At 73.3% G+C, this 57,671-nt stretch carries 44 protein-coding genes (1 of these 44 running past the window's edge); 31 read left to right on the top strand and 13 right to left on the bottom strand.

Annotated features, from left to right (window positions below):
* From AB0I16_RS25660 to AB0I16_RS25645, 4 genes are all read left to right on the top strand, one after another.
* Nucleotides 1-52: the 3' portion of a sugar ABC transporter permease gene (locus AB0I16_RS25660; RefSeq protein ID WP_363251905.1), read on the top strand. 908 nt of this gene lie to the left of the window's left edge; the window shows 52 of its 960 coding nt (coding positions 909-960); its start codon lies off the left edge, out of view; it ends in the stop codon at nucleotides 50-52.
* 14 nt (nucleotides 53-66) lie between these two features.
* On the top strand, nucleotides 67-972 hold the full coding sequence (locus AB0I16_RS25655; RefSeq protein WP_363251940.1) for a carbohydrate ABC transporter permease: 906 nt from the start codon (nucleotides 67-69) through the stop codon (nucleotides 970-972).
* Nucleotides 973-1,031: 59 nt separating this feature from the next.
* Nucleotides 1,032-2,297 carry a glycosyl hydrolase gene (locus tag AB0I16_RS25650; protein WP_363251904.1) on the top strand — a complete coding sequence of 422 codons (1,266 nt, stop codon included), beginning with the start codon at nucleotides 1,032-1,034 and terminating at the stop codon, nucleotides 2,295-2,297.
* 87 nt (nucleotides 2,298-2,384) lie between these two features.
* Nucleotides 2,385-5,402: a glycoside hydrolase family 38 C-terminal domain-containing protein gene (locus AB0I16_RS25645; protein ID WP_363251903.1), complete on the top strand. Its 3,018-nt coding sequence runs from the start codon at nucleotides 2,385-2,387 to the stop codon at nucleotides 5,400-5,402.
* A gap of 111 nt (nucleotides 5,403-5,513) precedes the next feature.
* On the opposite strand, the gene AB0I16_RS25640 is transcribed toward AB0I16_RS25645, so the two are convergent.
* Nucleotides 5,514-6,950 (bottom strand): lipase maturation factor family protein, encoded by a 1,437-nt coding sequence (locus AB0I16_RS25640; RefSeq protein WP_363251902.1) that lies wholly within the window; start codon nucleotides 6,948-6,950, stop codon nucleotides 5,514-5,516.
* Between the two features lie 514 nt (nucleotides 6,951-7,464).
* On the opposite strand from AB0I16_RS25640, the gene AB0I16_RS25635 reads away from it, so the two are divergent.
* The 7 genes from AB0I16_RS25635 (at nucleotide 7,465) to AB0I16_RS25605 (ending at nucleotide 18,279) form a co-directional block, all read left to right on the top strand.
* Nucleotides 7,465-10,410, top strand: coding sequence for an AAA family ATPase (locus AB0I16_RS25635; protein ID WP_363251901.1), 2,946 nt, complete (start codon nucleotides 7,465-7,467; stop codon nucleotides 10,408-10,410).
* Between the two features lie 272 nt (nucleotides 10,411-10,682).
* The gene (locus AB0I16_RS25630; RefSeq protein WP_363251900.1) at nucleotides 10,683-11,336 is read left to right on the top strand and encodes a response regulator transcription factor; all 654 of its coding nucleotides are present in this window, start codon (nucleotides 10,683-10,685) and stop codon (nucleotides 11,334-11,336) included.
* Between the two features lie 7 nt (nucleotides 11,337-11,343).
* Nucleotides 11,344-12,576, top strand: coding sequence for a HAMP domain-containing sensor histidine kinase (locus AB0I16_RS25625; RefSeq protein ID WP_363251899.1), 1,233 nt, complete (start codon nucleotides 11,344-11,346; stop codon nucleotides 12,574-12,576).
* 231 nt (nucleotides 12,577-12,807) lie between these two features.
* On the top strand, nucleotides 12,808-13,851 hold the full coding sequence (gene aroF, locus AB0I16_RS25620; RefSeq protein WP_363251939.1) for a 3-deoxy-7-phosphoheptulonate synthase: 1,044 nt from the start codon (nucleotides 12,808-12,810) through the stop codon (nucleotides 13,849-13,851).
* Between the two features lie 329 nt (nucleotides 13,852-14,180).
* Nucleotides 14,181-15,170 carry a ParB/RepB/Spo0J family partition protein gene (locus AB0I16_RS25615; protein ID WP_363251898.1) on the top strand — a complete coding sequence of 330 codons (990 nt, stop codon included), beginning with the start codon at nucleotides 14,181-14,183 and terminating at the stop codon, nucleotides 15,168-15,170.
* Between the two features lie 66 nt (nucleotides 15,171-15,236).
* Nucleotides 15,237-17,402: a SpoIIE family protein phosphatase gene (locus AB0I16_RS25610; protein ID WP_363251897.1), complete on the top strand. Its 2,166-nt coding sequence runs from the start codon at nucleotides 15,237-15,239 to the stop codon at nucleotides 17,400-17,402.
* Between the two features lie 16 nt (nucleotides 17,403-17,418).
* A complete protein-coding gene (locus tag AB0I16_RS25605) occupies nucleotides 17,419-18,279 on the top strand; it encodes a DNA-formamidopyrimidine glycosylase family protein (RefSeq protein WP_363251896.1) in 861 nt (286 codons plus the stop codon).
* A 483-nt stretch (nucleotides 18,280-18,762) separates the two neighbouring features.
* On the opposite strand, the gene AB0I16_RS25600 is transcribed toward AB0I16_RS25605, so the two are convergent.
* Nucleotides 18,763-19,278, bottom strand: a complete 516-nt coding sequence (locus AB0I16_RS25600) for a hypothetical protein (RefSeq protein ID WP_363251895.1) — start codon at nucleotides 19,276-19,278, stop codon at nucleotides 18,763-18,765.
* Between the two features lie 291 nt (nucleotides 19,279-19,569).
* Here AB0I16_RS25600 and AB0I16_RS25595 point away from each other — a divergent pair, with 291 nt between their 5' ends.
* Nucleotides 19,570-20,832 (top strand): CapA family protein, encoded by a 1,263-nt coding sequence (locus AB0I16_RS25595; protein ID WP_363251894.1) that lies wholly within the window; start codon nucleotides 19,570-19,572, stop codon nucleotides 20,830-20,832.
* Nucleotides 20,833-20,862: 30 nt separating this feature from the next.
* On the opposite strand, the gene AB0I16_RS25590 is transcribed toward AB0I16_RS25595, so the two are convergent.
* On the bottom strand, nucleotides 20,863-22,290 hold the full coding sequence (locus AB0I16_RS25590) for an amino acid permease (protein ID WP_363251893.1): 1,428 nt from the start codon (nucleotides 22,288-22,290) through the stop codon (nucleotides 20,863-20,865).
* A 114-nt stretch (nucleotides 22,291-22,404) separates the two neighbouring features.
* Entirely contained in the window at nucleotides 22,405-22,866 is a 462-nt protein-coding gene (locus tag AB0I16_RS25585) for a universal stress protein (RefSeq protein WP_363251892.1), read from the bottom strand.
* A 162-nt stretch (nucleotides 22,867-23,028) separates the two neighbouring features.
* On the opposite strand from AB0I16_RS25585, the gene AB0I16_RS25580 reads away from it, so the two are divergent.
* Complete coding sequence (locus AB0I16_RS25580; protein WP_363251891.1) at nucleotides 23,029-23,859, top strand: polysaccharide deacetylase family protein; 831 nt, start codon at nucleotides 23,029-23,031, stop codon at nucleotides 23,857-23,859.
* Nucleotides 23,860-23,939: 80 nt separating this feature from the next.
* Here AB0I16_RS25580 and AB0I16_RS25575 read toward each other — a convergent pair whose 3' ends face one another.
* A complete protein-coding gene (locus AB0I16_RS25575) occupies nucleotides 23,940-24,617 on the bottom strand; it encodes a class F sortase (RefSeq protein ID WP_363251890.1) in 678 nt (225 codons plus the stop codon).
* Between the two features lie 333 nt (nucleotides 24,618-24,950).
* Here AB0I16_RS25575 and AB0I16_RS25570 point away from each other — a divergent pair, with 333 nt between their 5' ends.
* Entirely contained in the window at nucleotides 24,951-25,451 is a 501-nt protein-coding gene (locus AB0I16_RS25570; RefSeq protein WP_363251889.1) for a hypothetical protein, read from the top strand.
* 46 nt (nucleotides 25,452-25,497) lie between these two features.
* Here the strand turns inward: AB0I16_RS25570 and AB0I16_RS25565 are convergent, their stop codons facing one another.
* From AB0I16_RS25565 to AB0I16_RS25550, 4 genes are all read right to left on the bottom strand, one after another.
* Nucleotides 25,498-26,055: a hypothetical protein gene (locus tag AB0I16_RS25565; protein ID WP_363251888.1), complete on the bottom strand. Its 558-nt coding sequence runs from the start codon at nucleotides 26,053-26,055 to the stop codon at nucleotides 25,498-25,500.
* 295 nt (nucleotides 26,056-26,350) lie between these two features.
* Nucleotides 26,351-26,569 carry a hypothetical protein gene (locus AB0I16_RS25560; RefSeq protein WP_363251887.1) on the bottom strand — a complete coding sequence of 73 codons (219 nt, stop codon included), beginning with the start codon at nucleotides 26,567-26,569 and terminating at the stop codon, nucleotides 26,351-26,353.
* Nucleotides 26,570-26,647: 78 nt separating this feature from the next.
* The gene (locus AB0I16_RS25555; RefSeq protein ID WP_363251886.1) at nucleotides 26,648-27,412 is read right to left on the bottom strand and encodes a hypothetical protein; all 765 of its coding nucleotides are present in this window, start codon (nucleotides 27,410-27,412) and stop codon (nucleotides 26,648-26,650) included.
* Between the two features lie 15 nt (nucleotides 27,413-27,427).
* Entirely contained in the window at nucleotides 27,428-28,015 is a 588-nt protein-coding gene (locus AB0I16_RS25550; RefSeq protein WP_363251885.1) for a hypothetical protein, read from the bottom strand.
* Between the two features lie 269 nt (nucleotides 28,016-28,284).
* Here AB0I16_RS25550 and AB0I16_RS25545 point away from each other — a divergent pair, with 269 nt between their 5' ends.
* The 4 genes from AB0I16_RS25545 (at nucleotide 28,285) to AB0I16_RS25530 (ending at nucleotide 33,216) form a co-directional block, all read left to right on the top strand.
* Nucleotides 28,285-29,298, top strand: a complete 1,014-nt coding sequence (locus AB0I16_RS25545; RefSeq protein WP_363251883.1) for an SCO0930 family lipoprotein — start codon at nucleotides 28,285-28,287, stop codon at nucleotides 29,296-29,298.
* 202 nt (nucleotides 29,299-29,500) lie between these two features.
* A complete protein-coding gene (locus AB0I16_RS25540) occupies nucleotides 29,501-30,313 on the top strand; it encodes an SAM-dependent methyltransferase (protein WP_363251882.1) in 813 nt (270 codons plus the stop codon).
* Nucleotides 30,310-32,445 carry an EAL domain-containing protein gene (locus AB0I16_RS25535; protein WP_363251880.1) on the top strand — a complete coding sequence of 712 codons (2,136 nt, stop codon included), beginning with the start codon at nucleotides 30,310-30,312 and terminating at the stop codon, nucleotides 32,443-32,445. The genes AB0I16_RS25540 and AB0I16_RS25535 overlap by 4 nt, the downstream gene beginning before the upstream one ends.
* A 3-nt stretch (nucleotides 32,446-32,448) precedes the next feature.
* Nucleotides 32,449-33,216: a VOC family protein gene (locus tag AB0I16_RS25530; RefSeq protein WP_363251879.1), complete on the top strand. Its 768-nt coding sequence runs from the start codon at nucleotides 32,449-32,451 to the stop codon at nucleotides 33,214-33,216.
* A 1-nt stretch (nucleotide 33,217) separates the two neighbouring features.
* Here AB0I16_RS25530 and AB0I16_RS25525 read toward each other — a convergent pair whose 3' ends face one another.
* A complete protein-coding gene (locus tag AB0I16_RS25525; protein ID WP_363251878.1) occupies nucleotides 33,218-34,093 on the bottom strand; it encodes a LysR substrate-binding domain-containing protein in 876 nt (291 codons plus the stop codon).
* A 96-nt stretch (nucleotides 34,094-34,189) separates the two neighbouring features.
* Here AB0I16_RS25525 and AB0I16_RS25520 point away from each other — a divergent pair, with 96 nt between their 5' ends.
* From AB0I16_RS25520 to AB0I16_RS25510, 3 genes are read left to right on the top strand one after another with little or no spacing between them, the layout of a single operon-like run.
* Nucleotides 34,190-34,897 (top strand): succinate dehydrogenase, encoded by a 708-nt coding sequence (locus AB0I16_RS25520; protein WP_363251877.1) that lies wholly within the window; start codon nucleotides 34,190-34,192, stop codon nucleotides 34,895-34,897.
* Between the two features lie 3 nt (nucleotides 34,898-34,900).
* Nucleotides 34,901-36,859, top strand: a complete 1,959-nt coding sequence (locus AB0I16_RS25515) for a fumarate reductase/succinate dehydrogenase flavoprotein subunit (RefSeq protein ID WP_363251876.1) — start codon at nucleotides 34,901-34,903, stop codon at nucleotides 36,857-36,859.
* Complete coding sequence (locus tag AB0I16_RS25510) at nucleotides 36,856-37,602, top strand: succinate dehydrogenase/fumarate reductase iron-sulfur subunit (RefSeq protein WP_363251875.1); 747 nt, start codon at nucleotides 36,856-36,858, stop codon at nucleotides 37,600-37,602. The genes AB0I16_RS25515 and AB0I16_RS25510 overlap by 4 nt, the downstream gene beginning before the upstream one ends.
* Nucleotides 37,603-37,674: 72 nt before the next feature.
* Here the strand turns inward: AB0I16_RS25510 and AB0I16_RS25505 are convergent, their stop codons facing one another.
* The 3 genes from AB0I16_RS25505 to hppD are packed head-to-tail and all read right to left on the bottom strand — an operon-like array spanning nucleotide 37,675 to nucleotide 42,316.
* Nucleotides 37,675-40,032 carry an excinuclease ABC subunit UvrA gene (locus AB0I16_RS25505; protein ID WP_363251874.1) on the bottom strand — a complete coding sequence of 786 codons (2,358 nt, stop codon included), beginning with the start codon at nucleotides 40,030-40,032 and terminating at the stop codon, nucleotides 37,675-37,677.
* A 42-nt stretch (nucleotides 40,033-40,074) separates the two neighbouring features.
* Nucleotides 40,075-41,232: an alpha-hydroxy acid oxidase gene (locus tag AB0I16_RS25500; protein WP_363251873.1), complete on the bottom strand. Its 1,158-nt coding sequence runs from the start codon at nucleotides 41,230-41,232 to the stop codon at nucleotides 40,075-40,077.
* A complete protein-coding gene (gene hppD / locus AB0I16_RS25495) occupies nucleotides 41,213-42,316 on the bottom strand; it encodes a 4-hydroxyphenylpyruvate dioxygenase (protein ID WP_363251872.1) in 1,104 nt (367 codons plus the stop codon). Before hppD ends, AB0I16_RS25500 begins: the two co-directional genes overlap by 20 nt.
* 190 nt (nucleotides 42,317-42,506) lie before the next feature.
* Between hppD and AB0I16_RS25490 the strand changes: the two genes are divergently transcribed.
* The 10 genes from AB0I16_RS25490 to AB0I16_RS25445 form a co-directional block, all read left to right on the top strand.
* Complete coding sequence (locus AB0I16_RS25490; protein WP_363251871.1) at nucleotides 42,507-43,682, top strand: prephenate dehydrogenase; 1,176 nt, start codon at nucleotides 42,507-42,509, stop codon at nucleotides 43,680-43,682.
* Between the two features lie 146 nt (nucleotides 43,683-43,828).
* Nucleotides 43,829-46,153 carry an aminotransferase class I/II-fold pyridoxal phosphate-dependent enzyme gene (locus AB0I16_RS25485; RefSeq protein WP_363251870.1) on the top strand — a complete coding sequence of 775 codons (2,325 nt, stop codon included), beginning with the start codon at nucleotides 43,829-43,831 and terminating at the stop codon, nucleotides 46,151-46,153.
* A gap of 223 nt (nucleotides 46,154-46,376) precedes the next feature.
* Entirely contained in the window at nucleotides 46,377-47,432 is a 1,056-nt protein-coding gene (gene dpgA / locus AB0I16_RS25480) for a 3,5-dihydroxyphenylacetyl-CoA synthase DpgA (RefSeq protein WP_363251938.1), read from the top strand.
* A 14-nt stretch (nucleotides 47,433-47,446) separates the two neighbouring features.
* A complete protein-coding gene (dpgB, locus tag AB0I16_RS25475; protein WP_363251869.1) occupies nucleotides 47,447-48,118 on the top strand; it encodes an enoyl-CoA-hydratase DpgB in 672 nt (223 codons plus the stop codon).
* A gap of 113 nt (nucleotides 48,119-48,231) precedes the next feature.
* The gene (dpgC, locus tag AB0I16_RS25470) at nucleotides 48,232-49,497 is read left to right on the top strand and encodes a (3,5-dihydroxyphenyl)acetyl-CoA 1,2-dioxygenase DpgC (RefSeq protein ID WP_363251937.1); all 1,266 of its coding nucleotides are present in this window, start codon (nucleotides 48,232-48,234) and stop codon (nucleotides 49,495-49,497) included.
* 12 nt (nucleotides 49,498-49,509) lie between these two features.
* Complete coding sequence (locus AB0I16_RS25465; protein WP_363251868.1) at nucleotides 49,510-50,319, top strand: alpha/beta hydrolase; 810 nt, start codon at nucleotides 49,510-49,512, stop codon at nucleotides 50,317-50,319.
* A 118-nt stretch (nucleotides 50,320-50,437) separates the two neighbouring features.
* Complete coding sequence (locus tag AB0I16_RS25460) at nucleotides 50,438-50,662, top strand: MbtH family protein (RefSeq protein WP_363251867.1); 225 nt, start codon at nucleotides 50,438-50,440, stop codon at nucleotides 50,660-50,662.
* Nucleotides 50,663-50,709: 47 nt separating this feature from the next.
* A complete protein-coding gene (locus tag AB0I16_RS25455; protein ID WP_363251936.1) occupies nucleotides 50,710-52,881 on the top strand; it encodes an ABC transporter ATP-binding protein in 2,172 nt (723 codons plus the stop codon).
* 179 nt (nucleotides 52,882-53,060) lie between these two features.
* Nucleotides 53,061-54,356, top strand: a complete 1,296-nt coding sequence (locus AB0I16_RS25450; protein WP_363251866.1) for a HAMP domain-containing sensor histidine kinase — start codon at nucleotides 53,061-53,063, stop codon at nucleotides 54,354-54,356.
* 164 nt (nucleotides 54,357-54,520) lie between these two features.
* Nucleotides 54,521-57,671, top strand: a 3,151-nt coding sequence (locus AB0I16_RS25445) for an amino acid adenylation domain-containing protein (protein ID WP_363251865.1), incomplete at its 3' end; no start/stop codon positions are given.

Raw genomic sequence — 57,671 nt, 5'->3', positions numbered from 1 at the left:
CGTCGCGCTCATGCTGCTCGTGCTGCGGGCCGACCGGAAGGAGGACGCGTGAGCACCACCGAGAAGATTCCCGCGACAGCCGCCGCACGCGGGACACGTCCCGCGCCGAAGCCCCGCCGCCGGAGCGTCACCGACGAGAACGGCCGCCGGATGCCCGTATGGGAGATCGTCCTGCGCTACGGGCTGCTGCTCGCCGTCCTCGCCCTGATGATCGGCCCCTTCCTCTGGCAGCTCTCCACCTCCCTGAAGGGCCCGCACGAGGACATCTTCAGCTCACCGCCGAAGTTCCTGCCCTCCGACCCGACCTTCCACAACTACGAGCGGGTCGCCGACACCATCCCCGTCTGGGACTACGCGCTCAACTCCCTCAAGGTGGCCGCCGCCAACGTCGTCACCAACTGCGTCGGCGCCACCCTCGCCGGCTACGCCCTGGCGCGGCTGCGCTACCGCGGCCGCAAGGCGGCCACCGTCGTCTTCATCCTGGCCATGCTGGTGCCCGTCGAGGGCATCATCATCGCCCAGTTCACGACCATGCGGGAGCTGGGCCTGAACAACACCCTCATCGGGGTGCTGCTGCCCGGCTGCGTCTCCGCGCTCAACGTCCTGCTGATGCGCAACGCCTTCCTCAACGTGCCCTACGAGATCGAGGAAGCCGCCTTCGTGGACGGCGCCAACGTCTGGCAGCGGTTCCTGCGGATCTCGCTGCCCGCCGTCAAGGGCACCCTCGCGGTCGTCGCCATCTTCGCCTTCATGGGCGCCTGGGACGACTTCCTCTGGCCGCTGATCGTGCTCAGCGACCCGGAGCGGTTCACGCTCACCATCGGCCTGAACTACCTCCACGGCACCTTCGCCAACGACGAACGCCTCGTCGCCGCGGGCACGGTCATCGCCGTGCTGCCGCTGATCGTGCTCTTCGCCTGCCTCCAGCGGTACTTCTTCCGCGGTGTCGGCGAGGGCGCCGTCAAGGGCTGACCGCCGCCGCTCCGCCGGGGCCGTCCCGCGCCCACCTCCCCCCAGAACCAGGAACCGCATTGCCTTCCGCACCGCCTCCCGCACCGCCCGCAAGGACGCCGCGCTTCGGCGCCAACTACACGCCCGCCCAGGGGTGGTTCCACCACTGGCTCGACTTCGACATCGACGCCGTGCGCGCCGACCTCGACGCGGTGGCCGCCCTCGGCCTCGACCACGTCCGGGTCTTCCCGATCTGGCCGTACTTCCAGCCCAACCGCACCCTGATCCGCCCACGCGCCGTCGAGCAGCTCGTCCGGCTCGCCGACGCCGCCGCCGAGCGCGGCCTCGACGTCAACGTCGACGGCCTCCAGGGGCACCTGTCCAGCTTCGACTTCCTGCCCGCGTGGACGCAGACCTGGCACCGGCGGAACATCTTCACCGACCCCGACGTGGTGGCGGGACAGGCCGCGTACCTGCGGACGCTCGCCGCCGCGCTCGCCGACCGGCCCAACTTCATCGGCATGACCATCGGCAACGAGGTCAACCAGTTCTCCGCAGGACCCCACCCCGACCCCGACCGCATCACCCCCGAGCAGGCCGAAGCCTGGCTGCGCACCGTCCTCGCCGCCTGCGAGGAGGGCGCCCCCGGCAAGCTGCACCTGCATGCCGAGTACGACGCCGCCTGGTACCAGGACGACCAGCCCTTCACCCCCGCGCAGGCCGCCCGGCTCGGCGCGGTCACCGCCGTGCACTCCTGGGTGTTCAACGGCACGGCGCAGCGCCACGGCCGCACGGGCGCGGCCACCCGCACGCACGCGGCGTACCTGATCGAGCTGTCCAAGGCGTGGGCGGACGACCCGCGCCGCCCCGTCTGGCTCCAGGAGGTCGGCGCCCCGGCCCCGCTCATCCCCGCCGAGCACGCCGCCGCCTTCACCGAGGACACGATCGCCGCCGCGCTCGACTGCCAGGACCTGTGGGGCGTGACGTGGTGGTGCTCCCACGACGTGTCGCGGGACCTCGCGGACTTCCCGGAACTGGAGTACAGCCTCGGGCTGCTGACCAACGACGGCCGGGTCAAGCCCGCGGGCTCCGCCATCGCCCGTATCGCCGAGGAGTGGCGCGGCCGTACGCATGATCCGGCGCCCCGGACCACGGCGGTCGTCGTGGACGAGGCCATGGAGCGGCGCTCCGCGTGCGCGCCCGGGGGAGCGGTGTTCGAGGCGTTCGCCCGCCTGGTCGCGGACGGCGTGCGGCCCGCGGTGGTCCTTGCCGGACGGGTGGCGGACCGTGGGTATCTCGCCGCGCGGGGCATCACCTCCGTCGTCCTTCCGGAGGAGGTCCGCTAGGCCGGTACGACCTCCGTAGATCGCGCTTCGCGCTCGTCCTCAATCGCCGGACAGGCTCAACCCTGCCACGCCCCCAGGAGAACCCTCATGCATGACGACCGCACCCTCGTCGAAGCCCGCCTCAAGCGCGTCCTCGACGAGCGCATCAGGCCCGCCGTCCACCCCGCCTCCGTCCCCCTCGACGTCGCCGTCTGGAACGCCCCCGGCGAGCCCGTACCCGTGGCGGAGGGCCTGGCCGCCGAGCCGGTCGCGACCCGGGTGGGCGAGCGGTGGGGCGCGCCCTGGGGGACCAGCTGGTTCCGGGTGACCGGGACCGTGCCGAAGGAGTGGGCGGGGAAGACCGTCGAGGCGATCCTCGACCTCGGCTTCGACGAGAACATGCCGGGCTTCCAGTGCGAGGGCCTGGTGTACCGGCCCGACGGCACCCCGGTGAAGGGGCTGAACCCGCGCAACCAGTGGGTGCGCGTGGCCGCCCCGGCCGAGGGCGGCGAAGAGGTGCGGCTGCACGTCGAGGCCGCCTCCAACCCCGTCATCCTCGACTACCACCCCTTCCTGCCCACGCGGCTGGGCGACAAGGAGACGGCCGGCAGCGAGCCCCAGTACACGCTGGAGCGCATGGACCTCGCCGTCTTCGACGAGACGGTGTGGCAGCTCGTCATCGACCTGGAGGTACTGGGCGAGCTGATGCAGGAGCTGCCCGCGGACTCCGCGCGGCGGTACGAGATCGTGCGTGCGGTCGGCCGGGCGCTCGACGCCGTCGACCTCCAGGACGTGAACGGGACGGCCGCCGCCGCGCGCACCGCACTCGAAGGCGTGCTCAGCACCCCGGCCGAGCCCTCCGCCCACCGCGTCAGCGCCGTCGGCCACGCCCACATCGACTCCGCGTGGCTGTGGCCGCTGCGCGAGACGGTGCGCAAGGTGGCGCGTACGACGTCCAACATGACCGCGCTCATCGAGGACGAGCCCGACTTCGTCTTCGCCATGTCCCAGGCGCAGCAGTGGGCGTGGATCAAGGAGCACCGCCCGGAGGTGTGGGCGAAGGTCAAGAAGGCGGTGGCCGACGGGCGGTTCGTGCCCGCGGGCGGCATGTGGGTGGAGTCGGACACGAACATGCCGGGCTCCGAGGCGATGGCCCGGCAGTTCGTGCACGGCAAGCGCTTCTTCCTGGACGAGTTCGGCGTCGAGAACGACGAGGCGTGGCTGCCCGACACCTTCGGCTTCGCCGCGGGCCTGCCGCAGATCATCAAGGCGGCCGGCTCCAAGTGGCTGCTCACGCAGAAGATCTCGTGGTCGCAGACCAACCGCTTCCCGCACCACACCTTCCGCTGGGAGGGCATCGACGGGACCCGGATCTTCACCCACTTCCCGCCCGTCGACACCTACAACTGCTCGATGAAGGGCAGTGAGATCGCCCATGCCGCGAAGAACTTCAAGGACAAGGGCGTGGCGCGGCACTCCCTCGCGCCCACCGGCTGGGGCGACGGCGGCGGCGGCACCACCCGCGAGATGATCGCGAAGGCCGCGCGGATGCGTGACCTGGAGGGCTCGGCGACGGTGCGGTGGGAGACGCCCGCGGAGTTCTTCGAGAAGGCCGAGGCCGAGTACCCCGACGCCCCCGTCTGGGTCGGCGAGCTCTACCTCGAACTGCACCGCGCCACCCTCACCAGCCAGGCCGGCACCAAGCAGGGCAACCGCCGCAGCGAGCACCTGCTGCGCGAGGCGGAGCTGTGGGCCGCGACGGCCGCCGTCCGGTGCGAGGAGTTCTCGTACCCCTACGAGCAGTTGGACCGCATCTGGAAGACGGTGCTGCTCCACCAGTTCCACGACATCCTGCCCGGCTCGTCCATCGCCTGGGTGCACCGCGAGGCCCGCGCGACCTACGCCGCCCTCGCGCGGGAGCTGACCGGCATCATCGACGGCGCGCAGCGCGCCCTCGCCGGTGAGGGCACCACCGAGCTGGTCTTCAACTCCACGCCCCACAGCAGGGGTGGCGTGCCCGCCGCCGGCGCGGGGCTCGCGACCGCCGAGGGGGTGCCGACGGCCGTCCCGCGTGCGGACGGCGGCTTCGTGATGGACAACGGGCTGCTGCGCGTGGAGATCGACGGCCGGGGCCTGGTCGTCTCCGCGTACGACCTGGTCGCCGACCGGGAGACCGTCGCCCCGGGCGGGGCGGCGAACCTGCCGCAGCTCCACGCCGACTTCCCCAACATGTGGGACGCCTGGGACGTGGACGAGTTCTACCGCAACACCGTCACCGACCTCACGGACGCGGACGAGGTAACGGCGGGCGGGGGCGGCTCGGTGCGGGTCGTGCGCACCTTCGGGGACTCGCGCCTCACCCAGGTGCTCACCCTGGCCCCCGGGAGCCGGCGCCTCGACATCGACACCGAGGTCGACTGGCACGAGACGGAGAAGTTCCTCAAGCTCGCCTTCCCGCTGGACATCCATGCCGAGCGCTACGCCTCGGAGACCCAGTACGGCCACTTCTACCGCGCCACGCACACCAACACGAGCTGGGAGGCGGCCAAGTTCGAGGCGTGCAACCACCGCTTCGTGCACCTGGAGGAGCCGGGCTGGGGCGTCGCCCTGGTCAACGACTCGACGTACGGACACGACGTGACCCGTACCGTCCGTACCGAGGACGCCGGGACGACCACCACCGTCCGCGTCTCGCTGCTGCGCGCCCCGCGCTTCCCCGACCCGGAGACCGACCAGGGCGTGCACCGCTTCCGGCACGCCCTGGTGCCGGGCGCGGCGATCGGCGACGCGGTGCGCGAGGGCTACCGCGTCAACCTGCCCGAGCGCGTCCTCACCGGCGGCTCCGAGGTGGCGCCGCTGGTCGCCGTCGACAACGACGCGGTGGTCGTCACGGCGGTCAAGCTCGCCGACGACGGCAGCGGTGACGTGGTCGTCCGCTTCCACGAGGCGCACGGCGGCCGGGCCAGGGCCACGCTCACGACGGGCTTCACCGCGGTGTCGGTCGCCGTGACCGACCTCCTCGAACGTCCGCTCGCGGACACCGCCGCGCCGGAGCTCACGGACGGCGCCGTGGCGGTGCGCCTGCGGCCGTTCGAGCTGGTGACGCTGCGGTTCAGCAGGCGCTGAGCCGTACGTCGCGGTGCGTGAGGGGCCCCGGCGCCACGGCGCCGGGGCCCCCTTCCGCTCCCTCGGCGCCGACGCGCGCGCCGAGGTCCTCGCCGGCGCGGCCCGCCGCGGCTACGGTCTGCCCGGCGGCTGAGAGGGCCCGGTCAGCCGGGTCGGCCCCAAAAACTCCCTGACGTACGTACGCTCCCAGCAGGCGCCCGTGGCGCGCAGCTCGCGCCAGGTCGTGTAGCGGTAGCGGTACAACCGGGCCCGGACGAACCGCGGCGGCGCCTCCGGCGGGAACGGGGAGCGGCGCAGCAGCCGCAGCGTGTCGCGGTCGCCTTCGAGCAGCCGCTCCACCAGCGGCCCGAACCACGCCCTCGCGTACGCGGGGGAGAGCCCCGCGAACCACATCATCCAGTCGAGCCGCAGGTGGTACGGGGCGAACTGGCGCGGCCAGCGGCGTACGTCGCCCGGCTTGCCCTTGAACTCGTAGGCCCGCCAGTCGCCGTCCTCCCGCGCCTTGGCGTCCGCCGTGCCCTCGACCACGATCTCCTGGCGGACGCGGTTGACGCTGCCGAACGCTCCGTAGGAGTTGACGAGGTGGAGCGAGTCGAAGGAGGTGTTCATGACCTGCCGCCGGGAGACGAGGTTGCGGACCGGGCGGTGACTGAGCGCGAGGAGCAGCGCGGTGACGGCGATGACGACCACCTCGTACCAGAGCGGGGTGGCGGGGTAGGGGCCGTGGTCCCGCAGGCCCGAGAGGTCGAGGGCGGGGACCGCGAGCACGATGGTGATCCAGTTCAGCCAGGCGAAGTTGCCGGAGAGGACCAGCCAGAGCTGGGTGACGATCATGAGGCTCGCCGCGGCGGTCGCCACCGGCTGGGGGGTGAACAGCAGGAACGGCACGACGAGCTGGGTGACGTGGTTGGCCGCCGCCTCCGCCCGGTGCGCCGGCTTCGGCAGATGGTGGAAGAACCAGCTCAGCGGCCCCGGCATCGGCTGCGTCTCATGGTGGAAGTACAGGCAGGTGAGCTTGCGCCAGCAGGCGTCGCCGCGCATCTTGATCAGCCCGGCGCCGAACTCCACGCGGAACAGCACCCAGCGGAGCAGGAAGAGCACCAGGACGGGCGGGGCGGTCTCTTCGTTGCCGAGGAAGACCGCGAGGAAGCCGACTTCGAGCAGGAGGGACTCCCAGCCGAAGCCGTACCAGGTCTGTCCCACGTTGACGATCGAGACGTAGAGTGCCCACGGCAGCAGCCACAGCAGCATCGCGCCCCACAGCGGCAGCAGGCCGTCGGCGCCCGCCAGGAGCGCCACCGCCGTCGCGCAGCCCGTCCACGCGCAGAGCGCGAAGAACCGGTCCGAGTAGTGCAGCTGGAACAGGCTCGGCGCCCGCTTGAACGGCACCCGCTCCACGTACTTCGGCACCGGCAGCATGCCGCGCTCGCCGATGAGTGCCCGGAACTGCAGGGCGGCCCCCAGGAACGCCACCAGGTACAGCGCCGCCAGGGCGCGCTGGAAGACCAGGCGGCTCAGTCCGTACGCGTCAGCCGTGAACCATTGCACGCCTCCATTGTGACGCTGGGTGAGGGACTTCGGCCCGTGAGGCGCGCGGCTGCCCGTCGTGCGGCCGGGCTGACGCGGAGCGCGAGCGGCCGGTAACCTGCGCCCGCGCGCCGACCCGCGTGCCGGCCGGTGCACCGGTCGACAACCGGTCATGCGCGGGAAAACGGGTCATGCTGATCGGGCCAATCGGAGCCGGCCCCTCGTGTCGCTGCCGTCCCGCCGGCCTCCGCTGTTATTTCCCGCGTCTCGTGACTGCGTTCTATTAATCCGCTGAATTCGTCTTCAGGCGAATGCGGGACGGGCCACACCCCATGTGGAGTGGGGGCGTCCGATCTCCTTGGGTGTGGCGCATTCGTTGCGGTAATAAGATGGCATTAAGTCAAATAGTGCTGGCAGTTGATTTTCGGATATGGCAGAGTCGAGGCACGGGAGGTTGGTCAAGTCGGGGAATTGATCCAGCTGGTCGTCCGGTCGCTCGCGGATCAGCCGTCAGGTACGGGGGAGAAGTCGGCTCATGAACTTGGTGGAACGAGGTACGGAACTTTCGATCTTCGAAAGCATGCTCGACTCATGTGAGAGCGGGTATGGCGGAGTCCTACTGGTGAGCGGCGCGGTGGCCAGCGGGAAGACCGCGCTGCTCCGCGCCTTCGGTGAGCGCGCGACGGCCGCCGGCGCACTGTATTTGCAGGCCACGGCGTCGGAGGCGGAGAGCGATCAGCCGTTCGGGGTGATGGGGCAGCTCTTGCTCGGCGCCGGTCTTCGCGAGCCGGACGCCCGGCGCACGGCCCGCCTCGTCGGGGGCGGCAGTGGCATGGCCATGACTCAGGAGGCAGGGGACGGCACGGCGGCGGCCGGGGTGCCGAGCGCGGTTCCCGGCCTCTGCGGCATCGTGCTCGAAAAGGCGAGGGAAAGTGTCGTTGTGCTAGGCATCGACGATGTGCAGCACACCGACGAGCGCTCCCTGGAATGCCTTCTCTACCTCGCCCGCAGACTCGGCTTCAGCCGCGTTCTGGTCGTCCTCGCCGAGAACAGCGGCTTCCCGTGCGGCAATACGCGATTACACGTCGATTTGCTGCGCATCGCGGGCTGCCGCAATATCAGACTCGCGCCGCTCCAGCGGCAAGGAGTGGCGGAAATGATCCACGAGATGGGCGAGCCCGGGTGGCGCACGCGCAGGCTGGTCTCGCAGATCCACCGGGCGGGCGGCGGCAGCCCGCTGCTCACCCGTGCCCTGATCGAGGACCACCGGGCATCGGGCGCCACCACGGGCTGTGCCGACCTGGTGCCCGGCGACGCCTTCGCGCGCGCCGTCGTGACGGCCCTGTACCGCAGCGACGCCGCCACCTGCCGCCTCGCCGGGGCCCTGGCCGTGGCCGGGCCCGACGTCTCCCTCGCCGAACTGGTGGAAGCCCTCGGCAGCACCCGGGAGTCCGCGCACCGCGGCCTGCGGGCGCTGAACGAGGCGGGCCTGCTCGACGCCGGCTGGTTCCGCCACGAGGCAGGGCGCGCCGCGGTGCTCCGCGGCATGGACCCCGCGGACCGCACCCGCCTGGAGGCCCGCTTCGCCCAGGTCCTGCACGAGCACGGCGCGGCGGCCTCCGTCGTGGTCCGCCACCTCATCGCCGCGCGGAAGGCGGACGCGCCCTGGGCGCTGCGGGCCCTCATCGAGGCCGCGGGGCGCGCCCTCGCCGACGACGAGGTCGGCCTCGCCCTCACCTGTCTGCGGGTGGCCCGCGACTCCCGCACCGACGCGCGCCAGGCCCTGGAGATCAGGGCCGCGCTCACCCGGGCGGGCTGGCGCGTCAACCCCGCGGGCGTCGCCCAGCACCTGCCCGAGCTGACAACGGCGGCACTCGACGGCCGTCTCGACCCCCGCCACCTGGACGAACTCGCCGCGCACCTCCTCTGGTTCGGCCGGGTGGAGCGGGCCCTCGGAGTGCTCCGCACCGCCGAGCGGCAGGGCACGAGCCCCTTCGGACGACCGGGGGCGAGCGAAGCACCCGACGAACACGACGGCCCGCGCGGCTGGCTCACGTACGCCTATCCGGGGCTCGCCGCGTCCACCCGGGCCCGCGCCACCGACGCCGCGCACCACCGGGCGGCCGACGACACCGCGCCCCGGCAGCGGACGCCCGAGCACGCGGCCGCCGGGCACGAGGCACCGGAACACCTGGCCCTCAGGCACGAGCGGAGCCGGGCACGAGGCCCCCATCAGCGGGCGGCGGGCCTCATGAAGGCGCTCCTCGCGGGAGCCGAGGGGAAGGCCGTGGCCAGGGCCGAGCAGATCCTGCAGAGCACGCGCCTCGGCGACCGCACCCTGACCGCGCTCCTCGTGGCGCTCGACGCCCTGGTCCTCGCCGACCGCCTCGACCTGGCCGCCCACTGGTGCGGCACCCTCCGCGAGGAGGCCGACGCGCGCCGCGCCCCCATGTGGCAGGCGCTGCTCGCCTCGGCGAGGGCCCGCATCGCCCTGCGGACGGGCAGCCTCGCCGCGGCCGAGGAGTCGGCGCGCTCGGCGCTCGCCCTGGTGCCCGCCGACGGCTGGGGCGTGGCCGTCGCCTCGCCGCTGGCCACCTCGGTCTGTGCCCTGACCGCCCTCGGCCGGCTCGACGAGGCGGCGTCCCGGCTGAGCGTGCCCGTCCCCGACCCGGCGTTCCAGACCCCCGACGGACTGCTGTACCTGCGCGCCCGCGGCCACCACTACCTCGCGGCCGGGCGCCCCTACGCCGCCCTCGACGACTTCCTCACCTGCGGTGACCTCATGACGCGCTGGGAGTACGACCTGCCGGCGCTCGTGCCCTGGCGCACCGACGCCGCCAAGGCCCACCTCCGCCTCGGCGAGCCCGAACGCGCCCGCGCCCTCGCCGAGGAGCAACTGGCCCTCGTGGGCCGGGGCCGGGGCTGGGCGCGCGCCACCTCCCTGCGCGTCCTCGCGAGCACCCTGAGCGCGGGGCGCAGGCCGCCGCTGCTCGACGAGGCCGTGGAGATCCTGCGGGAGCGCGGCTACCGCCTCGACCTCGGCCGGGCCACCGAGGAGGCGGCGCGCGCCCAGCGCGAACTCGGCAAGAGCGGCCAGGCGCGCGCCCTGGCCCGCAAGGCGCAGCAACTGGCCGAGGAGTGCGGTGTGCCGGTGCCGAGGGCGGCGCGCGCCGCCGACGCGGGGAGCCCGCCGCCCGCCGAACAGCCGTGGACGCAGGGGAGCCGCCGCCACCCCGACGAACTCAGCAACGCCGAGCTGCGGGTGGCCATCCTGGCCGTCCAGGGGCACACCAACCGCCAGATCGCCGACAAGCTCTGCATCACCATCAGCACCGTCGAGCAGCATCTGACGCGCGCCTACCGCAAGCTCGCCGTCCAGCGGCGCGCGGACCTCGCCGCGAAGATCGGCCCTCTCGCCGCTCCCGGGGACCGCGACGGACCGACGACGCGTGACGTCTGCGACCGGCTGCACGTGGGGTAGGCGGGGGAGAGGCACGGTTCCGTTTCTACGCGGCGTCCGGTCACACGGCGGTCCGAAGATTGCCGGGCACACAGGCGGGGCGGGTTCGGGGCCGTCCGGGGGCAGGGCGCCGGCGGTACGCTCGTGACGGCCGGACCGGGCCGACAGGGCCGCCACGGGGGTGCGGGGGCGCCGTGACCGGTGCGTGACGCAGCATCGGGCACCGTGGTCCGCGTGATCGGTTCCCGAGGCGGCTTCCCGCCGCCCGTGACGCGCTCGGCGAGGGGTGGACGATGAGGGTCTTGGTGGTCGAGGACCACGCCGAGCTCGCGCAGTCGGTGGCGCGGGTGCTCCGCAGGGAGGGCATGGCCGTCGACGTCGTGCACGACGGTTCCGAGGCGCTGGAACGCACCTGCGTGGTCGACTACGACGTGGTCGTCCTCGACCGCGACCTGCCCGGTGTCCACGGCGACGAGGTGTGCAGAAGGCTGGCCGAACAGCCCGCCCACGCCCGCGTGCTGATGCTGACCGCGTCCGGCACGATCGCGCACCGCGTCGAGGGCTTCAGCCTCGGCGCCGACGACTACCTCCCCAAGCCGTTCGCCTACGCCGAACTGGTCGCCCGCATCAGGGCGCTCGCCCGGCGCTCGCAGATCGCGCTGCCGCCGGTCCTCGTCCGCGGCGACCTCAGACTCGACCCGGCCCAGCGGGTCGCGTCGCGCGCCGGGGCGCGACTGCCGCTCACCCCCAAGGAGTTCGCCGTCCTGGAGTACCTGCTCGCGGCCCAGGGACGGGTCGTGTCGGCGGAGGAACTCCTTGAGCGGGTGTGGGACGAGGCGACCGACCCGTTCACCACCACGGTCAAGGCGACGATCAACCGCCTGCGGCCCAAGCTCGGCGACCCGCCCGTCATCGAGACCATCCCTCGGGGCGGCTACCGGATTTGAGAGGCCCATGCTCCTGCCCCCGTTCGCCGCCCCGGCCCGCGGGGCGAGGCCCCGCCCGGCCAGGCGGCGGGCGAGCGTACGCCTCACCCTGCTCTACGGGGCGCTGTTCGCCGCCTCCGGCGCGCTCCTGCTCGCACTCACCTGCCTGCTCGTCGCCGGGACCCCGGGCAGCGGCGTCCTCGTCGGGAGCGGCACGTTCCCCGACGTGCACGCGCCCGGCGGAACGGGGGAACCGGCCGGCCTGCTCCACGAGCAGGCGGCCCGGCGCCGCGGGGCCCACCTGCGGCACCTGCTCGTCCGGTCGGGGATCGCGCTCGCCGTCCTGGCGGTCGTCTCGGCCGCGCTCGGCCGGCTGGTCGCCGCGCGGGCCCTGCGCCCCGTACGCACGTTGACCCGCGCCATCCGGCGCGCCTCCGCGGACGGGAGCGGCGAGCGGCCGGCGGTGGCGCGCCCCGCGGCGGAGCTGAACGGCCTCGCCGACTCCGTCGAAGGGCTCCTCGGCCGCCTCGACACGGTGCTCGACGCGCAGCGGCGCTTCGTCGCCGACGCCGCCCACGGGCTGCGCCCGCCGCTCGCGCGGGGACACGCGCTGATCACCACGTCGCTCGTGGACGGCGACGCCACCGCGGAGTCGCTGCGGCGGACCTTCGAGCGGCTCCTGGCGATCAGCGAGCAGCAGGCACGGCTCCTGGAGTCGCTGCTCGCCCTGGCCGGCAGCAGGCGGGGCCTGGACCACAGGGAACCGCTGGACCTCGCGTTCACCGCCGCGTGGGTACTGGACGCCGCGCGCCCGGAGATCGAGGCGCGCGGGCTGCGGGTCGTACCGGCGATCGGGCCCGCGCCCGCCACCGGCGACCCCGAACTGGTGCGCGGCATGCTGGCGCACCTCGTGGACAACGCGGTGCGCCACAACGTGCCCGGCGGACTGCTGGAGGTCACGACCCGCCACCGCGGCGGACGCGCCGTCGTCTCCGTGGCCAACACCGGGCCCCTGGTGCCCCCCGGGCAGGTCGAGGGGCTGTCCGAGCCGGTGCGGCGGCCCGGCCGCGCGGACGGGGACGGCGAAGGCGGCGGCCCCGGCCTCGGCCTGTCGATCGTGCACGCCGTCGCCCTCGCCCACGGGGCCGCGATCGACGCACGGGCCCGCGCCGGAGGCGGCCTCGCGGTGGAGGTCGCCTTTCCGCCCGACCCCGGCGCCGCGGCCGAACGCGGCGACGATGTTGCGCAGTTGGACGAATGAGCCGGACCGCGTTGAGGTGAAGCCGGGGCGCTTCTACGGTAGGGATTCGGCGAATGCGTCAAACGGTCACCGAATTGCCTTCGCCGCGCTTTTCCCGCTCCATTTCGTGCGCTCACGTGTCCGCCCGGGAATTCCGGTCAGGACGGTATTCCCACGCGTCACACGCGCTCGTTCCGCCAGGAACCCGCCCCGTCGGGCGGCCTCATACACGGGAGGAACCCCTTGGTCGTCGTGATGGCTCCGGAGGCCACGCAGGAAGACGTGGACGCCGTCGTCGGACTGGTGCGCACCGCGGGCGGTGACGCGTTCGTGAGCCGCGGCGTGACCCGCACCATCGTCGGTCTCGTGGGCGACGTGGACGCCTTCGCCGCCCTCAACCTGGCCCACCTGCGCGGCGTCCTCGACGTCGTGCGGATCTCGGTCCCGTACAAGCTCGTCAGCCGCGAGCACCACGTCGAGCGGACCGTCGTCACCGTCGGGGGCGTGCCCATCGGGCCCGGCACCCTCACCGTCATCGCGGGCCCCTGCGCCGTGGAGACCCCCTCGCAGACCCTGGCCGCCGCCCGGCTCGCCAAGGCTGCGGGCGCCTCCCTGCTGCGCGGCGGCGCCTTCAAACCGCGCACCTCCCCCTACGCCTACCAGGGGCTCGGGGAGTCGGGGCTGCGCATACTCGCCGAGGTCAGGGACGAGACCGGGCTGCCGCTCGTCACCGAGGTCATCGACCCGGACGGCGTCAGGCTCGTCGCCCCCTACGCCGACATGCTGCAGATCGGCACCCGCAACATGCACAACTTCGCCCTGCTCCAGGCGGTCGGCGAGGCCGGCAGGCCGGTGCTCCTCAAGCGCGGCTTCGGCGCCACGATCGAGGAGTGGCTGATGGCCGCCGAGTACATCGCGCAGCGCGGCAACCTCGACATCGTGCTCTGCGAGCGCGGCATCCGCACCTTCGAGACCGCCACCCGCAACACCCTGGACATCAGCGCGGTCCCGGTCGTCCAGCGCCTCTCCCACCTGCCGGTGGTCGTGGACCCCTCGCACTCGGGCGGGCGCCGCGACCTCGTCCTGCCGCTCACCCGCGCCGCCCTCGCCGTGGGCGCGGACGGCGTCATGATCGACGTACACCCCGACCCGGCGACGGCGCTCTGCGACGGCGACCAGGCGCTGACCCACCCGGAGGCCGACGAGGTGGCGCGAGCCGTCGCCGACCTCACCCCGCTCATGGGCCGCACCCCCGCCCGCCCGGCCGCCGCGGCGCGCGCCGGTAGGGGTGCCTAGGGGTGGCGGAACCTGTGCGACCACTATGAGTGAGGGGTACCGGCTCCGAATGCGCGTTGTTAGGCTGAACGCGTTCGGTCAGATGAATTTCCGATGATTCCGACGGAAGTCAGGCGCGGATTCAGCGCCCGGCCGACGGCTTTTCCGCGTGCCGTCGCGCGCCGCGCCTTTCGCCGTACGAGCCGGATGAGAACACGTCAGCGGTATCCGCGTCGCGCGCACTCCACGACGCCCATGGCCAAGGGCGGGAGTGTGCGCGGGTGAGACGTGCGCGATTCCGTGCGGGGACACGGAAACCCACGGGGGACATCGAATCAGGGGGAGTCGAGTTGGCAACGCCCGAGCACGAAGAGTTCGATCGACTGATGGTCGTCGAGGTGGAGACAGGTTCGCTCTCGGCGGCGGGCTCACCACGTACGTCAGGAGTGGACGAGGAGCACGCGGCGGCACTCGCGGTCGTCCAGACCCCGCTGCCGCCCATCACCGTGCACCGTCCGACGATGCGGGTCATCGACGGCCTGCACCGGCTGCGCGCCGCCGAGCTGAGGGGAGAGCGCAAGATAGCGGTGAAGTACTTCGACGGGGCCGAGGAGGACGCCTTCGTCCTCGCCGTCGAGTCGAACGTCACGCACGGCCTGCCGCTGTCCACGGCCGACCGCAAGCGCGCGGCGGCCCGCATCATCGCCTCGCACCCGCAGTGGTCGGACCGCATGATCGCCTCGGTGAGCGGCATCGCCGCGGGCACCGTCGCCGACATCCGCCGCCGCGAACCCGGCAGCGGGGCCGGCGAGGGCAGCAGGATCGGCCACGACGGCCGCGTCAGGCCGATCAACGGCACCGAGGGCCGCAGGATCGCCAGCGAACTGATCGCGCAGAACCCCGCGCTGTCCCTGCGCCAGGTCGCCAGGGTCGCCGCGATCTCGCCGGAGACGGTACGGGACGTGCGCAACCGCATGATGCGGGGCGAGGACCCGCTGACGCGCCGCGGCAGGCAGGCGCGGGGCGGCGACGGCACGGCGGCCGTCACGCCGAGGCTCGGCCGCGCGCCGTCGGCCGTGCTGGAGAAGGACTCCGCGCAGGACCGCGCCGCCGCCGTGAAACGCCTCAAGGCCGACCCGGCGCTGCGCTTCAGCGAGATCGGCCGCACGCTGCTGCGGCTGCTCAGCGTCCACTCCATCAGTGTGGAGGAGTGGGAGCAGATCCTCGACAAGGTCCCGCCGCACTGCCGCGGCGTCGTGGCGTACCTGGCCAAGGAGAGCGCGGAGATGTGGTCGGAGGTGGCGGTCCGGGTCCAGAGCAAGGTCGCCGAGACGGCGTAGCGCGGGGCGGGGGCGGCCACGGCGTCCCCGCGTGCGCGCGTCCATGGCCCCGCCTAGCGTGGGGCCATGGACGCGGGTAGCGGCGGGCAGTGCCCGGCCGGGCACTGCCGCTGCGGCCGGCCGGGCGGGCGAGCGGCCGGCTGCTTCCTTGAGCTGTACGGGCCCGCGCTGCGCATGGGGTGCTTCGACTGGGACCTCGACACGGGCCTCATGGTCATGGACGCCACCGCCCACGAGGTCTTCGACGTACGCCCCGACGAGTACGACGGGCGGCCCGAGACGCTCGCCGCCCGCGTCCCGGCCGCCGAGGGCCGGCGCCTCGACCAGACCGTCGCCAGCGCCCTGAAGGACGGCAGCGAGACCTACGGCGCCTACTTCCAGGTGCGCCACCGCGACGGCGCCCTGTGCTGGACCCACACGCACGGCTGCATCCGCCGCGACGCCACCGGCCGCCCGCACCGCATCGTGGGCGTCGTCAGGGACGCCACCCGCGAGCTCGGCGACAGCCCGCCCGCCCTGCGGGAGCGGGCCGACGCCGAGGCCGAGCGGCGCCGCAGGACCAGCATCGTCGAGGCCACCACGGCGGCCCTCGCGCACGCCCGCACGGTCGACGACGTCATGGACGTGCTCCGGGACAACCACGGCCTCGCGCACCTGGGCGCCGCCAGCCTCGTCATGGGCCTGGTCGAGGCCGGGCGCATCCGCCTGGTCGCCGAGGGCCCCGCGGGCAGCTTCGTGCCGGGCACCCGGCTGACCCGCGTCGACGAGCCGTACCCCATGAGCGAGGTCGTCAGGACCCTCGCGCCCCGCTACATCGAGTCCGCGCGGGACTTCGCCGCGTCCTACCCGCTCCTGTGGCCGCACATCGACCGGCTCGGCATCACCGCCGCCGCCTACCTCCCGCTGATCGCGCAGGCCAAGCCGATCGGCGCACTCGGCCTGCTCTACCGGGACAAGACCGGCTTCACCGTCGAGGAGCGCAACGTCCTCGTCGCGCTCGGCAGCAGCATCGCGCAGAGCCTGCGACGCGCCATGTTCTACGAGCAGGAGAAGGACCTCGCCCAGGGCCTCCAGCAGGCCATGCTGCCGCGCAGCATCCCGGGTGTGCCCGGCGCGGAGATCGCCGTCAGATACCGCTCGGCGGCGCTCGGCCGCGACATCGGCGGCGACTGGTACGACATCATCCCGCTGCCCGGCGGCGCCCCCTCCCGAGGGAGCAGGGTCGGCGCCGTCATCGGGGACGTCCAGGGCCACGACACCCACGCCGCCGCCGTGATGGGCCAGCTCCGCATCGTGCTGCGCGCCTACGCCGCCGAGGGGCACACGCCGGCCACCGTCATGGCCCGTGCCTCGGCCTTCCTGCACGATCTCGACACCGACCGCTTCGCGACCTGCCTGTACGCGGAGGCCGACCTCGCCACCGGCGTGGTGCGGTTCGTGCGCGCCGGACACCTCGACCCGCTGCTCCTGCGCGCCGACGGGACCTGCCGCAGGGTGCCGGTCGCCGGCGGCCTCCCGCTCGGCCTCTCCGCCGAGTTCGGACGGCTCGACTACCCCGTCACCACCCTCGAACTCGGCCCCGACCAGACCCTGCTGCTCTGCACCGACGGTCTCGTCGAGGAGCCGGGGCACGACCTGGACGACGGCATGCGGGCCCTCGCGGGGCTCGCCGCCTCGGGCCCCCGGGACCTGCGCGGGCTCGCCGACCGGCTCTGCGGCATCGTCGACGGCCGCAGCGGGGACGACGACGCCGCGCTGCTCCTGCTGCGCCGCCGGACGCGGGACGCGCCCCTGTCCGGCGGCCGCCTCCAGCAGCACGTGGCGCCCGGCGACCCGGAGGCGCTCACCGAGGCGCGGCGCATGATCAGGGCCGCGGTGCGGGCCTGGGGCGCGTCGCGGCGGGCCGACGAGATCGAGCTGGTCGCCGACGAGATGATCACCAACGCGCTGATGCACACCGAGGGCGCCGCGATCGTGACCCTGCGCGTCCTGAGCGGCGCCGACCGGCGGCTGCGGGTCGACGTCGAGGACTCCTCCAGCACCCTGCCGCACCGCAGGGCGGCGGGCGAGGAGGAGGTGTCGGGCCGCGGCCTGCTCCTGGTGGACCGGCTCGCGGACGGCTGGGGCGTGGACGCGCGGGGCGGCGGCAAGAGCGTCTGGTGCGAGTTCGTCATGCCGGCCAGGGACCGGGCCACGGGGGACGACCCCGCCCGCGACCGTCGGAAACCGTAGGGGATGAGGGAGAACCATGCCGGAACTGCCCGAGGTCGAGGCGCTGCGCGGCTTCCTGACGGACGAGCTGGTCGGCCGCGGGATCACCGACGTCGTGCCCGTCGCGGTCAACGTCCTCAAGACGTACGACCCTCCCCTCCTCGCCCTGGCGGGCCGCACCGTCACGGGCGTGGCGCGGCACGGCAAGTTCCTCGACGTCGACGCCGACGGACTGCACCTGGTGACCCACCTGGCCCGCGCGGGCTGGCTCCAGTGGCGCGACCCGCTCCCCGAGGGCCTGCCACGGCCCGGCAAGGGCCCCCTGGCGCTGCGGGTGGCCCTGGACACCCGGCAGGGCTTCGACCTCACGGAGGCGGGCACCCAGAAGCGCCTCGCGGTGTACGTGACGCCGGAGCCGGCGGAGATCGAGGGCATCGCCCGGCTGGGGCCCGACCCGTTCGCCCCGGACTTCGACGAGGCCCGGTTCGCCGCGCTGCTCGCGGGCGAACGGCGGCAGATCAAGGGGGCGCTGCGCGACCAGAGCCTCATCGCGGGCATCGGCAACGCGTACAGCGACGAGATCCTGCACGCGGCCCGGATGTCCCCCTTCAAACTCACGTCGAGCCTCACCGAGGAGGACGTGCGCGGACTGTATGGAGCCCTGGTCACCACGCTGACCGGGGCGGTGGAGCGCTCGCGGGGCCTGGCGGCCGGCAGGCTCAAGGCGGAGAAGAAGAGCGGCCTGCGCGTGCACGGCCGCACGGGGGAGCCGTGTCCGGTGTGCGGGGACACCGTCCGCGAGGTGTCCTTCGCCGACTCCTCGCTGCAGTACTGCCCGACGTGCCAGACGGGCGGGAAGCCGCTGGCGGACCGGAGGATGTCGCGCCTGCTGAAGTGAGCGGGCGACCGGACCGGGCCCCTCGCGCGGACCCGCCGCGCCCGGGGGCATGACGCGGGCTCGCGGGGCAGGGCCGTCAGCCGCCGTCGCCCCTCCGCCGCCCGCACCTCGTGGCGGCCGGGTGGCCGCCGGGCGCAGGTCCGAGTCGTCTCGCGTGCGGACGGTGCGGCCCCGCGTCCGCCACGTCGTGACCGTGCGTTCCGAGCCGATCCTGCCGACGGCGGTCAGCACGCGGACGCGCGGGTCCGCAGCCGGGGTCCCGTACGGCGAGGGCGGCCCCGGGGGCCCCGGCGCGGTCGCGCGTGGCGGGCGAGGCGGTGACACCGCCACCGCCACCGCCGTCCGCAGGGCACGTGGCCGTCACCACGGCAGCCGCTGCCCGCACAGCCGCCGCCCGCGACCACCGCGCGGTCGCGGGCGGTTCGCCGAGCGCGCGGCGCCGGTGTCGCGGTGCCGCTCCCGGCGCCCCGCCGGGCGCGCCGCTCAGAACAGGTGGATCGCGAGGTGTCCCAGCGGCAGGCCGAGCCGCCACGCCGGCGTCCACACCTTCGGCCCGTCCTCCTCGCCCGGCAGCGCCCCGCCGCCCGGTACGGCGTCGAGGTCGGGGGCGAGCAGCTCGGTCTCCTCCAGCCAGCGCCAGGCCAGCTCCGCGAGTTCGAGGTCGGGCCCGGGGCCGCCTGCCGCCTCGGCGTCCTCGATGAGCAGCGCCATCCGCTCACGCACCCAGTCGAGCCAGAGCTGGTCGTACTCCGTCAGGGAGAGCCAGGTCTCCATCTGGGTGATGACCCGGATGCCGGACAGTTCGCCTCTGTGGTCCGAGAGGAAGACCGTCAGGGCGAGCGCGTCGCGCCCCGCGCGGTACTCGAACGACGTGGGCGGCATCAGATCGCCGGTGCGCAGCAGCTCGTCGGCGATGTACTCGGCGTACAACCACGCCATGGGCACCGCCAGTCCGCCGTCCTGGGGGCCCTCCGTGTTTCCTCTGCTCTCGTGCAGCATCCAGCTCCGCCTTCCTCCGGTCCGTGCGCGTCACCGGCCTCTGGCCCCCCACCCCGGAACACGGATGAGAACAGCCGATTACCCGAAGGGGGTGCCGAGCAAGGCGCTTTACGGAGCCTTGACCCGGCCCACGGTTTCACCGCAGGTCGGCGGGGGCGTGTTGTTCGCGTCACAGGGGGAGGCGGTTTGACTCCGTTTCAGGGACTGCGGCGGCATTGCTCCTTGATTAATCATTAAGTACGTATGTGGATTCATCTGGCCGGATACCGCCCTATCGACGGAGCCAGATCGATGACGCAGCGCGCAGGCAGTTCACGGGACACTCGGACCGCAGGCACCCCGGGCGCCCCATGGCGCACAGGGTTCACGGGGCGGGTCCCGCGAGCGGCGGCCGTGGCGGCGGTGGCCCTGGTGGCGACGGGCTGCTCCGTGCAGCCGTACGACGGACCTTCCTGGTGGGCGTCCCCGAGCGGCTCCGCCCCGGAGGCGGACCGCCGCCCGGCGGGCGGCAGCACGGCCGGGGGGCGCGGCTTCACCCTGGTCGCCTCCGGCGACGTACTGCCGCACGCCGCGCTCATCCGCCAGGCCAAGGTGGACGCGGGCGGCGACGGCTACGACTTCGCACCGATGCTGGCGGGCGCCAAGCCGGTCGTCGCCGAGGCCGACCTGGCCATCTGCCACATGGAGACGGTGTACGGCGCGAACGGCGACTACACCGGCTACCCCTCCTTCAAGTCCCCGCCCCAGGTGGCCCGCGCCCTCAGGGCCACCGGGTACGACGCGTGCTCCACCGCCTCCAACCACTCCCTGGACGACGGGGCGGCCGGCATCCGCCGCACGCTCGACGCCCTCGACGAGGCGGGGGTCAGGCACGCGGGCTCGGCCCGCACCGCCGCCGAGGACAAGGAGCCCGCGTGGTTGCACGCGGGCGGCGCGAAGGTCGCGCAGCTCGCGTACACGTACGGCACGAACGGCTATCCGCTGCCCGAGGGCAAGCCGTGGTCGGTCGACCTGATCGACCGCGAGAAGATCGTCGCCGACGCGCGGGCGGCGCGCCGGGCGGGCGCGGACGTGGTCGTCGTCAGCATGCACTGGGGCACGGAGTGGCAGGACGCCCCCGACCGGCGCCAGCTCACCCTCGGCAAGCGGCTCACGGCCTCACGCACGGGCACGCGCCCGGACATCGACCTCATCATCGGCACCCACGCGCACGTCCCCCAGGCGTACGAGAAGGTCAACGGCACCTGGGTCGTCTACGGCATGGGCGACCAGATCGCCAACAGCATGATCAACCACCAGGGCGTCCGCGACCCGCGCGGCAACCAGGGCTCCATCGGCCGCTTCACCTTCGCCCCGCCCGCCGAACCCGGCGGGAGATGGGCGGTGAGCAAGGCGGAGTTCGTTCCGATGTGGTTCGACACCCGCGTCATGCGTGTCGTCAACCTCAACAGAGCCCTGGCCCAGGGGGCGGACGTGGCCGCCACCCGGGACCGCATCCGCCGGATCGTCCTGAGCCGGGGGGCGGCGAAGAGCGGCCTGCGGATGGGCCGGTAGGCGCGGCCGTCCGGTCCCCGGGGCGGCGCGTCACCCGCCGCCGGCGCGCTCCGCCTTCGCCAGCTCCGACTTCCGGTACGAGTAGGCGAAGTAGATCACCAGGCCGAGCGCGAACCAGATGCCGAAGCGGACCCAGGTCTGCCACTGGAGGAACGTGATCAGCCAGATGGAGAAGACGACACCGATCGCGGGGACCACCGGCATTCCGGGGCAGCGGAAGGTGCGCGGCAGCCCGGGCTGCTTGTAGCGCAGCACGATCACCGCGACGCACACCACGACGAACGCCAGCAGGATGCCGATGTTGGTCAGCTCGGCCGCCTCACCGATCGGCAGGAACCCGGCGATGGCGGCCGACGCGAAGCCGACGATCCACGTCACCCGCGTCGGCACGTGCCGGGTCGCGTGGGTCTTCGCGAACCACTTGGGCAGCAGTCCGTCGCGGCTCATGGAGAACCAGACACGCGTCACCCCCAGCATGAACGTGAACATCACGGTGAGGATGCCGATGATGGCGCCGACGGCGATCACGTCGGCGAGCCCGCCGAGCCCCACCGACTTGAAGGCGCTGGAGAACCCGCTCTCCGGGTCGATGTCCTTGAAGTCCTGCATGCCGGTCAGCACCAGGCACGCCAGGACGTACAGCACCATCGAGACGGCGAGGGAGTAGAGGATCGCCTTCGGCATGTGGCGCTGGGCGTCCTTGGACTCCTCGGCGGCGGTGCTCATCGCGTCGTAGCCGAAGACCGCGAAGAACACGGTCGCCGCGCCCGTGAACGCGCCGCTGACACCGAAGGGGAAGAACGGCTGGTAGTTTCCGGTGTTCACGTGGAAGAACCCGACGCCGATCACGACCAGCACGACCAGGACCTTCAGGACCACCACGACCATCTCGAAGCGCGCCGCGTTCTTGATCCCCAGCGTGAGCAGATACGCGATGAGCAGGCAGAGCAGCGCCGCGAAGAGGTCGACCCTGTGGCCGTCGCCCGTGCCCGGCGCGCCCAGCATCCAGGTGGGCAGTTCGGCGCCCATGTCGTTCAGGAGGAAGTTGAAGTAGCCGGAGATGCCGATCGCGACCACCGCCACGATCGCCGTGTACTCCAGGAGCAGGTCCCACCCGATGAACCAGCCCGTGATCTCGCCGAGCACCACATAGCCGTACGTGTACGCCGACCCCGCCTTCGGGATGAGCCCCGCGAACTCGGCGTACGAGAACGCCGCCGCCGCGCTCGCGACGCCCGCGATGAGGAACGAGATCAGGACCGCGGGCCCGGCCTTCTCGTTCGCCACGGTGCCGGCCAGCGTGAAGATGCCGGCGCCGATGATGCCGCCGACCCCGATCGCGGTGAGCTGCCAGAGGCCGAGCGAGCGGGTGAGCCCGCCGCCCGAGACCTCCGAGTCGTCGATGTGCTCGATGGGCTTGCGGCGCAGCACGCCCTTGCCCCTCCGGAGTTCCGCCATGAGCTCCACCTCTTCGCGAACGCGACCGGCTGATGGCGGATCATGATGGCCCAGCCTGGGCCCGTACGGAAGACGCCACACCCGCGCGGCTCACGGCACGGCGTACGGCCCCGCTCACGGCACGACGGTGACCGGCCAGCGCCCCGCCTTGACGAGTCGGACGGCGACGGAGCCGACGATGCGGTGGCCCGCCTGCTCGGAGGCGCCGACGACGACCGCGTCCGCCTTCAGGTCGTCGGCGGCGGTGACGAGACCGCTGTAGGGGTCGCCGCGGAAGGTGTGGAACTCCCACCGGACGTCGAATATGTCCTTCACCCGCTCGGCCGCGTCCCGGATCTCGGTGATGAGCCCCTCGGCGATCTCGTCCGTGGTCTCGGCGATCGGCGCGCCGAGCGCCGCCCCGGCCGCCATCACCGGCTGGATGTAGACGACGGCGAGCAGGGCACGCTGCCGCCGCGCCAGCCCTCCGGCATACGCGGCGGCACGCAGGGAGGACGCGGAACCGTCGACTCCGACGACGATCACCTTGGGCCCGTCGGTGCCGCGCTCGAACTGGTGGGACTGGTCATCACTCACGCCGAGAGGTTAACGGAGCGGACGGAGGACCCCGCGGGCAGCCGTCCCCTTCCCCCGTTTCCCCCGTCCCCGCCCGGTGGCCGCCGCGTCTGATCGGGTGCATTCCGCGGGCGTCCCGTGTTGGTGTGCCGTGCGGGTCATCGGCCATGCGACGGATGACTCATGAAAGACGATGAGCTGACTTCGGGGCGCCGACTGGTGCTCCGCGCCGCCGCGGCCCTCGGCCTCGCCGCCACCGCGGGCTGCGCGGACCGCCCGGCGGCCCCCACGCCCGCCGGCGGCCCCGCCGCGGGCGCGCCGGCCGCGGGGGCGCACCGGTCCTACGGGTACCGCCTCCAGCCCTTCGCCGGGAACGGGCCCCCGCGCGCCACCCGCGCCCTGCCCCGGGTGCGCGAGGCGCCGATCCTGCGCGTGGACGGGCGGCGGCGCTCGATGGTGCTGACGTTCGACGACGGCCCCGACCCCCGCTACACCCCCGGCATCCTGCGCACGCTGCGCGCGTACGACGTGCGCGCCATGTTCTTCGTGTGCGGGGAGATGGCCGCCGGCAACAAGGACCTCCTGCGCGAGATGGCCGACGACGGCCACGTGATCGGCAACCACACCTGGACCCACCCCCTGCTGACCCGGCTCGACCGCTCCTCGACGCGCGACGAGATCGAGCGCACCAGCGACGTCGTCGAGGACATCGTCGGTGCCTACCCCGCCTGGTTCAGGGCCCCCTACGGCGCCTGGAACCGCAACGCCTTCCAGCTGGGCGCCGAGCTGGGCATGGAACCGCTCGCCTGGACCGTCGACACCCTGGACTGGACCGAGCCGGGCGCCGGGGCCATCGTCCGCCGCGTCCGCGCGGGGGCCGCGCCCGGCGTCGTGGTGCTCTCGCACGACGCGGGCGGCGACCGCACGGGCACGGTGGAGGCCCTCCGCGACTACCTTCCGGAACTCCTCGGCTCCGGCTACCGCATCACGCTGCCGAACCGCCACGAGGTGTGAGGCGGCACGGGGGAGCGGTCAGCCGTCAGCCGTCAGCCGTCAGCCGTGGACCGGGATGCGGCGCCGCCCGGCCGCCCGGGTCAGCGCACCTCGACCAGGCGGGCGAAGACGACGACGTTGCCGTCGTAACCGGTCTGCTCGGAGTAGCCGCCGCCGCAGGTGATGACGCGCAGCTCGGGGGTGCCGGAGTTCCCGTAGACCCGGCTGCCGGGGAAGTTCTCCTTGGAGAACACCTCGATGCCGTAGATCTCGAAGACCGCGGTCCTCTTGTCCTCGCGCCCGACCTCGACCCGGTTGCCCTTCTCCAGGGAACCGAGGCCGTAGAAGACGGCGGGGCCCCGCTGGTTGTCGACGTGGCCGACGATCACGGCCGTGCCCCTCTCGCCGGGCGCGACGGCGCCGGTGAACCAGCCCGCGAGGTTCGCGTCGTCGGGCGGCGGCGCGTCCACCCACCCCTCGGGGTCCAGGCCCACCGGCACGATCGGCGCGTCCACCCGGATGCCCTTGACGCGGATGCGCTCCGCGGGGGAGAAGGCCAGCGGGGCGGGGGCGCCGGGCCGGGCCTCGGGGGCGTGGTCCGCCGCCGCGGCGGACGCCGGCTGCGGGGGGCCCACGTCGAACTCCCCCGATCCGTTGCGGATCAGCGCGAGGCCGGTGAGCAGGACGAGCGCCATGACACCCCACGGGGCGCGCTTCTTCTGCCTCTCCTGCTCCTGGAACCTGCGATCGTCGTCGTCGGCGGGCTGGGGCGAAGGCATTCTCTGTCCCCTCTCAACGCGGCTGCGCGCCGCGTCCGTTGCGCGTACGAGAACGCTAAGCGCGGCGCGCGCGGCGTGCGAAAGGGCGGGAGCGAACGGGTGGTGCCCGCAGTGGTGGTGCGCCATCCGTGTCGGCCCGGGCCGGACCGCTGTGGCAGTCCGTGACCTGCGGCGATGCCGGGTCGCGCGGACATGCCCCGGCGTGTCGCCTCACCAGGACGGCCGAGCGCCGACATGCGGTCCCGCGCACGGCACCCGAATGTCGGACCGGGAGGCGCTCTCGCCGATCGACCGGGGACGGTATCCCCGGGGCGCCTTCCGCGGAGGATTGCCATGCGTACCTCTCGTGTGCGAACAACGCTCGCGGTCGCGGTCGCGACCGGCGCCGTCGTCGGGCTCGCCGCCCCGGCCGCGTCGGCGTGGGCCGACCCGACCAACATCGTGGCGATGCCCAGTGTGATCCCCAGGGGAGGCCAGCTGACGGTGACGGTCGACGGCTCGTCCTGCCGGAGCGGCGGCAAGGTCACCTCGCGCGCCTTCCCGGACGCCTACCTGCGCCCGCTGCGGAACAGCACCACGTCGAGCGCGACCGCCGTCGTCCACCGGAACGCCTCCCCCGGCACCTACGACATCACGGCCCACTGCGGCGGCAGGACGCTCACCCGCCCGGCCGCGTTCACCGTCATCCACGGCGGTGTGCGCGGCGGCTTCGGCGGCGGCACGCACTCCGGGGCGACCACCACGGACATGGCGATCGGCAGTGCCCTGGTGGGGGCCGCGTTGGTCGGCGGCGGGGTGTTCTGGATGCGCCGCCGGTCGGAGAAGAAGGTCTGAGCGGGCGCCGGAGCCCCGGCCGGACCGGCGTGCCGCGGTCCGGCCCTCAGGAGTCGTCCTCGCCGGGGCGGCGGCGGGCCTTGTGGTACGCGGTGCCGACGGCGCCCAGGATCAGCGCGGCGCCGAGGGCGATCTCCTGGGCGTCGAGACCGCCGAGGCTGCCGCCGGTGCCCGCCTTCACGCCCTTGTCGGCCGGCTGCTCGGGGCGGTGGTGCTCCGGCCTGCCGTGGTCGCCGTCCCGGCCGGTGGCGATGGTGAGGTCGGTCTTGCCGATCTCGCCCTTGCAGTCGAACGTCACCTCGTACATGGCGCCGGGCTTGGCGTCCCAGAACACCTGTGCGGTGGTGGACGCCTGCCCCCGCGGGATGTGGGCGTCGTCGAAGACGCCGGAGGTGACCTTGGTGTCGCCGTCGCAGCTGTCGACGCCGAGCGTGACCTGACCGCCCGCGGCCACGGTCGAGGGCGTCACGCGGAAGCCGAACGACGTGATGTCGTTGTTCGCCTCGTTCGCCTCGCCCGTGACGGCCGCCGAGGCCGGCGGGACCGCGAGCGTCAGGAGGGAAGCGGTGAGCAGGGCGGCCGAAGCGACGCGTATCGCGCGCATGGTGATCCTCCGGTGTCTCCGAGGAGCAGCTGCGGACCTTCTTCCGCTCTCGCCTGACATGCACCTCGATGCCGGAAACGCTAGGTATGGTCCGTGCGGGCCGCGATCGGTGTCGTGCGAACGGGGTAACGGGGTCCGCCGGGCGGGCGAACACGGCGGCGTGGCGCCGCGTGGGGGAGGGGCCGGTGTGCGAAGGCCCGCGGCGGCCCGCCCGAGCCCGTTCCGCGTCGACGGTCCCTCGGGCCGGTCCCGCGGCGATGGTCCCCCGGTCGGTGCCGGGGCGATGGCCCCTCGGTCAGTCCCGCGGTGCCGTCCAGAGGTGGCGCCCGCCGCGCCACTCGACGAGGTGCGGGTCGTCGAGCGCGACGTCGGCCTCGCCGAGGCCCGCGCGGCACAGGAGTTCCACGAGGTCGCGGTCGCTGCGGGCGACACCGGCGTCGCCGCCGCGCACGGTGACCCGCCGCCCGCCGTCGGGGTCGGGCGGGTGGACGACGATCGGTGAATGCCAGGGCATGGAATACAGGATGCGCCGCGCGGGCCCGCGGCGCATCGGAATTCACGGCCATGATGGCGGGGGAGCGGCCCCGCCGGCTCAGCCGCCGAGCTGCGAGAGCAGTTCCCGCAGTGGTTCCGCGTTCGCGGCGACGCCCCGGCTGTAGGGGGAGTCGAAGTCCCAGATGAGGAAGAGCAGGAACGCGAAGAGCGCGGAGAAGATGCCGGCGAGGAGCAGTTCGCGCGGCGTGCGGCGGATCTGCAGGGCGAAGATCATGCCGATGGTGACCAGGCCGCCGATGACCAGGCCGAACCAGACCACACCGGGCATGGTCGCCCCCGTGCTGTCCGCGCGGGAGCTGCGGGCGTCGTCCGCAGCCGCCACCGCGTCGACGAGCGGCTGGTACGTCTGCGCCTCGTGGTCCGACGCGGGCCGGTAGTCGGTGACGTCCTGCCGCACCTGACGGAGCAACAGGCGCCCCCGGTCGGTGAGTTCGCCCTTGTCGGCCATGGTGTCCCACTCCTTGGTGACGACATGGCTGACATAGGAGTGGACATCGGCACGAATACGGTCACGGACGTCGTCCGGATAGGCGTCGGCCCGCTCCGAGACCTCGTGCAGCGCCTGGGCCTCCTGGCGTACGTACTCCTGTGCGGCGCCGCGGGCCTCCCAGACGCCCGCGATGGCGAGACCCAGGACGATGGCGTAGACGACGCCGATCATCATGGTCATGTACTCGATGACGTCGGGGGTGTCCGACGCGTCGTAGTCCTCGCCGGTCCTGCGGTGCCGCAGGAGGGTCACGATGAGCACGACACCGCATGCGGCCACCATCGCGAGGGTGAGAACAAGCCATTCCGACATGGGGACCTCCGACGGTCAGCGCGGGCGGAGCGCGGCGGCGGCCAGTACCGCGGGCGCCGTGATGAGCAGGGTGAGCGTGACGATGGACGGGCCGTTGCGGGGTGGTGACTTGCGCGGTTGGGCGCGGTATGAGGGGTAGGTCACTGGTTGGGGCTTTTCCGTCGTCCTGGAAGGGGTGGGCTTCGGCTTCGGCTCGGGCTTCGCCGCGGGCGGCGCGGGTGCGGGCGCGCGTGGCGTCGGGGTCGGCGAAGACGCCGGGGCGGGCGTCGACTCGGGGACCACCGGCTTCTGGACCGCCGGCTTCGGGGTCGCCGACCGCGGGGGCGGTGAAGACGCGGGTGGCGACGGGGACGTGGGCGGCGGTCCGGGGCGCGGGGGCGGCTTCGGCCGGTGCGTGGGACCGGCGTGGCAGTGGGCGCCGTCACCCGCGACGGCCCAGTTGTCGCCGCCCGAAGCACCCCCGCCCTGGTCGATGGACGCGTAGCCGCAGTCGCCCGCCCTGGCCGTGCCGGTGGCCGCCGGGGCGCCGATCAGTATCGCCAGGGCGAGGAGCGCCAACACGCGGGTCACCAGGGGCGGTAAGGCCCGATAAGTTCCGTGCACGACGGAGAGCATGGGCGGCGGGCACGCCCGGCACGCCGTGACCGCCCCGGAATGACCCGAAGGGGGGAGACGGCCCGCCAGGAGGTTTGACGAGCGCGAGCACGGGTGGCCGCACCCCTCCGGGCGCCTCCGACGTGCCCCCTTGTCGTGGCCCCCGCGCAAAGAATCTTGCGGCCCCGTTGAACGCGCCGCCGGTCTCCGCCCGTACCTAGAGCCATGTGTGACGCAATCGGCGCCACAACACCCCAGCGCACAGCGGGAGTTCAGAGATGCGGCACCCCACACACCGGGCCGGGCGGAGCGCCTCGCTGGTAGCGACGGCTGCGGCCCTGCTGGCCCTGACGACGGCGTGCGGACAGGAGAAGGGCGACCAGTCCCCGAACGGGCGGAACGTGGGCAACGAGGCGCCGGCCCAGGGCGGTTACGGCGCGGGCGACGACGGCTACGGCACCGAGAAGGACGCCGGGAAGGACGCGGGGAAGGAAGCCGAGAAGGGCGCCGACGAGGCCGCCGAGCCGAAGGCCGCCGGACAACTCGCGGTGTGGGACAGCAAGAAGCTCGGCCAGGTCGTCACGGACAGCGGGGGCTTCACGCTCTACCGCTTCGACAAGGACACCGCCCAGCCGCCCAAGTCCACCTGCGACGCGGCCTGCCTCAAGGTCTGGCCGGCCGTCGCCGCCGACGGGGCCAAGGCCGCACCGGGCGTCGACGGGTCACTGCTCGGCGAGGTCACGGCCGCGGACGGCACCAAGCAGCTCACCATCGACGGCCGGCCGATGTACCGCTACGCCAAGGACACCGGGCCCGGTGACGCCAAGGGGCAGGGCGTGGGCGGCACGTGGTACGCCGCGGCCCCCGACGGCGAGAAGGCGTCCGCGCGGGCGGCCGGGCCCGCCCCGGCAGGGACCGCGCCCGCCGACCCCGCGGGCCTGTCGACCCGCGAGGACCCCGAGCTGGGCGAGATCGTCGTCGACAAGAACGGCATGACGGTCTACCGCTTCACCAAGGACTCGGCCTGGCCCATCAGGTCGAACTGCGTGGGTGCCTGCGCCGAGAAGTGGCCCGCCGTGGCCCCCGTGCCCAAGGCCGACGCCGAGGGCATCCGCGAGAAGGGCTACATGACCTACGACCGCCCGGACGGCGGGAAGCAGCAGACGATCGACTGCTGGCCGCTGTACACCTTCTCCGGCGACAAGAAGCCCGGCGACACCAACGGGCAGGGCGTCGGCGGCACCTGGTACGCCGCGAGCCCCGAGGGCAAGGCGGTGGGCGCCCCCGAGTAACCCCCCACGGGTCCGGCCGGCCCGTCCCCCTCATCATGAGGAGGGACGGGCCGGTCGCGGTGCGTCGCGGGGCACTTGCCCAAGGCAGTGACCGAGAACGGACGACCAATTTCCGTTTTGACTCGCTCCGTTGGCGGGCGATCAGTAGCCTCACCCTCGAACAACGGATCGCCCCCCGCATCCCCTACGTCTTGGAGTCTTGATGGAGCGTCCCGCCTGGGCCCCGCCGGGCATCGACATCTCGATGCCGAGCGTGTCCCGCATCTACGACTACTACCTGGGCGGTTCGCACAACTTCGAGGTGGACAGGGAGGCGGCCCGCAAGGCCATGGAGTTCATGCCGGGCCTGCCGAAGGTCATGCAGGCGAACAGGGCCTTCATGCGGCGCGCGGTGCGCTACGCCGTGGCGCACGGCGTCACCCAGTTCCTCGACATCGGCTCCGGCATCCCGACCTTCGGCAACGTCCACGAGGTCGCGCGGCAGGCCCACGACGAGGCGCGCGTCATGTACGTCGACCACGACCCGGTGGCCGTCGCCCACAGCGAGGCGGTGCTCGACGGCTGCGACCACGCCGGGGTCATCGCCGCCGACCTGCGCAAACCGCAGGACATCCTCGGCAGCCCCGAGGTCGGCGCGCTGCTCGACCTGGACCGTCCCACGGCTCTCCTGCTCGTCGCCGTCCTGCACTTCGTCGAGGACGCGTACGATCCTTGTGCGGCGGTCGCGGAGCTGCGGGACGGACTCGCCCCCGGCAGCCTGATCGTCCTCACCCACGCCTCGTACGAAGGGATTCCGGTTCCCCCCGAGCAGGCCGGCCGGACGGTCGGTGTATACAAGGACATCCGCAATCCGCTGATCATGCGCTCGCGCGACGAGATAGCACGGTTCTTCGAGGGATACGACATGGTGGAACCCGGCCTGGTGCCGATGCCGCACTGGCGGCCCGACACCGCGCCCGAGGAGGAGGACCCGTATTCCTTCTCGGGGTTCGCGGGCGTGGGGCGGAAGCGTTGAGCGGCGAGCCGGACGGGCCCGAGGGAAGACTGCGCAGGTTCGCCACCATCTGGAGCCGGGCGATCTTCCCCGCCACGGCGACCTCGCTGACGCGGCCGGAGTTCGAGCTGCAACTGGTGCCGCTCGCCCGCCGTCTGCGCGACGCCCTGCAGGACCGGGTCTTCGACGCGGCGGAGGGCCAGGCCGTCGGCGCCGCCCTGGTCGGCACGCACTGCACCGAGCCCGAGGCGCTCAGCCGCACGCTCGACTGCGTCGAGGCCTACCTGGTCCTGTACTGCGGCGGCGACGGACCCCGCGAGGAGCTGCGGGCCCGCTGCGCGCGCATCCAGCACTCCATGGCCGCGGGCTTCGCCCAGGCTCTGCGGGAGCGCACCCTCGCCGAGCAGGAGGCGATCTCCCGCGCCGCCCTCAGCGCGCGCAGTGCCGTCGCCGAGGCCCTGCACGCCAGCGAGGCACGCTTCCGCGCGGTGTTCCACGGCGCCGCGATCGGCATCGGCATCGCCGACCTCGACGGCACGGTCCTTGAGGTGAACGACGCCCTGATCCGCATGTTCGGCGGCCTCGAACAGCACCTGCGCGGGCGGAACGTGGGCGAGTGGACCCACCCCGACGACTCGCCCCACGTATGGCGGCTCTACGAGGAACTGGTGCGCGGTGAGCGCGAGCACTACCGCGTGGAGAAGGCCTTCTACCGCCCCGACGGCACCGTCCTGTGGACCAACCTGACGGTGTCGCTGCTGCGGGACGCCGACGGCGTGCCGCAGTACCAGCTCGCGCTGATGGAGGACACCACCGAGCGCCGCCTGCTCAATCTGCGCCTGCGCTACGAGGCGACGCACGACGCGCTCACCGGCCTGCCCAACCGCACCCTCTTCTTCGAGCGCCTGGAGAAGGCACTCTCCGCCGGGCAGGACGCCCGCTTCGGGCTCTGCTACCTCGACCTCGACGGCTTCAAGACCGTCAACGACAGCCTCGGGCACGCGGCGGGCGACCGGCTGCTCGTCGAGGTCGCCGACCGGCTGCAGTCCTGCGCGACCGCGCCCGGCGAGATGGTGGCCCGCCTCGGCGGCGACGAGTTCGTGGCGCTCACCACCGGGCCCGACACGGAGACCGAGGTCGACGAGCTCGCGGGCCGCATCATGAACGCCCTCGCCACGCCGGTCCGCGTCGACGGCCGCGAGCTGACCGTGCGCGGCAGCATCGGCATCGTCGAGGGCCCCGCGGGCGAGCGCGGCGCGGCGGAGGTGCTGCGCAGCGCCGACATCACGATGTACCGCGCGAAGTCCGCCGGCGGCAACCGCTACGAACTCGCCGACCCCGAGGCCGACGCCCGCGCCATCACCCGGCACGGCCTGACCACCGCGCTGCCCGCGGCCCTCGAACGCGGCGAGTTCTTCATCGAGTACCAGCCGCTCGTGCACCTCGGCGACGGCAGCGTGCGCGGCGCGGAGGCGCTGGTCCGGTGGCTGCACCCGCAGCACGGCATCATCGGCCCCGACCGGTTCATCCCGCTCGCCGAGCACACCGGCCTCATCGTGCCGCTCGGCCGCTGGGTCCTTGAGGAGTCGGTGCGCCAGGCCAGGATGTGGGAGACCCGGCACAGCGACGCCGGGCCGCTGCGGGTCAACGTCAACCTCTCGCCGATGCAGCTCACGCACCCGAACCTGGTCTCCGACACGGTCGACATCCTGGAGCGCGAGGGCCTCGCGCCGGGCGCGCTCTGCCTGGAGGTCACCGAGTCCGCGTTGATAGGGGCCGACGACGACCTGCTCAAGCCGTTGCGCAGGCTCGCCGAGATGGGCGTGGACATCGCGCTCGACGACTTCGGCACGGGCTACTCCAACCTCGCCAACCTGCGCAGGCTCCCGGTGAGCGTCCTCAAGCTGGACCGCTCCTTCACGCAGGGCATGCAGCACTTCCCCGCCGACCCCGTCGACCTGAAGATCGTCGAGGGCATCGTGGCCCTGGCCCACAGCCTGGACCTCGCGGTCACGGTGGAGGGCGTCGAGACGGGCCACCAGGCCGACCAGCTCCGCGAGCTGGGCTGCGACACGGCCCAGGGCTGGTACTACGCCCGGCCGGGACCACCGGACCGCCTGCACCAGCTGGCGCTCCTCGACGCGACGGGCTGAGCCGTGATCCGCTGGGCATACGCCTTCGTCGACCGGCCGCGCGACGCCTTCCCCCGGGCGTGCGCCTTCTGGACCGCGGTCACCGGTACCCGCCTGTCCGCACCCCGCGGCCCGGACGGCGAGTTCGTGACGCTGCTGCCGCACGGCCCCGCCGACGCGTGCCTGAAGGCGCAGGCCGTGGCGGCGGGACCCGGCGGCGCGCACATCGACCTGGCGGTGGACGACCCCGCCGCCACGGCCGAGGAGGCCCGGCGGCTCGGCGCCGCCCCGCTCCACACGGAGCCCGGCCTCGAAGTGCTCCGCTCACCGGGCGGCCAGTCGTTCTGCCTCGTCGCCTGGGCGGGCGAGGCATCCCGTCCGGCGCCGACCGCCGCGCCGGACGGCACCCTCAGCCTCCTGGACCAGGTGTGCCTGGACGTGCCCCCGGAGGCGTACGACGCGGAGGCCGCCTTCTGGGCGGCCCTCACGGCCTGGCGGCCGGTCCCGGGCAGCCGTCCCGAATTCCTCGACCTGGAGCCGCCCGCACACGTGCCGGTCCGGCTGCTCCTCCAGCGCCTGGACACCCCGGGACCCGCGGGCGCCCACCTCGACCTGTCCTGCGCCGACCCGGACGCGGTGCGCGCCTGGCACCAGGGCCTCGGCGCGACGTTCGTCTCCCGCGGCGCGCACTGGCTGGTGATGCGGGACCCGGCGGGCGGCGTGTACTGCCTGACGGGGCGCGACCCGAGGACGGGACGGGTGCGGCGGCGGGCGGGCGCCGCGGGCGGCTGACTCAGCGATCGAGGAGCATCCGCTGCAGCTCCCGTGCCGCCCGGGGCGGGGCGACGTCGCTGCGGTGGGCCAGGGCGATGGTGCGGTGCAGGCCGGGGCCCGCCAGGGGCGTCATCCGCAGGTCGGCGCCGGAGCGTTCGGCGACCATGCGGGGGACCACCGCGAGGCCGAGGCCCGCGCGGACGAAGCCGAGGACCGCGTCCATCTCGCCCCCCTCCACCGCGAACTCCGGCTCGAAGCCCGCCGCGCGGCAGGCGGCGACGGTGAGTTCCCGCAGGTCGTAGCCGTGGCGGAACATCACGAGCCGTTCGCCCTGGAGGTCGGCGATCCGCACCCTCCTGCCCAGGCCGCGTCTCCGCGGCGACGCGACCACCACCAGGTCCTCGCGCAGCAGCTCCACCGTGGTGAGCGCGGGTGACGGCGAGGGCAGTGGCAGGACCACGAGCGCCAGGTCCAGGGCGCCGCGCGCCAGCTCGCGGACCAGGTCGTGGGAGCCGCTCTCCTCGACGAGCAGCTGGATGCCGGGGTGGCGGTCGTGGAAGGCGCGCAGCACCTCGGGGAGGAGCCCCGTGCACACGCTCGGCGTCGCCCCGAGGCGGATGCGGCCGCGGCGGAGCTGCGCGAGTTCCTGCACCTCGATGCGGGCGGTGTCGGCGTCGGCGAGGATGCGGCGGGCCAGCGGCAGCAGGGCCTCGCCCGCGTCGGTGAGCGCGATGTTGCCGCGGGCCCGGCTGAAGAGCTCCGCGCCCAGCTCCTTCTCCAGGGCCCTGATCTGCTGGGACAGCGACGGCTGCGCGACGTGGACCCGCTCGGCGGCCCGCGTGAAGTGCAGGGTCTCGGAGACGGCGACGAAATACTGGAGCTGCTGGAACTGCATACCCGGCACGATACGTGCGTCGATAGGGCCCGGCTATCAACATCAGCTGATCCATGTCTTGGACCGATCAGGAGCCGCGGCCGTAGCGTCCCCGACATGGCTCTGGCAACGCGGACGGACAAACGGCCGTCCATGACCCGTACGCTCTGGGACTCCTCCATCGGCAAGAAGACCGTCATGGCGGTGAGCGGCCTCATCATGCTGCTCTACCTGTTCGCGCACATGATCGGGAACCTGAAGATCTTCTTCGGCCCCGCCGAGATCAACCACTACGCGCACTGGCTGCGCACGGTCGGCGAGCCGTTCATGCACGACGAGTGGACGCTCTGGCTGGTCCGCGTGGTCCTCGTCGCCGCCGTCGTCGCCCACGCCACGTCCGCCTACCAGCTCAGCCGCCGCGACATCAGGGCCCGCCCCACCGCGTACGTCCACAAGAGGCGCGGCGCGGGCTTCGCGACCCGCACCATGCGCTGGGGCGGCGTCATCCTCGCCCTCTTCATCGTCTGGCACATCCTCGACCTGACGACCGGCACGGTGCACCCCGGCGGCTACGAGCACCTGCACCCGTACCAGAACATCATCGACACCTTCTCCACCTGGTACGGCAACGTCATCTACATCGTCGCCGTGACCGCCCTCGGCTTCCACGTCCGGCACGGACTGTGGAGCGCCGCACAGACCCTCGGCGTCGGCACCGCGACCCGCGACCGCGTCCTCAAGCCCCTCGCGGCGGGCCTCGCCCTCGTGCTGACCGCCGGCTTCGTCTCCGTACCCGTCGCCGTCATGACCGGACTGGTGAGCTGACCCATGAATCACTCCAGCGCCTACGCCGACTACACCACCGGCGGACCGCTCGCCGACACCAAGGCCCCCGGCGGGCCCATCGCGGACCGCTGGGACACCCGCCGCTTCCAGGCGAAGCTGGTCAACCCCGCCAACCGCCGCAAGCACACCGTCATCGTCGTCGGCACCGGTCTCGCGGGCGGCTCCGCAGGGGCCACACTCGCCGAACAGGGCTACCACGTCGTGCAGTTCTGCTACCAGGACTCGCCGCGCCGCGCCCACTCCATCGCCGCGCAGGGCGGCATCAACGCCGCGAAGAACTACCGCAACGACGGCGACTCCGTCCACCGCCTCTTCTACGACACCGTCAAGGGCGGCGACTTCCGCGCCCGCGAGTCCAACGTGCACCGCCTCGCGCAGATCTCCGTCGAGATCATCGACCAGTGCGTCGCGCAGGGCGTGCCGTTCGCCCGCGAGTACGGCGGACTCCTCGACACCCGCTCCTTCGGCGGTGTCCAGGTCTCCCGCACCTTCTACGCCCGCGGCCAGACCGGGCAGCAGCTCCTCCTCGGCGCGTACCAGGCGCTCAGCCGCCAGATCGCCGCGGGGAACGTCGAGATGCACCCCCGTACCGAGATGCTCGACCTCGTGGTGGTCGACGGGCGGGCGCGCGGCATCGTCGCCCGGGACCTGATCACCGGGAAGATCGACACCTACTTCGCCGACGCGGTGGTCCTCGCGTCCGGCGGCTACGGCAACGTCTTCTACCTGTCGACGAACGCCATGAACTCCAACGCCACCGCCGTCTGGCGCGCCCACCGGCGCGGCGCGTACTTCGCCAACCCCTGCTTCACCCAGATCCACCCCACCTGCATCCCGCGCACCGGCGACCACCAGTCCAAGCTCACCCTGATGAGCGAGTCGCTGCGCAACGACGGCCGGATCTGGGTGCCCAGGGCCAAGGGCGACGACCGCCCGCCGCACCAGATCCCCGAGGACGAGCGCGACTACTACCTGGAGCGGATCTACCCCTCCTTCGGCAACCTCGTGCCCCGCGACATCGCCTCGCGCGCCGCGAAGAACGTGTGCGACGAGGGGCGCGGGGTCGGCCCCGGGGGCCAGGGCGTCTACCTCGACTTCGCCGACGCCATCCGGCGGATGGGCAGGAAGGCCGTCGAGGAGAAGTACGGCAACCTCTTCGAGATGTACGAGCGGATCACCGCGGAGAACCCCTACGAGGTCCCCATGCGGATCTACCCCGCCGTGCACTACACGATGGGCGGCCTCTGGGTCGACTACGACCTCCAGACCACCGTGCCCGGCCTCTTCGCCGTCGGCGAGGCCAACTTCTCCGACCACGGCGCCAACCGGCTCGGCGCGAGCGCCCTCATGCAGGGCCTCGCCGACGGCTACTTCGTCCTGCCCTCCACCATCAACGACTACCTCGCGCGCCACCCGCACCACGACGAGGTGAGCGCCGAACACCCCGTCGTCCAGGACGTCCTCGCCGAGACCGAGGACCGGCTCAACCTGCTGCTCGCCGTCGACGGCGACCGCACGCCCGACTCCTTCCACCGCGAACTCGGCGAGGTCATGTGGGAGTTCTGCGGCATGGCCCGTACGGAGACGGGGCTGCGCAAGGCCCTGGAACGCATCCCGCAGATCCGCGAGGAGTTCTGGCGCCGCATCAAGGTCCCCGGCACCGGCGAGGAGTTCAACCAGTCCCTGGAGAAGGCCAACCGCGTCGTCGACTACCTCGAACTCGCCGAGCTGATGTGCCTCGACGCCCTGCACCGCGCCGAGTCCTGCGGCGGCCACTTCCGCGAGGAGTCCCAGACCCCCGACGGCGAGGCCGCCCGCGTCGACGAGGAGTTCTCCTACGCCGCGGCCTGGGAGTTCACCACCACCGGCGGCGCCCCCGTCCTGCACAAGGAAGACCTCGTCTTCGAGTACGTCCACCCCACCCAGCGGAGCTACGCATGAGGCTCACCCTGCGCGTCTGGCGCCAGAAGAACGCCGCCGCCGACGGCGCGATGTCCACCTACGAGGTGGACGGCATTTCCCGGGACATGTCCTTCCTGGAGATGCTGGACACCCTCAACGAAGAACTCATCGTCAAGGGCGAGGACCCCGTCGCCTTCGACCACGACTGCCGCGAGGGCATCTGCGGCGCCTGCTCGCTCGTCATCAACGGCGACGCCCACGGTCCCGAGCGCACCACCACCTGCCAGCTGCACATGCGGTCCTTCGAGGACGGCGACACCATCGACATCGAGCCGTGGCGCGCCTCCGCCTTCCCGGTCGTCAAGGACCTGGTGGTGGACCGCTCGGCCTTCGACCGGATCATCCAGTCCGGCGGCTACATCAGCGCCCCCACGGGTTCCGCGCCCGAGGCCCACGCCACGCCCGTGCCGAAGCCGGACGCCGACACCGCCTTCGAGCACGCCGAGTGCATCGGCTGCGGCGCCTGCGTCGCCGCCTGCCCCAACGGCTCCGCCATGCTGTTCACCTCGGCGAAGGTCAACCACCTCAACGTGCTGCCGCAGGGCGCGCCCGAGCGGGAGACGCGGGTCCTCGACATGGTGGCGCGGATGGACGAGGAGGGCTTCGGCGGCTGCACGCTCACCGGCGCCTGCGCCACAGCCTGCCCGAAGGGCATTCCGCTGCCGTCCATCTCCGCGATGAACAGGGAGTGGCTGCGGGCAACCCGGAAGGTGAGCCGGTAGGACCGGCTGCCGAGCACGCCGGCCGGCAAACCGGCGAAGGCGCGGCTGCGGGACGCCCACCGGGGCCGGTGATCACCCGTGGGCCGGCCCCAGGGCCCGCGCCAGATACGGCGCGGTGCGGCTGCCCCCGGCGCGGGCCACCTCGGCCGGGGGGCCCTCCGCCACGATCTCGCCGCCCCGGTCGCCGCCGCCGGGGCCGAGGTCGATCACCCAGTCCGCGCCCGCCACGACCGCCATGTCGTGCTCGACGACGACCACCGAGTTCCCCGCGTCGACCAGCTCGTGCAGCCGACGGGTGAGGAGTTCCACGTCGGCCGGGTGCAGCCCCGTCGTGGGCTCGTCGAGGAGGTACAGGGTGTGGCCGCGCCGGGCCCGCTGCAGCTCGCTCGCCAGCTTGATGCGCTGGGCCTCGCCGCCCGACAGCTCCGTGGCGGGCTGGCCGAGCCGCAGATAGCCGAGCCCCACGTCGAGGAGCGTGCGCAGGCTGCGGACGACGGCGGGCGTGCCGGTGTCCGCGAAGAAGTCCGCGGCGGCCTCCACGGTGAGGTCGAGCACGTGGGCGATGTTCTTCCCGTGGTACGTCACGTCGAGGGTCGCCGGGTTGTAGCGGGCGCCCGCGCAGTCCGGGCAGGGCGCGTACGTGCTCGGCAGGAAGAGCAGCTCGACGCTGACGAAGCCCTCGCCCTGGCAGGTCTCGCACCGCCCGCCCGCGACGTTGAAGGAGAACCGGCCGACGCCGTAGCCCCGCTCCCGCGCCTCGTCCGTGGCCGCGAACACCTTGCGCACGACGTCGAAGAGACCCGTGTAGGTGGCGAGGTTGGAGCGCGGCGTGCGGCCGATGGGCCTCTGGTCGACCCGCACGAGACGGCCGACCCCGTCCAGCTCCTCGGTGATCTCCCCGACGAGGGTGGACTTGCCCGAGCCCGAGACGCCCGTGACCGCGGTGAACGCGCCGAGCGGGAACTCCGCCGTCACCGCCCGCAGATTGTGCCGGGTGACCGGGCCGACCTTCAGCCGGTGCGTGGCGGTGCGGACCTCGCGCACCGGCGTGGGGGCGCCGGCGAAGAGGAAGCGGGCCGTCGCCGACTCCGGCACGGCTTCGAGGTCCGCCACCGGACCGCTGTGCAGCACCCGGCCGCCGTGCTCACCGGCCCGCGGCCCGACGTCGACGAGCCAGTCCGCGTGGCGCATGACGTCGAGGTGGTGCTCCACGACGAAGACGGAGTTGCCCGCGCCCTTCAGCCGGTCGAGGACGTCGAGCAGGGCCTCGGTGTCCGCCGGGTGCAGCCCCGCGGACGGCTCGTCGAGGACGTACACGACACCGAAGAGACCGGAGCGCAGCTGGGTCGCGAGGCGGAGCCGCTGCAGCTCGCCCGCCGAGAGGGTGGGGGTGGCGCGGTCCGGGCTGAGGTAGCCGAGGCCCAGCTCGGTGATGGTCGCGATGCGGGCAAGGAGGTCGCCGGTGAGGACACGGGCCGTCTCGGAGGCGCCCGCCGCGCCCGCGAGGACGTCCGCGAGCTCGGAGAGGGGGAGCGCGGCCAGCTCGGCGATGGTGCGGCCCGCGAAGGTGACGGCGAGGGCCTCCGGGCGCAGCCTGCTGCCGCGGCAGAGCGGGCAGGGGGTGCTCGCGAGGAAGCGCTCCGCCCTGGCGCGCAGCGTCTGGCTCCTGGAGTCCGCGAAGGTCTTCAGCACATAGCGGCGGGCACTCATGTACGTGCCCTGGTAGGGGCGTTGGATGCGGCCCGCGTCGCGCACCGGGTGCACGGTCACCACGGGCTGCTCGTCGGTGAACAGAATCCACTCGCGGTCGGCCGCGGGCAGCTCGCGCCACGGGCGGTCGACGTCGTACCCGAGGGCGTCGAGGACGTCCCGCAGGTTCTTGCCCTGCCAGGCGCCCGGCCAGGCGGCGATGGCGCCCTCGCGGATGGAGAGCGAGGCGTCCGGGACGAGCAGTTCCTCGGTGGTGCGGTGCACACGGCCGAGACCGTGGCACTCCGGGCACGCGCCGGCCGCCGTGTTCGGCGAGAACGCGTCGGAGTCCAGCCGCTCGGCGCCCGCGGGGTAGTCGCCCGCCCGGGAGAAGAGCATCCGCAGGGAGTTGGACAGGGTGGTGACCGTGCCCACGGAGGAGCGGGACGACGGCGCCGCCCGCCGCTGCTGGAGCGAGACCGCGGGCGGCAGTCCGGTGATCTCGCCGACCTTGGGCGCGCCCACCTGGTGGATGAGCCGGCGGGCGTACGGGGCGACCGACTCGAAGTAGCGCCGCTGGGCCTCGGCGTAGATCGTCCCGAAGGCGAGCGAGGACTTCCCCGAGCCGGACACCCCGGTGAACACCGCGAGCACGTCACGCGGAACATCCACGTCGACGCCCCGCAGATTGTGCTCCCGGGCACCCCGGACGCGTACGAACGGATCGTGAGGGCTGTGCATGGGCGGTGCTCCGTACGCGGCTCGGGGACAAACCCCACGATTCTAGGCCGGGGCCGTCCGCGCGAGTCGGGGGGCCCGCTCGTCGAGGACCGTGCGCAGCCGCGCCGCCGCCGGGACGTCCGCGCAGCCCGCGAGGCCCAGCGCGTCGCGGAACTCCAGCGCCAGCAGGTCGAGGACCCGCCGCACCCCCGCCTCGCCCGCCAGTGCCAGGCCCCACAGCGCGGGACGGCCGAGCAGGACGCCGCGGGCGCCGAGCGCCAGGGCCCTGAGCACGTCCGTCCCGGAGCGGACGCCGCTGTCGAGCAGCACCTCGCAGCGGCCCGCCAGCGCCGCCACGACCTCCGGCAGCGCGACGGCGCTCGGCACCGCGCCGTCCAGCTGGCGGCCCCCGTGGTTGGACACCACCACCGCGTCCACCCCGCACTCGGCGGCACACACCGCGTCCTCCGCCGCCAGGACGCCCTTCAAGACCAGCGGCAGCCGCGTCACCGCCCGCAGCTCCTCGACCGCTGACCAGGTCAGGGCCGGGGAGAACGACGCCTCGGTGTGGGCGGCCAGCGCGGACGCGGCACCCGCGAGGACCCGGTGCGCCGCCGTGGGGCCGGGGGCGAGGTGGGCGGCGCGCACATGGTCCGGGAGCGCGAAGCGGTTGCGCACGTCCCGGAGCCTGCGGCCCATCCACGGCACGTCCACCGTGAGGACGACCGCCCGCGCCCCCGCGTCCTCGGCCCTGCGCACCAGGTCGAGGGCGCGCCCCGGCTCCCGCAGCCAGTACAGCTGGAACCAGACGGCCGCGCCCGTGGCGACGAGCCGCTCGACCGGCACACTGCTGAGGGTGCTCACGGTGAACGGCACGCCCGCCGCCCGCGCCGCCCGCGCCGCGGCGAGTTCGCCCTCCGGGTGCAGCAGGCGCTGGTAGGCGACGGGCGCGAGAGCCACCGGCAGCCGGCTCGGGCAGCCGAGCAGGGACGTCTCCGTCGCACACCGCGAGACGTCCCGCAGGACGCGGGGGACGAGCAGGACCCGGTCCAGGGCCGCGCGGTTGGCGTCGAGCGTCACCTCGGCACCGCTGCCCCCGCCCACGAAGTCCCTGACGTCCGCGGGCAGGACGGCGGCGGCGCGCTCCACGTCGGCCAGGCAGTGCACGTCGTCGAGACCGGTGACCGGCCCCGGCGGCGGCTCAACGCTGGTGGAAGCCACGCTGCTTGGTCCGCTCCAGCTCCACGGCCTCGTACAGCGCCTTGATGTTCGCGCTGCCGAAGGTCTCGGCGCCGCGTCGCTCGATGATCTCGAAGAACAGCGTGCCCCGGGGATGGGTCGACGCGGTGAAGATCTGGAAGAGCTGCCCGTCGTGGTCCTCGGCGGCGAGCACGTTGGTCGCCCGCAGGTCCGCGAGGCGCTCCGCGCTCAGCGCGACCCGCCGGCCGAGCAGGTCGTAGTACGAGGACGGGGTGCGCAGGAAGCCCACGCCGCGCGCGCCGAGGTCCCGCACCGAGTCCACCGCGTCGTGCGCGGAGAACGCCAGGTGCTGCACGCCCGCGCCCTGATGGCTCTTGAGGAACTCGTCGATCTGCCCGCTCGCGGCCGAGGTGTCCGGCTCGATGAGCGTCAGCGTCACGGTGCCCGACGCGCTCTGCACGGCCGTCGACTCCATCGCCTGGGCGCCGACGACGATGCGCTCCTGGAAGATGTCGCGGAAGCCGAGGGCCCGGCAGTAGTAGTCGACCATCGGGCCGAGGTCGCCCGCGTTCAGGCACACCGCGACGTGGTCGAGCTCGGACAGGCCCGCGTCACGGGCCGGTCCGCCGGGCGCGGGCGGCACGGGGACGTAGCCGACGGGCAGCCCCGGGCCCTCCCCGGGCGCGCGCTGGACGAGGGTGTGCACGACGTCCCCGAAGCCGCGGACCGCCGCCGTGACCGCGGGGCCGCCGCCCGTGTGCCGTTCGGGCTCGCGGTGCGCGAGGGCGCCTCGCGCCAGCGCGGCGCGGTAGGCCGCCTCGGGGTCGGCGGTGCGCAGGACGATGTCGGCGACGCCGTCGCCGTGACCCATCACGTACGCCGACGCGGGGTGCTGTTCCGACGTCGCCTGGGTGAGGACCAGCGTGATCCGGCCCTGGCGCAGCGCGACGCCCCGGTGGTCCGCGAAGGTGCCCGTGCCGACCACGGTGAAGCCGTACCCGTCGACCCAGGACGACCGCGCCGCCTCCAGATCCTCGACGTACATCTCGACATGGTCGATCGAGAGATCAGCCAGCGGATTCTCCGCCGTCGATAAAGAGCTCATGAATGTCTCCAGATCCGGAGAGAAATGAGTTTCTGGGACTCTACGATCCGGACCTCGTGTCCGACCACGAAGGAAATGGACGCGAGATACGGGATGGACGGCCCGCTTTGCCCGCGGGAACCGGCCAGAATAAAGTGGGCGGCCTTTCGGTTTATGGGCGATGTACTTTTCGAACGGGTGATGTTCAGTGATGCGCACCATGGCCGTCGTCGGCACCGGCCTCATCGGTACCTCCGTGGCGCTCGCCGTGAGCCGGCGGGGCGTGACGGTGTTCCTCTCCGACCGTGACCCGGCCGCCGAACGGACGGCCGCGGCCCTGGGCGCCGGCCTGGCGCGCCCGCCCGGCGAACCCGTCGACCTCGCCGTCATCGCCGTCCCGCCCAGCCAGGTCGGCGCCGTCCTCACCGAGGCACAGGAGCGCGGCGTCGCCCGTGCCTACACCGACGTGGCGAGCGTGAAGGCCGGGCCCGAGCGGGCCGCGCTGCGCCGCGCCCCCGAACCCGCCCGCTACGTCGGCGGCCACCCCCTGGCGGGCCGTGAGCGGTCCGGGCCCCTCGCCGCGCGGGCCGACCTCTTCGAGGGCCGCAACTGGGTGCTCACACCGTCCGGGCTGACCTCCGACGAAGCCTTCGAGCGGGCCCTTGAGCTGGTCGCGCTCTGCGACGCCCACCCGGTCGTGATGCACAGCGGCGACCACGACGCCGCCGTGGCCGTCACCTCCCACGTGCCGCATCTGATGGCCAGCCTGATGGCGGCCAGACTGGGGGAGGGGCCCGCCGGACTCGCGCGGGTCGCGGGGCAGGGGCTGCGCGACGCCACCCGCATCGCCGCGGGCGACTCCCGGCTCTGGGGCGACATCCTCCAGGCCAACGCCCCGGCCGTCGCGGGCGTGCTCAAGGACCTGCACGCCGACCTGTCCCGCCTGGTACCGGCGGTGGACGCGCTCGCCGGGGGCGGCGAGGCCGAGCGGGACCTCGGCATGCGGACCCTGGTGGACCTGCTCGACCGCGGCATCTCCGGGCTCGCCGGCATTCCGGCGGCGGGGCACGCCCGTACCGGTGACGGCCCCGGCGGCGTCGCCCGGGAGCGGCACGGCGTGCTGGTGAGGGTCGCGGAGCGCCCCGGCGAGCTGGCGCGGCTCATCGCCGCCGCGGCGGACCTGGGCGGCACCGCGGAGGACGCCCGCGCGGACATTTCCGGCGCGGGGCAGGGGCTCACCGTGCGGTTCGCCGCACCGGCAGGGACCGCCGACCGGCTCGTGACCGCGCTCGCCGCGGACGGCTGGGACGCCGTACGGGAGGACGGCGGCCACCCGGTGCGCGAGGGGAGCAAGGGGCACAGGGAAACGCGGATTCCGACCGCCTGACGGCGGCGGGCGTGTCCGGTTGCGTCCGGTCATGTCCAAGTGTGCGAAACATGCGGTTGGACGACGTTGGTGGACCGTGGGGATTCGTGTGACTCTGAGCGTCAGCCGCTGCATTTTTGATGGCCGCCGAAGCCTGGGGGAATTCCATGGCGGAACAGATCGCCGACAATTCCGAGCCTTTCCCGTACGAGGGTGCGCAGGGCACGGAATTCCCGCCCGAGAAGTCGCGGGGCGCAGCACAGGCCGACGGCCGCGCGTCCGCCGCGAACCGCGAGGCCTTCGGACTCATCGGCCTGCGCCAGGGCGCGCGGGACGGCCGGGCCGGGCGTCGCGGAGAGGCGAACGGCGCGCCGCCCGAGACCACGGTGAAGATCCTCGACCGCGGCTGGGCGGCACCCGTCGTGGTCGGCCCGCTCGACGCCCCGGCGCGCCCCGGCGGTGAACTCGCCGTCGTCAGGGCCGCCGCGGCGGCCGGCCTCCCCGCCGTGGTGAGCGCCTTCGCGGAGCGGAGCTTCGCCGAGCTCGCCTCGGCCGCCGACCTCCCGCCGTGGCTGCGGACCTACGCGTTCCGCGACCGGGACACCGCGCGCCACCTGAACGCGCGGGCCGAGGACGCCGGGTTCGGGGCGCTGCTCCTCGCGCTCGGCGACCGTGCCGACGTCCGCGCACGGCGCGTCGCCGCCCCCGCCGACCTCGGGACGCGCGGCCCCTTCGACGATGTCCGCACGCTGCTGCGGGACCGGACGGGCTGGGACGACGTGGCCTGGCTGCGCTCGGCCACCGCCCTGCCGCTGCTCGTCGCGGGCATCGACGGCGCGCCCGACGCGCGGCGCGCGCTCGACGCCGGTGCCGACGGCGTCGTCGTCACCGCCCTCGACGCGCTCCCCGAGGTCGCCGAGGCCGTGGCGGGCCGCTGCCCCGTCCTGCTGAGCGGCGGCGTCCGCCGGGGCGCGGACGTCCTCGCGGCGATCGCGTCGGGCGCCGACGCCGTCTTCGCGGGCCGCCCGGTACTCGACGGGCTGCGGGCGGGCGGACGCGCCGGAGTCGCGGAAGCACTGGACGGGCTCGTCGGGGAGTTCGCCGACGCCATGGCCTTCACCGCCACCGCCACGGTCACCGACATCGGCCCCGAGGCGATCCGCACCGGCCCCCGCCGCACGCCCCGGCCGCCGGCCGCGGGGCCACTGCACAAGAGCGAGCTGCACGCCAGCGTGTCCGACCCGGTCCTCGACACGATGACGTTCCTCAACGAGATCACCTCCCGCTACCCCGAGGCGATCTCCTTCGCGCCGGGCCGCCCGTACGACGGCTTCTTCGACAGCGAGCAGATCTTCGGACACCTGCGCAGGTACCTGGACCACCTGGCGGAGCAGGGCAGTTCGCCGCGGCAGGTGCGCACCGCCATGTACCAGTACGGGCCGACGGCGGGCCAGATCCGCGAGATCATCGCCGACTCGCTGCGCGCCGACGAGGACATCGACGTACCCGCCGAGTCCATCGTGGTGACGGTCGGCGCGCAGGAGGCGATGCTCCTCGTGCTGCGCGCCCTCATCTCGGGCCCCGACGACGTCCTCCTCGTCTCCAGCCCCTGCTACGTGGGCATCACCGGCGCGGCCCGGCTCCTCGACGTCGCGGTGACCCCCGTCGACGAGCGCGACGACGGCTTCTCGTGCGCCGACCTCGAAGCGGCGATCGACAGCGAGCGGGCCCGCGGGCGCCGCCCCCGCGCCTTCTACGTCGTACCCGACCACTCCAACCCGTCGGGCACCACCATGGGCCCCCGGGCCCGTGCCGAACTCCTCGAACTCGCGGGCCGCCACGGCATCCTCGTCCTGGAGGACAGCCCCTACCGGCTCGTCAGCCCGGGGACGCCGCTGCCCACCCTGAAGTCGATGGACCAGGGGCACACGGTCGTGCACATCGGCTCGTTCTCCAAGACGGTGTTCCCCGGCGCCCGGGTGGGCTTCGCCATCGCCGACCAGCCCGTCGTGGACGACACGGGCCGCACCGGACTCCTCGCGGACGAACTCGCGAAGATCAAGAGCATGGTGACGGTCAACACCTCGTCACTCAGCCAGGCCGCCGTGGCGGGCGCGCTCCTCGCGGCGGACGGCCGTGTCTCGGAGCTGAACACCGCGGCCGCCGCCTACTACGGCGACGCCATGGCGGCGACGCTCAGGGAGCTCGACCGCCACCTGCCCGCAGAGCGGCGCGAGGCACTCGGCGTGCGCTGGAACGAGCCCACCGGCGGCTTCTTCCTCACCCTTCGCGTGCCGTTCCGCGCGGACAACGCGGCGCTGATCACCTCGGCGCAGGACTTCGGCGTCATCTGGACGCCGATGGCGTACTTCCACCCCGGCGGCGGCGGACCGCACGGCATCCGCCTCTCCACCAGCTACCTCACGCCCGCCCAGATCAGCGAGGGCACGGCGAGGCTCGCGCGCTTCATCGAGGCGCGGAGCGGACGCTGACGTGCGCACGACCGCGGGCAGCGCCGACCTCACGGCCCACCGGCAGAAGGGACAGCACAGTGACCGTCACCAGCGCCATGCGAGCACAGCATCGCAGCAAGCCACGGATGTGGGGGTGGACGTTCCGATGACCGTCGACGTGGCACCACCCGTGCTGCCGCACGACCTCGACGAACCGCGGGCCCCCCGGACCGGGGAGCGCGTACCGCTGACGGCTCCCCGGATGACCGGCGTGGGCACGGCGGTGAGCGCCACCTCCTACTCCCAGCAGGAAGTGCTCGACGCCTTCGGCATCACCGACCCCCGGGTCCGCTCGGTCTTCCTGAACAGCGCGATCGAACGCCGCAACCTCACGCTGCCCGCCGCGGACACCCGCGGCGTACGCGCCCCGGAGTCCCAGGGCGACCTGCTCGACAAGCACAAGGCACTGGCCCTGGACATGGGCGGCGAGGCCCTGCGCGCCTGCCTCAAGGACGCCGGAGCCGACCTCTCCGACCTGCGCCACCTCTGCTGCGTCACCTCCACCGGCTTCCTCACGCCCGGCCTCAGCGCCCTGCTGATCAAGGACCTCGGCATCGACCGGCACTGCGGCAGGGCCGACATCGTCGGCATGGGCTGCAACGCGGGCCTCAACGCCCTCGGCGTGGAGGCCGGCTGGGCGGCGGCGCACCCCGGTGAACTCGCCGTGGTGCTCTGCGTGGAGGCCTGTTCGGCGGCGTACGCGATGGACTCCACGATGCGTACGGCGGTCGTCAACAGCCTCTTCGGCGACGGCGCCGCGGCCGTCGCGCTCCGCGCCGAGCCGGGCGGCGCGGCCCGCGCCGACGGACGGGAGGGCGGCCCGGCCGTCCTGAAGTTCGCGAGCTGCGTCATCCCCGACGCCGTGGACGCGATGCGCTACGACTGGGACCGCGACCTGGGCAGGTTCAGCTTCTTCCTCGACCCGCAGATCCCCTACGTCGTCGGCGCGCACGCCGAGACCGTCGTCGACCGCCTCCTGGCGGGCACCGGCCTGCGCAGGAGCGACATCGGGCACTGGCTGGTGCACTCGGGCGGCAAGAAGGTGATCGACGCCGTCGTGGTCAACCTCGGACTGACCCGCCACGACGTGCGCCACACCGTCGGGGTGCTGCGCGACCACGGCAACGTCTCCAGCGGCTCGTTCCTGTTCTCCTACGAACGCCTCCTGGCAGAGGGCGTCACCCGGCCCGGCGAGTACGGAGTGCTCATGACCATGGGCCCGGGCTCCACGATCGAAACGGCGCTCATCCGATGGTGAGGACGTACGGGACCATGACACCGCACCACACACTGGAACTCGACGGCGGCGAGCCCCTCTCGGCCACGACGGTCAAGGCCGTCGCCGACCTCTGCGACCGGACCGAGGACCGGGGCGCCCCCGGCATCGCGGCCCTCCACGTCACCGGCGCACCCACCGGCGACTGGACCGGCGGCCTGGACGTCACGCTGGTCACCAAGTGGGAGCGCGCCCTGCGCCGCCTGGAACGGCTGCCGGCGGCCACGGCCGCGGCGGCCCGCGGCGACTGCGGCGGCACCGCGCTCGACGCGTTCCTCGCCGCCGACCTGCGCGTGGCGGCCCCGGACACCCGCCTCGTCGTGCCGCGCGACGCGACGGCGACCTGGCCCGGCATGGCCGGCTACCGCCTGGTCCAGCTCGCGGGCGCCGCACGGGTCCGCAAGGCGGTCCTGTTCGGCCGCCCCATCGACGCCGCCGAGGCGCTGTCCCTCGGCCTCGTCGACGAACTGGCCGACGACCCGGAGGCCGCCGTGACGGCCGCCGCCGGACAGCTCGGCGCCCTCTCCGGCCGAGAGGTCGCCATCCGGCGGCAGCTGCTGTTCGACGCCGCCACGACCAGCTTCGAGGACGCGCTCGGCGCCCACCTCGCGGCCTGCGACCGCGCGCTGCGGCACGGGGCCGAACCCCAGGAGGTGCCGGCCCCGTGACGACACTCCTGCCGGGGCACCCCGCACATCCCGCCGCTCCCGGGCGCCCGGACCCCGACGTCCGCGCGGCCTGGGCGGCACTCTCCGCCGAAGCCGTCGCCCGAGTCGGGGAACTGGCGGCGGCCCTGCCCGAACCGCCCGCGCGCGACGCCGCGCAGCGGGCAGAGATCGACGCGGCCAAGGACGCGGCCCGCGCCCTGCGGGCCGCGTTCCTCGACACGTACGCCGACGCCGTGTACGACCGGCTGACCAGGGGCCGCACCCTCACCCCGCGCATCGAGGAACTCCTCGGCGCCGCCGCAACCGAACTGCCGGGCCTGGTGCCCGACGCGGCACTGCTCGCGGCCGAGCGGAGCAGGCCGCAGGCCGCCAAGGAGGGGCACGAGATCGACCAGGGCATCTTCCTGCGGGCGGTGCTCCGCTCGCCGGTCGCGGGCCCGCACCTCCTCGACTCCATGCTCCGGCCGACGCCCCGCGCCCTCTCGCTCCTTGAGGAGTTCACGCGCACCGGCGTCGTGCGGATGGAGTCCGTGCACCTGGAACGGCGCGACGACGGTGCGGCACGGCTGACCCTCTGCCGGAAGGACCGCCTCAACGCCGAGGACGCCCGCCAGGTCGACGACATGGAGACCGCCGTCGACCTCGCCCTGCTCGACCCCGCCGTACGGGTCGGCCTGCTGCGCGGCGGCGAGATGAGCCATCCGCGGTACCGCGGCCGGCGCGTGTTCAGCGCGGGCATCGACCTCAAGGCCCTCGCCTCCGGGGACATCCCGCTCGCCGGCTTCCTGCTCCGGCGCGAACTCGGCTACCTGCACAAGCTCGTACGGGGCGTGCGCACCGACCGCCCCGGCCACTGGCACACCCCCTGCGTGGCCAAGCCGTGGGTCGCCGCCGTCGACGGGTTCGCCATCGGGGGCGGCACGCAGGTCCTCCTGGTCTGCGACCACGTGCTCGCGGCGTCCGACTCCTATCTCAGCCTCCCCGCCGCGAAGGAGGGCATCATCCCCGGCGTCGCCAACCTCCGCCTCACCCGGTACACGGGGCCGCGCCCCGCCCGGCAGGTCATCCTCGGGGGCCGCAGGATCAGGGCGGGCGAACCCGACGCGCGGCTGCTCGTCGACGAGGTCGTGGAACCCGAGGAGATGGACGCCGCCGCCGAACGCGCCCTGGCACGGCTCGACGGCGACGCGGTACTGGCCAACCGCCGCATGCTGAACCTCGCCGAGGAGCCGCCGGACGCGTTCCGCGCGTACATGGCGGAGTTCGCGCTGCACCAGGCCCTCCGCATCTACGGCCAGGACGTCATCGACAAGGTGGGCCGGTTCGGTGCCGACCGGCCGGGCCCGCCCAAGGAAGACGCCACGGCCGGCCACGGATGAGGGGACACCGCGATGCCGATCGCCCGGCTCAACGGGGTCAGGCTCCACTACGACGCGTACGGCACCGGCGAGCCGGTCGTCATGGTGACCGGCACCGGCGCGCCGGGCCGCATGTGGCGCACGCACCAGGTGCCCGCCCTGACGGCGGCGGGGTATCGCGTCATCACCCTCGACAACCGGGGCATCCCGCCCAGCGACCCGTGCTCCGACGGCTTCACCCTCGCCGACATGGCGGCGGACGTCGCCGCCCTGATCGAGAGCCTGGGCGAGGGCGCCTGCCGCGTCGTCGGGTACTCGCTCGGCGCCATCGCCGTCCAGGAACTGCTCCTGGCCCGCCCCGGCCTCGTCCGCGCGGCCGTCCTGATGGCGACCAGCGGACGCACGGACGCGCTGACCGCCGCCATGACGGCGGCCGACAGGGAAGTCTGTGAGGGGGACGGCAAGCTGCCGCCCCGCTTCGCCGCGTACGTGCAGGCCCTCCAGAACCTCTCGCCGCGCACGCTCAACGACGAGGAGCGGCTGCGGGACTGGCTCGCCGTGTTCGAGATGACCGCCGTCGACCGGTCGGGGACGCGCGGCCAGCTCGGACTCCAGCTCATCCCGGACCGGCTCGCGGCCTACCGGCTCATCGACGCCCCGTGCCTGGTCATCGGGTTCCAGGACGACCTCGTCGTCCGCCCGCACCTCTCCCGCGAGGTCGCGGACGCCATTCCCGGCAGTACCTATGCCGAGATCCCCGGATGCGGCCACTACGGCTATCTGGAGAGGCCCGCAGCCGTGAATTCGGCGATCACCGACTTCCTGGCGGGGAAGCGGCCGTGAATTCGCGGCCCGGTACGGCTCGTTCGCATTGTTCAGCGGCAATTGGACGGACTTGTCGGCCCAGTTGCCCCCCCGATAGCGTGAAAACCATCTGCCGACGGAAATGATCGGAGTGGTCATGCCCAACCCGTTCGACGACGAAAACGGCACCTTCCTGGTTCTCGTGAACGACGAGAACCAGCACTCGCTCTGGCCCTCCTTCGCCGAAGTGCCTGCCGGCTGGAAGGCCGTGTTCGGTGAGGACACACGGAAGGCGTGCCTCCTCTACATAGAGGAGAACTGGACGGACATCCGCCCCAAGAGCCTCATCGAGGAGATGGACAAGTACGAAGCCGCCGGCTAGGCGCGCCCGGACCGAAACGACAACGAAAACGGGAGGTTTTCGTGGCCATGATCGGTGGCCCGGGGCCGGTAATCATGAGCGGTATGGGGCCGGACGAGTCGGTTACCAAACAGCGAATCAAGCCCGGCACGGCGAAACGCGTCATCCCCTACACGAAACCGTATCGGCTCAACATCGTCATGCTCCTGGTCATCACCGCGCTCAACGCGGCCAACGTGGTGGCCACCCCCCTTCTGTTCATGTACCTGATCGACAACGGCATCGTCGAGCGGGACACCTCACTGGTCGTGTGGATCTCCGCGGCCGTCGCCGGCATCGCGCTCCTGAGCACCGTGCTCGGCTTCGCCGAAGCCTGGTACTCGGGTCGGATCAGCGAAGGTCTGATCTACGACCTCCGCACCAAGATCTTCGATCACGTACAGCGGCAGCCGCTGGCGTTCTTCACCCGCGCGCAGACCGGATCGCTGGTCAGCAGGCTCAACACCGACGTGGTCGGCGCGCAGCAGGCGGTGACCACGCTGCTGTCCACGGTGGCCTCCGCGGGGCTGACGCTGATCCTCGTCCTGATCACGATGTTCTACCTGTCCTGGGTGGTCACCCTGATCTCCCTGGTGATCATCCCGCTGTTCATCCTGCCGGGGAAGCTCGTCGGCGGGCGGCTCCAGCGGATCATGCGTGAGCACATGCAGGTCAACGCCGAGGTCGGCTCGTTCATGAGCGAGCGCTTCAACGTGACAGGCGCGCTCCTCGCCAAGCTGTACGGCCGCCCCGCGAGCGAGACCGGCGTGTTCTCCGGACTGGCCGCCAAGGGCCGCGACCTCGGGGTCCTGACCGCCGTCTACGGCAAGATGCTCTTCCTGACGATGATGCTGGTCGGCTCGCTGGCCACCGCGCTCGTCTACGGCCTGGGCGGCAGCCTCGTCATCGAGGGCACCTTCCAGATCGGCACCCTGGTGGCGCTCGCCACCCTGCTCACCCGGCTCATGGGGCCCATCAACCAGCTCGCCGGCGCGCAGACGAGCGTGCTGACCGCGCTCGTCAGCTTCGACCGGCTCTTCGAGATCCTCGACCTCAAGCCGCTGATCTCCGAGAAGCCGGACGCCGTGCCCCTGCCCGCCACGAGCGCCGCGGGCACGGCACCGGAGATCGAGTTCGACGGGGTGTCCTTCCGCTACCCGAGGGCCGCCGACGTCTCGCTCGCCTCCCTGGAGTCCATCGCCCTGCCCATGCAGGAACGCGCGCAGAACACCTGGACCCTGAGCGACCTGAACTTCACCGCGCCCGCGGGCAAGCTCACCGCGCTCGTCGGCCCGTCCGGCGCGGGCAAGACCACGATCACCCATCTGGTGCCGCGGCTGTACGACCCGGTCGAGGGCGCCATCAGGATCGGCGGCAGCGACATCCGCGACGTGACGCTGAAGTCGCTGAACGACACCGTCGGCATGGTCACGCAGGACGCGCACCTCTTCCACGCGACGATCCGCGACAACCTGACCTACGCACGCCCCGACGCCACCGAGCAGGACCTGGTCGAGGCGTGCAAGGCGGCGCAGATCTGGGACCTGATCGAGAGCCTGCCGGACGGCTTCGACACCGTGGTCGGCGACCGCGGGTACCGGTTCTCCGGGGGCGAGAAGCAGCGCGTGGCCATGGCCAGGCTGCTGCTCAAGGCCCCGCCCATCGTGGTGCTCGACGAGGCGACCGCACACCTGGACTCCGAGTCCGAGGCGGCGCTGCAGCGGGCCCTGAAGACCGCGCTGAAGGGGCGCACCTCGCTGGTGATCGCCCACCGCCTGTCCACGATCCGCGACGCCGACCAGATCCTCGTCATCGACCAGGGCAGGGTGCAGGAACGCGGCACCCACGAGGAACTGATGGCACTCGACGGGCTGTACGCGGAGCTGTACCGCACGCAGTTCTCCCGTCAGCCCGCGGAGAACGGCGCGGCGCCGGCGCACGGGTCCGAGAACGGCGCGGCACCGGTGCCCGAACCGGTCGGCGGCCCGCCGGGCGGCCCGCCCGGCACCATGTTCACGGCCGGTCCTGGCAGCCCCGGCGGCCCGGGCGGACCGGGCATGTTCATCGCCCCGGGCGGCCCCGGCGGTCCTGGCCCCGGCCCCGTCAGGCACGGCGGCGGACCACCCGGCCACGGACCGCACGGTCCCGGACCGCACGGCCCAGGACCGGGCCCGGGGGGACCACCACCCGGCCACGGGTGAGAGCCGACGGCATCCGCGACGCGCACGACGGCGTCGCGGATGCCGGGCGTCCGGGCCGCTTCCGGGGAGGCACGCCGTGAGTCGCGCTGTGAGTCGCGCGGAGGCGGCCCCCCGCTCGCCCGCCGGGAGTAGCCTGACAAGCGTCTGTGTGCCGCGACGCACCAAGCGGGGGTGGGCCAATGAAGGCGCTGCGCGAGGCGGCCACACGCGCCGAGAGGTCGGGAGCGACGGTCGCGGGACGCTTCCCGCTCCTGACGCGCCTGATGCCCCGCCGGGTCCGCGTGCGGCTGACCCTCCTGTACGGGGGGCTGTTCGTCCTCTCCGGCGCCGTCCTGCTGACCATCACGTACGTCCTGGTCAACCGCTCGAACGGCATGTTCGTCTTCAGCCGCGACCCGTCAGGGCCCTCGGGCGCCCGCATGTACACGGGCGACGGCACGTCGACCGTCCTCGACCGCTTCGCCGAGGCGCAGCGCAGGCAGGCGCAGCGCCAGCACGCACTGGAGATGAACCGCCTCCTGATCGAGTCGGGCATCGCCCTGGCGATCATGTCGGTCATCGCCATCGGCCTCGGCTGGTTCGTCGCGGGGCGGGTGCTGCGCCCGCTGCGCACGATGACCTCCACCATCCAGCGGATCTCCGCGGACAACGTCCACGAACGGCTGGCCGTCGAGGGCCCCGCCGACGAGCTCAAGGGCCTCGCGGACACCGTCGACGGACTGCTCGGCCGGCTGGAGGGGGCGCTCGACTCCCACAAACGCTTCGTCGCCAACGCCGCCCATGAACTGCGGACGCCGTTGACCGTCGAACACGCGCTGCTTGAGGAGTCGTTGATAGACCGCGACGCCACCGTCGAGTCGTTCCGGTCCAACTTCGAGCGGCTGCTCGTGCTGAGCGAGCAGCAGGCGCGGCTCCTGGAGTCGCTGCTGACCCTGTCGAGCAGCGAACGCGGCCTCGACCACCGCGAACCCATCGACCTGGCCGAACTGGCCGGGAAGGCGGTGCTCGGCTGCCGCGGGCGGACGGAGGCGTTCGGGCCGCGCGTGGACACGGCGACCGAACGCGCGGCCACCTTCGGCGACAGCGCGCTGGTCGAACGCCTGGTGGCCAACCTCCTGGACAACGCCATCGGCTACAACGTGCCGGACGGATGGGTGAAGGTCGTCACCCGCGTCGAGGGCGAGCACGCCGTCGTACGGGTCATCAACTCGGGCAAGGTGGTCCCGCCGGACCGGGTGGGCCGCCTCTTCGAACCGTTCCAGCGGCTCGACCGCACCGCGGGAGACGGACACCACGGCCTCGGCCTGTCGATCGTGCGCTCCATCGCCGCCGCCCACGGCGCGACCGTGACGGCCCACGCCCGGTCCGTGGGCGGCCTCGTCGTGGAGGTCTCCTTCCCGCTGCGGACGGCCTCCCGCCCGTCGGCCCGGCACCACAACGCCCCGCCCCGGCTGCCCCAGGCCGCCTCCGGCTGACGCGCCCGGCGCCGCCACCGTGGACGGTCGCCTCGATTCCCCTCCCGCCATAGCATCGAATTCACCGTGCTTTTGACGCACCCGCCCCGTGTCCAAGTGCGCGGAACGCACAGTTGGACGGCCCGGGACCGGAAAAGCCGACGCGGTGCGCGCGGCGAGGGGGAATGATGAACGGCACAACTGGTCGCACTCTGCCCCTACTCGATTCCCAGGAAGGAATCTGGCTGGCGCAGCGTGCAGAGGGTTCCGGCCGTATGTACGGCGTCGGTCAGTACATCGAGATATCGGGACCGGTGGACGCGCACCTGTGCGAGCGCGCATTACGTCATGTGGTCGCCGAGACGCAGACCCTGCACGCGCGCTTCACCGAGGACGGCGAAAGGGCCGCGCAATTCCTCGCCCCCGGCGAACTCCCCGCGCCGCTGCTCCTTTCCGTGGACCTCGGCGCCGAGGACGACCCCGGCGCGGCAGCGGAAGAACGGATGCGCGCGGAACTGCGCCAGGAGGGCGGCCCGCATTCCGGCCGTCCCTTCTCCTTCCTTCTCTTCCGGCTCGCTCCCGACCGGCACATCTGGTTCCAGCGCTACGACCACCTGATGATGGACGTCTTCGGCTGCTCCCTCGTCTCCCGCCGCCTCGCGGACGTCTACACGGCGCTGCTGCGCGGGCGGTCCCCGGAACCGGCGGGACACGCCTCGCTCACCGAGCTGCTCGCCGAGGATTCCGCGTACCGCGCCTCCGAGCGGTACGCCGACGACCGGCGGTACTGGCTCGACCGCTTCGCCGACCGCCCGGACCCCACCGCCGTCCCCGGACACGGCCCGGCGCCACGGCCGGAGAGCGGTCGGGACGGCACACAGGAGGTGCTGCGCGAGACGGGCCACCTGCCGCCGGACGCCGTGGGGGCGCTGCGCGCGGCGGCCGACCGCGCCGGGGTGAGCTGGCCGAGGCTCGTCGTCGCGGCGTTCGCGGCCTTCACGGGACGCATGACGGGAGCGGACGAAGCCGTCCTGAGCCTCCCGGTCACCGGCCGCGCGGGTGCCCTGGCGCGGCGCACCCCCTGCACCATGGCCAACCTGCTCCCCGTGCGGCTGCCCGCGACCGCGGGCACGAGCCTGCTCGACCTGGCGCGGGCGGCGGGGCGCGAGATCGGCGACGCCCTCGCCCACCAGGGCTACCGGGGGGAGCGGCTGCGCCGCGAACTCGGCTGGCCGACGGGTGACCGCTGGCACTTCGGCCCCTCCGTCAACGTCCTGCCGACGGCCGGCGAGAGCCTCTGGTTCGGCGAGCACCGGGGCACCGTCCGGGACCTGTCGACCCGGCGCGTCGAGGACTTCGGCGTGCTGGTGAGCCGCTGGTCCGAGGACGAGGGCATGCCGGTCGTCCTCGAAGCCAACCCCGCGCTGTACGACCGCGCCTGGCTCCGGGCGGCGCACCGGTCGTTCCTGACCTTCCTGGCGAGGGCGGTGGCCGACCCCTCGGCGCCGGTGGGCCGCGTCGACACGGTGGACACGGCCGAACATGACGCCCTGGTGACGGCGTGGAACGCCACCGGGCGGCCGGTGGCGGCGGACTCGGTGCCCGCCCTCCTCGCCCGCCACCTCCCGTGGTCGATGGACGCGGTGGCGATCACCGACGGCGAACGGACGCTGACCTATGGGGAGTTGGACGCCGCGGCGGGCCGCCTCGCGTCATACCTGACGGGCGCCGGGGTGCGCCGCGGGGACCGGGTCGCCGTGGTGATGGAACGCTCCGCCGAGCTGATCGTCACGCTCCTCGCGGTGTGGCGGGCGGGCGCGGCGTTCGTGCCGGTGGACGTGGAGTACCCCGCCGAGCGGGTGGCGTTCCTGCTGGCCGACTCGGACCCGGCGGCGGTGGTGTGCACCGCGGCGCACCGCCACGTGCTGCCCGCGGGCCGGGCGGCGGAACCGGTGGTGCTCGACGACCCCGCCGTACGGAAGGCCGTCGCCGCCTGCCGGATCGACGGCCCCGCGCTTCCGGTCCCGCTGGGCGCGCACGACCTGGCGTACGTGATGTACACCTCGGGCTCGTCGGGCGTGCCGAAGGGCGTGGCGGTGCCGCACGGGGGCGTCGCGGCGCTGGTCGGCTCCCACGCGGGGTGGCCGGTGGGCACGGGCGACGCGGTGCTCATGCACGCGCCGCACGCCTTCGACGTGGCGCTGTTCGAGGTGTGGGTGCCGCTGGCCGCGGGCGGCCGGGTCGTGATCGCCGGGCCCGGAGTGGTGGACGCGGCCCGCGTCCGCGCGGCGGTCGCGGAGGGGGTGACGGCGCTGCACGTCACGGCGGGCATGTTCCGGGTGCTGGCGGAGGAGTCCCCGGAGTGCTTCACGGGCCTCGCCGAGGTGCTGACGGGCGGCGACGTGGTGCCGCCGGGTGCGGTGGCGCGCGTACGGGAGGCGTGCCCGCGGGTGGCGGTGCGGCATCTGTACGGCCCGACGGAGATCACCCTCTGCGCGACCTGGCACGCGCTGCCGGCGGGCGCGGCGAGCGGCCAGACACTGCCGATCGGCCGCCCCCTGACCAACCGTCAGGTGTACGTCCTCGACGCCGCGCTCCGGCCCGCACCGGCCGGCGTGGTGGGTGAGCTGTACGTGGCGGGAGCGGGCCTCGCGCGAGGCTATCCGGGCCGCCCGGGGCTGACGGCGGAGCGGTTCGTGGCGTGCCCGTTCGGCGCGGGCGGGCGGATGTACCGCACCGGTGACCTGGCGCGCTGGACGCCCGACGGCGAACTGCTGTTCGTGGGCCGCGCGGACGAGCAGGTGAAGGTCCGCGGCTTCCGGGTGGAGCCGGGCGAGGTCGAGGCGGCCCTCGCCGCACACGAAGAGGTGGCCCAGGCCGTCGTGGTGGCCCGCGACGACGGCGGCACCGGCGGCGACAAGCGGCTGATCGGCTACGCCGTACCCGACGGGGCCCGCGATCCGGACCCCCGGCTGCTCCGTGAGCACGTGGCCGGGCTGCTCCCGGAGTACATGGTCCCGGCGGCGGTGGTCGTCCTCGACGCGCTGCCCCTCACCGCCAACGGCAAGCTCGACAGGGCCGCCCTGCCCTCACCCGACTTCACGGGCGGCACGGAGGCCGGCCGCGCCCCCGCGACGCCGGTGGAGGACGTGCTCTGCGGCCTGTTCGGCGAGGTCCTGGGCCTGGACCGGGTCGGCGCCGACGTGTCGTTCTTCCGGCTGGGCGGCGACTCCCTCCTGGGCATGCGGCTGATCGCGCGGGTGCGGGCCGTGTTCGACGTGGAGGTGGGGATCGGGGAGTTGTTCGGCGCGCCGTCGGTGGCGGGGCTGGCGGGGG

The organism is Streptomyces sp. NPDC050703, from assembly GCF_040654435.1.
GTDB lineage: Bacteria > Actinomycetota > Actinomycetes > Streptomycetales > Streptomycetaceae > Streptomyces.
The sequence above is the reverse complement of the archived record's forward strand: the minus strand, read 5'-3'. Positions and strand labels throughout refer to the sequence as shown.

What these genes read in the sequence shown, in the direction of transcription:
- AB0I16_RS25595 (WP_363251894.1), top strand. Translation starts at nt 19,570, where the DNA reads ATGACGCAGCGCGCAGGCAGTTCACGGGACACTCGGACCGCAGGCACC.
- AB0I16_RS25525 (WP_363251878.1), bottom strand. Translation starts at nt 34,093, where the DNA reads ATGCAGTTCCAGCAGCTCCAGTATTTCGTCGCCGTCTCCGAGACCCTG.
- AB0I16_RS25560 (WP_363251887.1), bottom strand. Translation starts at nt 26,569, where the DNA reads ATGCCCTGGCATTCACCGATCGTCGTCCACCCGCCCGACCCCGACGGC.
- AB0I16_RS25450 (WP_363251866.1), top strand. Translation starts at nt 53,061, where the DNA reads ATGAAGGCGCTGCGCGAGGCGGCCACACGCGCCGAGAGGTCGGGAGCG.
- AB0I16_RS25565 (WP_363251888.1), bottom strand. Translation starts at nt 26,055, where the DNA reads ATGCGCGCGATACGCGTCGCTTCGGCCGCCCTGCTCACCGCTTCCCTC.
- hppD (WP_363251872.1), bottom strand. Translation starts at nt 42,316, where the DNA reads ATGAGCTCTTTATCGACGGCGGAGAATCCGCTGGCTGATCTCTCGATC.
- AB0I16_RS25510 (WP_363251875.1), top strand. Translation starts at nt 36,856, where the DNA reads ATGAGGCTCACCCTGCGCGTCTGGCGCCAGAAGAACGCCGCCGCCGAC.
- AB0I16_RS25460 (WP_363251867.1), top strand. Translation starts at nt 50,438, where the DNA reads ATGCCCAACCCGTTCGACGACGAAAACGGCACCTTCCTGGTTCTCGTG.
- AB0I16_RS25605 (WP_363251896.1), top strand. Translation starts at nt 17,419, where the DNA reads ATGCCGGAACTGCCCGAGGTCGAGGCGCTGCGCGGCTTCCTGACGGAC.
- AB0I16_RS25575 (WP_363251890.1), bottom strand. Translation starts at nt 24,617, where the DNA reads ATGCCTTCGCCCCAGCCCGCCGACGACGACGATCGCAGGTTCCAGGAG.
- AB0I16_RS25630 (WP_363251900.1), top strand. Translation starts at nt 10,683, where the DNA reads ATGAGGGTCTTGGTGGTCGAGGACCACGCCGAGCTCGCGCAGTCGGTG.
- dpgA (WP_363251938.1), top strand. Translation starts at nt 46,377, where the DNA reads ATGACCGGCGTGGGCACGGCGGTGAGCGCCACCTCCTACTCCCAGCAG.
- AB0I16_RS25505 (WP_363251874.1), bottom strand. Translation starts at nt 40,032, where the DNA reads ATGCACAGCCCTCACGATCCGTTCGTACGCGTCCGGGGTGCCCGGGAG.
- AB0I16_RS25485 (WP_363251870.1), top strand. Translation starts at nt 43,829, where the DNA reads ATGGCGGAACAGATCGCCGACAATTCCGAGCCTTTCCCGTACGAGGGT.
- AB0I16_RS25540 (WP_363251882.1), top strand. Translation starts at nt 29,501, where the DNA reads ATGGAGCGTCCCGCCTGGGCCCCGCCGGGCATCGACATCTCGATGCCG.
- AB0I16_RS25580 (WP_363251891.1), top strand. Translation starts at nt 23,029, where the DNA reads ATGAAAGACGATGAGCTGACTTCGGGGCGCCGACTGGTGCTCCGCGCC.
- AB0I16_RS25465 (WP_363251868.1), top strand. Translation starts at nt 49,510, where the DNA reads ATGCCGATCGCCCGGCTCAACGGGGTCAGGCTCCACTACGACGCGTAC.
- AB0I16_RS25600 (WP_363251895.1), bottom strand. Translation starts at nt 19,278, where the DNA reads ATGCTGCACGAGAGCAGAGGAAACACGGAGGGCCCCCAGGACGGCGGA.
- AB0I16_RS25625 (WP_363251899.1), top strand. Translation starts at nt 11,344, where the DNA reads ATGCTCCTGCCCCCGTTCGCCGCCCCGGCCCGCGGGGCGAGGCCCCGC.
- AB0I16_RS25645 (WP_363251903.1), top strand. Translation starts at nt 2,385, where the DNA reads ATGCATGACGACCGCACCCTCGTCGAAGCCCGCCTCAAGCGCGTCCTC.
- AB0I16_RS25490 (WP_363251871.1), top strand. Translation starts at nt 42,507, where the DNA reads ATGCGCACCATGGCCGTCGTCGGCACCGGCCTCATCGGTACCTCCGTG.
- AB0I16_RS25555 (WP_363251886.1), bottom strand. Translation starts at nt 27,412, where the DNA reads ATGTCGGAATGGCTTGTTCTCACCCTCGCGATGGTGGCCGCATGCGGT.
- AB0I16_RS25455 (WP_363251936.1), top strand. Translation starts at nt 50,710, where the DNA reads ATGATCGGTGGCCCGGGGCCGGTAATCATGAGCGGTATGGGGCCGGAC.
- dpgB (WP_363251869.1), top strand. Translation starts at nt 47,447, where the DNA reads ATGACACCGCACCACACACTGGAACTCGACGGCGGCGAGCCCCTCTCG.
- AB0I16_RS25520 (WP_363251877.1), top strand. Translation starts at nt 34,190, where the DNA reads ATGGCTCTGGCAACGCGGACGGACAAACGGCCGTCCATGACCCGTACG.
- AB0I16_RS25590 (WP_363251893.1), bottom strand. Translation starts at nt 22,290, where the DNA reads ATGGCGGAACTCCGGAGGGGCAAGGGCGTGCTGCGCCGCAAGCCCATC.
- AB0I16_RS25635 (WP_363251901.1), top strand. Translation starts at nt 7,465, where the DNA reads ATGAACTTGGTGGAACGAGGTACGGAACTTTCGATCTTCGAAAGCATG.
- AB0I16_RS25515 (WP_363251876.1), top strand. Translation starts at nt 34,901, where the DNA reads ATGAATCACTCCAGCGCCTACGCCGACTACACCACCGGCGGACCGCTC.
- AB0I16_RS25570 (WP_363251889.1), top strand. Translation starts at nt 24,951, where the DNA reads ATGCGTACCTCTCGTGTGCGAACAACGCTCGCGGTCGCGGTCGCGACC.
- AB0I16_RS25545 (WP_363251883.1), top strand. Translation starts at nt 28,285, where the DNA reads ATGCGGCACCCCACACACCGGGCCGGGCGGAGCGCCTCGCTGGTAGCG.
- AB0I16_RS25610 (WP_363251897.1), top strand. Translation starts at nt 15,237, where the DNA reads ATGGACGCGGGTAGCGGCGGGCAGTGCCCGGCCGGGCACTGCCGCTGC.